This is a genomic window from Arthrobacter sp. Bi26, assembly GCF_918697925.1.
Lineage (GTDB): Bacteria > Actinomycetota > Actinomycetes > Actinomycetales > Micrococcaceae > Arthrobacter.
In genome coordinates this window covers 1-47,076 of sequence record NZ_CAKKMF010000032.1, presented here as the reverse complement: position 1 = coordinate 47,076, position 47,076 = coordinate 1, and the positions used below count along the sequence as shown (strand labels likewise).

Below are 47,076 nucleotides of genomic sequence, written 5' to 3'. Positions count from 1 at the left end.
AGCATCCGCTGGACGTTGGCGAATTCGGACCCCTCATTGACGTACTTGGCCGCCTGGTCGAGAGTGTCGAACGCCTTTGCGGGGGCGACCTTCTGGTCAGGCGCCAGCGTTTTCAGCACCGTCAGGTCCCCAAACGAATAGTCCCCCTTGCCGGCCACGCCACGGACCACATTCTGCAACGCGCAGCTCTTGCCGCCGGTGCCGCCCACCACGTTGGTGATGCCGTAGGAGCCGAAGTACTTGTAGCCCTGGATAACCCGGAAGACCACGTGCGGGTCAATGGTTCCCTCGCCGCCGGCGTGCGGGAGGTCAACGGGCACGCTGCTGACCACGACGTAGTCCCGTGCGGCGCCGTCAGCGCAGGCCGGCGCAGGCTGCGGCGGCAGACCGGTCTGCAAGGTGGCCAGGTAGCCGCCTTCAGCGTCCTTCACGGTGATCTTCAGTGCCCCCGGCAGCGCACCCGAGTCTGGAGCAACGGATTGGACGATCCAGTCCTGCGGCACCTCAAAGCTGACGGTCTTTGCCGGGTCGGTAAAGACTTTCCAGGCCCCCGCGCTCGAGCCGGGGGTGGCGGCAGCGCCGGCCGAGGATGGCGGGCCCGACGGTGCGGGACCAGTGGTGGCAGACTGCCTCTCACTGTCAGTGGTACCGTCCGCCGCGCTGCTGCCTGCAGTCCAGACCGGCGTCCCCTTGCCGTCGCTGCTGCAGCCCGTCAGGGCTGCCGCCACCGCGAGCGCCGCGCCGGTGCGCAGCAGAGCGCTCCGGACTCCGGCGGTGCCTGATCCTCCGAAAGGGGCCGTCCCAGTCATGGTGCCAGCGTAGCCGGGGCGCCGCATGACTCAGAGTTCCCGCATCAGTGTTTCGTAGAAGCGGACGCCCCGGTCCAGCGTCTCCAGGGAAATTTTCTCGTCAACGGCGTGGATGGAACCGCGGGCCCGGACATCCATGAAGAACGGCGCGAAGCGGTACACGGTGCCGCAGATCCCGGTGAAGCGGCGCGAGTCCGTGCCGCCCATCATGATGTAGGGGGTGATGATCGCCTCGGGGAAGACCTGCCCGATGCAGTCCGCCAGCAGTTCCCACTGCGCGGAGTTCGGGGAGACCGGGGACGGGCCGTTGCCCTCCACGACGCGCAGTTCGACTTTCGGGTCGCGGATGATTTTCCGCAGTCGTGCCACGGTGCCCTCGACGGTCTCCCCCACCGCCACCCTGATGTTGGCGTTGGCCTTGGCCGTGGCGGCGAGGACGTTCGCCCCGGAGCTGCCTTCGAGGGTGGTGATGGCGACGGTGGTTCGGGTCATCGCGTTGGTCTCGTTGCCGAGCCGGCCAAAGAGCCAGGTGATCGGCGCCCGGAGCAGGGCGACGTTAGCGAACACGGTTCGCAGCGGCGGCGGCGTGTGCGGGCAGAAGCGGCGCAGCATCTCCGCGGTCACCTCCGGCAGCGACTGCGGGAACGGGCTGCGCTCGATCCGGGTGATGGCGCGGGCCAGCCGGGCCGTCGCGCCCATCCGCGGCGGCGTGGAGGCGTGTCCCCCCTGGTCCCGGGTCAGCAGCTCCACGTCCAGGATTCCCTTTTCGGCCACGCCGACGACGGCGGCCGGGCGGCTCACCCCCGGGAAGGCACCGCCGGCGACGGCACCGCCCTCGTCCAGCACGAGCCAGGGCAACACACCGCGGCCGGCCAGCAGGTCTGCGGCGGCCGCCGCGCTGTTGCCGGCCGTCTCCTCGTTGTTGCCGAACGAGAAGTAGAGGTCATGCGCGGGGGCATGCCCCGCCCGGAGCAAGCTCTCGGCCGCCTCCAGGATGGCAACGAGCTGGCCCTTGTCATCGAGTGTCCCGCGGCCCCACAGGAAGGTGCCGTCGTTGTGGCCGGAGAACGGCGCCTGCGTCCACTGTCCTGGGTCGCCCGCCGGGACGACGTCGTAGTGCGCCATCAGCACCGAGGCGCGCTGCGCGGCCGCTGGGTCCTCCGCCAAGGCGCTGCCGGGCCAGCGGTACAGGAGGGCGTGGCCGTTGACGCGCTCCAGTTCCAGGGCGGCATGGACGGCCGGGTACAGCCGTGGCAGTGCCGCGATGAAGGCCTCGAACTGGTCTGTCTCCACCCCGGCCACGGCCCGGGAGGATACGGTCCGGTACGTCACGAGCTCCGCCAGCGACGCTGCCGCGCGCCCGGCGCTGCCCGGTGTTTCGCCGGCGCTGCCCGGTGTGTACCCCGCGCTGCCCGGCGTGGCCCCGGGGCTCTTGAGGGTATTGCCGGCGGCCGCGTTCTGCAGGGGGTTGCGCATGGGCGAAAGTCTACGGCTGGATGGTCCGCCGGAACGGGTTATTCGGCGCGGGGGTCCGGCCCGGAATCCGGGGCCCAAATTTCGGCCCCGGGAAAGCGGATACGCTGGGGGCATGGCCGAACATGACATTGACCGAACGCACTTTGGGGACCAGGGCGACGTGGCAGGCATGTCAGCGCTCGATATCGCGGACTGGCGGCTGCGGACCTTTGCCCTCTATGCCACCACGCGGAAGATTGCCGCGGACAGCCCGGCGGAGGCCCATTCGTACTGGCGCCAGGAGCGGGACCGCATGTTCGGCACGCACCCGGCCTCGGCGCTGACGGCAGAAGCCAAGGCCAGCTTCGGCGGCCTGAAGACGGCGGACTACGATCCGATCTACCGTTTCCATGTCCCGCTGACCCTCGAGGGCGCCGGCCGGGAGATGAATGTGGAGACCGGGACTGACGGCCTGGTCCGGTTTGTGCGGCTGGGCACCTTCGACCTTCCCGAGATGGGACAGCTCGCAGTCTGGAAGCTCAGGGGCTACGGCGGCGGCATCTTCGTGCCGTTCCGTGACGCCACCGCCGGCCAGCCCGGCGGCAGCTACGGCGCGGGACGCTACCTCCTGGACACCATCAAGGGGGCTTTCCACGGCGTGCGGGGCTCCGGGCCCCAGGCCGAATTCGTCCTGGACTTCAATTTCGCCTACAACCCCTCCTGCGCCTACAACGAAGCCTGGGCATGTCCGCTTGCGGGCCCGGCGAACCGGCTGGCCGTGGACATCCCCGTGGGCGAACTGTACTGAGCGGATGGAGACCCAGCTCGAACAGCAGGCTCCTGCCGCCGCCGTCCGCGGCCAGACCGCCCGCCGCCACCGCGGAATCCTCCGCTACCCGGTGGTCCGGCAGCTCATCCGGTTCACCGGCGTCGGGGTTGTCTGTACCCTGACTTCCTTGGCCCTGTACGCCCTGTCCCGGCCCTGGCTCGGGGCCCAGCCGGCCAACGCGGCGGCCCTGATCCTGACATCGTTCATGAACACCGCCCTCAACCGGCGCCTGACGTTCAAGATCACCGAGCGCCGCCGGATGAAGCGGGACCACCTCAACGGCCTGATCGTGATCCTCGTCGCGCTGCTGATCACCGGCGGCAGCCTGGCCGTCCTGCACTGGATCAACCCGGATGCCACCGTGGCCGAGGAACTGTGGACCACCACACTGTCCGGCTTCGCCGCGACCGCGGTGCGGTTCACGATGCTGCGGCACTGGATCTTCCGCCGCGCCCGCCACCGCTAGCTTCCCCAAGGGAGCGGACGCTGCCGACGGCCGTGCGGACCGCGGCCGCCGCCTCCTGCAACTGAACTGCCGTGACGGTCGAGTCGAAGCTGAAGCGCACCGCCGACTGGGCGACCTCGGGCTCGATGCCCATGGCAAGCAGCACCGGCGACGGCGCATCCGAGCCTGCCGCGCACGCGGACCCGCTGGAGCAGATGACGCCCTGGCGCTCAAGTTCCAGCAGCACGGACTCGCCGCTGGTGCCCGGGAAGCAGAAAGATGCCACCGAGGGCAGCCGCTCGGTGGGGTGCCCGGTGAGCAGCGCACCGGGAACACCGGCCAGCACGGCGCCTATAAACCCGTCGCGGAGGGCAGAGACGCGCCCGGCCGGTTCCCGGGGCAGCGTCAGGGCTGTCGCCAGCGCCACGGCCCCGGCGACGTTTTCCGTTCCCGAACGGCGGCCGCGCTCATGCCCGCCGCCGTGGACCAGCGGTTCAAGACGGACCCGTCCGCGGACAAACAACGCGCCGCTGCCTTTGGGCGCTCCCAGCTTGTGGCCGGAAATGCTCAGCGCGTCAACGCCCAGTGCGCCGGTGTCCATCGGCAGCCAGCCGGCGGCCTGGACGGCGTCGGTGTGGAACGGGACGCCGTGGGCGCGGGCCAGCGCCGCGAGCCGGGCGATGGGCTGGACCGTGCCTACCTCGTTGTTCGCGTACATGATGCTGACCAGGGCCGTCCCGGGCTGCAGCACCGCGGCAAGGGCCTCTTCCGTCACCTGCCCGAAGCGGTCCACAGGGATCACGTCGACCGCGAAGCCGTGCACCCGTTCGAGGTATCTGGCGGATTCTTCCACCGCGGGATGTTCGACGGCGCTGATCGCCACCCGGTCCAGGCGCGGATCGGCGGCGCGCCGGGCCAGGGCGATGCCCTTGACGGCGAGGTTGTCAGCTTCGGTGCCGCCGGAGGTAAAGACGACTTCCCCGGGGCGGCAGCCCAGGGCCTTGGCGGTTGCGGTGCGTGCCCCGGCGAGCGCCGTGGCGGCCGCCTCACCCAGGGAGTGATGGCTTGACGGGTTGCCGAACTCGCCCGTGAGGTATGGCCACATGGCCTCCAGCACCTCGCGGCGGACCGGTGTGGTGGCCGCGGCGTCGAGGAAGATCACGGTGCGCCTCAGCCGGCCGTCTGTTCCGGGGCAGGAACGGGCTCGACATCCAGCTCAATGTCCAGGCCGAGGTCCAGGGCCGTGACGCTGTGCGTCAGGGCCCCGATCGAGATGACGTCCACCCCCGTGGCCGCGATGTCCGCCACGGTGGCGAGATTGACGTTGCCGCTGGCTTCGACACGGGCCCGGCCGCCCACCAGTTCGACGCCGGCCGCCAGCTCGGCCAGGGAGAAGTTGTCCAGCATGATGGTGTCCACCCCGGCCGCAAGTACGGGCTCGATCTGCTCGATGGTGTCCACTTCCACTTCGAAGTGTGTTGTATGGCCAAGCTGCGCCTTGGCGCCCCGCAGCACCGCGGTCAGCTTCGCCGGATCACCGCCGGTGAGGACCGCCAGATGGTTGTCCTTGGCCAGGACGGCGTCAGACAGGCTGAAGCGGTGGTTGGCGCCGCCGCCGCAGCGCACGGCGTAGCGTTCCAGCACCCGCAGCCCCGGCGTCGTCTTGCGGGTATCTGTGATCCGCGCCGCGGTGCCGTCCACGAGCGCCACGAACTCGGCCGTCCTGGTGGCGATGGCGCTCATCCGCTGGACCAGGTTCAGGCCGACGCGTTCGGCCAGCAGCACGGCGCGGGCGTTCCCGGTCACCCGGGCCAGTGCGGTTCCGGCGGCGAAGGCCTCGCCGTCGTTGACCAGCAGTTCGACGACGGCGCCCGGGTCGGTCAGCTTCATCGCCGCGGTGAAGACCTCCCCGCCGCTCAGCACGCCGGGAACGCGGGCATTGAGCACCGCAGTCGCCCGCGCCTGCGCGGGGATGAGCACCTGCGAGGTGATGTCCCCGTACGGGGCGTCCTCGTCCAGCGCCATGCGGAGGACGGCCAGGACGGCGGCCTCGGGCAGGCTCCCGGCGAGCGCCGCGGCACGGGAGGGCACGGCTTCCGGGGCTGCGGTTTCCGGTGAAGCGGTTGCGTGGGCAGTGGTGGTCACGAGGAAATCCTTTGCATGGAATGGGTGAGGGCTGAGGTGGCGTCCGTGTCGGCCCGGTAATGGGCGCCGACGGATTGTGTGCGCTGCCGGGCCGCCGCCACGAGGAGTTCCGCAGCCAGCAGCAGGTTCCGGTCCTCATGGGCATCCTGGCCGAGACAGGCGCTGTGTCCGGCGCTGGGCCCGGCGTGGACTCCGCATTCAAGGCCGGCGGTTTCAGGGCCGGCGGCCCACTGCGCCAGCTGGAGCGCGGCGGCGTCGAGGCCGGCGCCCGTGCGGGTGACTCCCGCAGCCGCGGTCATGAGTCTCCCCAGGGCCGCGCGGGTGAACGGAACCTCCGCCGCGCCGGTGCCGCCTGTCTCTGGGGTAGCAGCCTCTGGGGTAACGGCCGCCGCGGGCGGGACATGGCTGCCCGGCTGGAGGTCCCCGCGTGCCGGCGAGAGCCAGGCCGCCTCCGGCACGGGCGCACGCAGGAAGTCCTCCACCGCACGGCGGCCGAACACGAGGCCCTCAAGCAGCGAGTTGCTCGCCAGCCGGTTTGCCCCCTGCGCGCCCGTGCGGGCGACCTCGCCGGCGGCATACAGGCCCGGAACCGATGTGCGGCCCTTCAGGTCGGTGCACACGCCGCCCATCCAATAGTGGGCGGCCGGGGACACGGGTACCGTCTCCGCGGTCCAGTCGTAGCCGGCGGCGAGGGTGGCGGCCGTGATGGTCGGGAACCGCCGGGCCAGGAAGCCCGCACCCTTCTCTGCCTCGACGCCACGGGCGTCCAGGTAGACCGGGCTGTCCAGCGCGGCCCTGGTGGCCGACAGGTGCAGGGCGATGCTGCGGGAGACGACGTCGCGGGGGGCCAGCTCGGCATCGGGGTGGTAGTCCGGCATGAAGCGGTATCCAGCGGAATCCAGCAGCACCGCCCCCTCGCCGCGGACCGCTTCGGAGATGAGCAGGGCCGGCGGGCCGCCAGGGACCTCCTGGGCGGCAAGGGTGGTGGGGTGGAACTGGAAGAACTCGAGGTCCCGCACCGCGGCGCCGGCACGCCAAGCCAGGGCCAGCCCGTCGGCGGTCGCGACGGAGGGATTGCTGGTGCGGGCAAACAGCCGCCCGGCACCGCCGGTGGCGAGCAGGACGGCGTCGGCAGCGAGCTGCTGGGGCCGTCCGCCGGCCAGGTAGGCCACGCCGGTGACCCGGGCCGGCGTCGGGAGCATGCCGCCGGGCTGTGACAGAGCATCCGGTTCCGTCAGGAGTTCGGTGACGAACGCGCTGGTCTCCACCCGGAGCCGGCCGTGGACAGCACGATCCAGGACTGCGCGTTCCAGGACGGCGGCGACGAGCCCGCGGGCGATGCAGGCACCCGTCGCGTCCCCGCCGGCGTGCAGGATGCGCGGCGCCGAGTGTGCCGCTTCCAGGCCCAGGGCCGGCCCGCCGTCGGGACCCGTGTCGAAATGCACGCCATAGCGGCCCAGGCCGGCGATGTCCCGGACGGCCTCGGCGCACAGGACACGGACTGCCTCGGCGTCGTTGAGCCCGGCACCGGCGGCGAGCGTGTCCGCGATGTGCGCTGCCACGGAGTCCCCGGCGGCGGCATCCTCCGGGGCCAGCACGGCGGAGATGCCGCCCTGGGCGTAGAAGGTGTTGCTCTGCTCCAGCGTCCCCTTGCTCAGGAGGACCACCTCGATGTCACGGCCGCTTCCGGTGGCGGCGTCGGTAGCGAGCAGCGCGGCGTAGAGCCCCGCAACCCCGCTACCGACAATCACGAGCCGCCTGGTCACGGCCGCGCCGCCAGCATGCGTTCCAGCGCCACCTTTGCCGGGGCGGCAACGTCCTCTTCCACGGTGATGCGGTTCAGCACCTCACCGCGGACGAGCGCTTCCAGGACCCAGGCAAGGTAGCCGGGGTGGATGCGGTACATCGTGGAACAGGGGCAGATCACCGGGTCCAGGCAGAAGATGGTGTGCTGCGGGTATTCCGCCGCGAGGCGGTTCACCATGTTGATCTCAGTGCCGATCGCAAACGTGGTGGGTTCGGTGGCCGCGGCGATTGCCTTCTTGATGAAGTCGGTGGAGCCCGCGGAATCGGCGGCGTCCACCACCTCCATGGGGCATTCCGGGTGCACGATCACCTGCACGCCGGGGAACTCTGCGCGGGCCTTCTCGATCTGGCCAACGTCGAAGCGCTTGTGCACCGAGCAGAAGCCGTGCCAGAGGATCACCCGGGAATCGAGCAAGGTCTGTTCGTCATTGCCGCCGAGGTCCTTGCGCGGGTTCCACATCGGCATCTGCTCCAGGGGCACCCCCATGGCCTTGGCGGTGTTGCGGCCCAGGTGCTGGTCCGGGAAGAACAGCACGCGCTGGCCGCGCTCGAACGCCCACTCCAGCACCGTCGCGGCGTTCGAGGACGTGCAGACGATCCCGCCGCGCTCGCCGCAGAAGCCCTTAAGGGCTGCGGAGGAGTTCATGTAGGTGACCGGGATGACCGGGACCCGGCCGTCGGCGTCGGGCTCCGTGCCGAAGACTTCCTCAAGCTGTTCCCAGCACTCGGTGACCGAGTCGATGTCCGCCATGTCAGCCATGGAGCAGCCCGCGGCGAGGTTGGGCAGGATCACGGCCTGGTCCGGCCGGGACAGGATGTCCGCCGTCTCGGCCATGAAATGCACGCCGCAGAAGATGATCGCTTCCGCGTCCGGCCGGGTCAGGGCCGCATTGGCGAGCTGGAAGGAATCGCCCACGAAGTCGGCATACTCGATCACTTCGTCGCGCTGGTAGAAGTGCCCCAGCACGACGGCGCGGTCCCCCAGTGCCGCTTTGGCGGCGCGGATCCGGGCGTCGAGTTCGGCGTCGCTGGCAAGCTTGTACTCCTCCGGGAGCTGGCCCTGCCGGGGCGTCGAGGCCGGCGCGGCGTCGGCGGAGGAGGCGCCCGGCCCGTAGGCGGGGACACCGGCGAGGGCTTCGGCGAGGTCGTAGTCCCAGGGCCCGCGGGCCAGCGCGGGGCTGCAGGTGGAGGCGGCCGCGCGCCCCGTCATGGTCGTGGCCTGCTCGCGCGTGATCAGCTGGATTGCCGTGTTGACGCTGCTCATGGTGTGCTCCTGTTGTCTGGGTCAAGGCCTGGGCGGCCGGTAAAGCGGTAGAGGCGTGGCGGGCGGTGCTTGCCGCCCTGCAGATAGTGATCGGTTTCTTCGATTTCCGGCGTGGCCTTGACCTGCCGGCGGAAGTTGGCGGGATCGAGTTCGCGGTCCAGGACGGCCTCGTAGACTTCCCGGACCTGGGCGAGGGTGAAGTACTCGCCCAGCAGGTGGTAGGCGATGGATCCGTAGGCCATCTTGTTGCGCAGCCGCCACAGGGCGTAGTCGATGATCGCGTTGTGGTCGAAGGCCAGCTCGCCGAGCCCGTCGGCACGGAACCAGCGCACGTTCTCCGATTCGTCGGCGAGCGCGGCCTCCGTCGGCTGGACGAGCGCCCAGTACACAATCGAGACGACGCGCTGGGTGGGCGAGCGGTGCAGCCCGCCAAAGGCGTAGAGCTGTTCGAGGTAGTTCGGGGCCAGCCCCGTGGTCTCGCGCAGGTTCCGCGAGGCGGCGTCCTGGAGTGACTCGGAATGCGTGAGCGGGCCGCCCGGCAAGGCCCAGAGGCCTTTGAACGGCTCGCGGATCCGGCGCACCAGCGGAATCCACAGCGTGGGCCGTCCGGACCGCTCGCTGGGGCGCAGCGCAAAGATCACAGTGGAGATGGCCAACGACGGCGGAGCGGTCTGGCGCTCCGAGACGTTGGCTGCTGTGGTGTAAACGGTGATCCACCCGCCCTCTTGGGTCCCGGGCGGGTCCGCGATGGACTGCCCGGACAGATCCGGTCCGACCGCCGGATTAGTTATAGTCAATTTGACTAGAACTAATGATACGGCGACGCTGGCCGGGCGCAAAATGTTTCAGGTCACATGCCCGGCCCTGGGGCGGCCCGGGCGTTCGGCCCGGGCTTGCCTGCGGGTGCCGGCACCGGTATTAATCGGGGCTATGGACTCAGAAGATATGGACCCGGAGGGTATGGACGCAGCAGCAGTCAGGGCCTGTTACGCGGGAGCGGCCCAGGCGTTCCTGGAGGTCGCCGGACGGGTACCGCATCAGGGGTGGTCGCGGCCGGCACTGGGTGAATGGGATGTCCGGGCACTGACCGGCCACACGAGCCGCGCACTGACAACCGTGGAGACCTACCTCGCCACCCCGGCCGCCGGGGAGCGGGTGGCGGGTCCGGTGGAATACTTCCTGGCCGTTCGGGGCGTCGCCTCGCCGGATGCGATCGCGCAGCGAGGCAAGGAAACCGGGGACGCCCTGGGCGAGGATCCAGCCGCAGCGGTGCGGGAGCTGGTCCAACGGGTCACCGCCCTCGTCAGGAACACGCCGGACGATGCCCTTCTGGCCACCCCCGCCGGGGTAATGACGCTCGTCGACTACCTTCCGACCCGGACCTTCGAGCTGGCCGTGCACACCCTGGACCTGGCGCGCGCCCTGGGGCTCCCGGCGCCCGCTTCCCTGGCCCCGGCGGTCGCGGCCTCGCTGGAGCTCGCCGGAGCCATCGGCTCCCGGCTGCCGTCCGCCGGTGAGCTGCTGCTCTTGCTCACCGGCCGGACCGGCCTGCCCGGAAACCTGAGCGTCCTCTAGCCCACGGCCCGGTTCACCCGCCTGGCTTCTCACTGCTTGCGGCCGCGGCTTCGAGCAGCGGCAGGGTGCGCCCCTGGAAGTGCGTGTTGAGGACGATCACGGAGGAGGACCGCAGGATCGTCCGGGTGGCAATCATGGCATCGAGGACGCGCTGGAGGTCAGAGTTGGACCGTGCCGCGATGCGGGCCATGAGGTCCGAGCTCCCGGACACGGTGTGGATCTCAATCAGTTCGGGGATCCTCGCCATGGCCTCCACGACGGCGTCGTGCCCGAGATCCTGGTTGATCGTGAGGGAACAGAACGCCACCACCGGGAAGCCGAAATGTGCCGGGTCCGGCTGCGGCACCCACGAGCCGATCACCCCGCCGGCCTGCATCCGGTCCAGCCGCGACTGCACCGTCGCCCGGGCCACCTTCAGCACCCGGGAGGCTTCCAGGACCGAGGCCCTGGGAGAATCCGTGAAAAATCGGACAATCTTTGCATCCAGCGGATCAACGTCCATGGATTTTTCCTTTCCACGCGGCCCGGGTGGGACAAACCGCCGCCAATACCCTGATTCAGTTAGCAAACTGCCATCATGCTCTCACGCCGCCGGCGCCCCGGCGATCGTTAGCGCCGGCATAAAGACGGTAAATTCAATAGGTCCCATAAGGACGCACAGATCCAAACCACACAAAGGTTCGCCAGTATGACAACGAAGTCCATAGCGAAGTTGCCCACTGCCCTCCCGGCCCCGAAATTGGGGCACAGCATGAAGCCGCGCCAGCTGACCATGATGGGATTGGGCAGCGCGATCGGCGCCGGCCTGTTCCTCGGCTCGGGGGCCGGAATCCAGGCGGCGGGACCCGCCGTCCTGATCTCCTACCTCGTCGCCGGAACCCTGATCATCCTGGTCATGTGGGCGCTCGGCGAGATGGCCGCGGCCAACCCCAACAGCGGCGCCTTCTCCGTCTACGCGCAAAAGGCGATGGGCAAGACCGCCGGCGCGACCGTCGGCTGGCTCTGGTGGCTGCAGCTCGTGGTGGTCATCGCGGCCGAAGCCCTGGGTGCGGCTGCGCTCCTGTTCACCGTGTGGCCGGTGATTCCCGTCTGGGCGCTGTCACTGATCTTCATGGCCCTGTTCACGGCAGTCAACCTCGCCGGCGTGAAGAACTTCGGCGAGTTCGAATTCTGGTTCGCCATCCTCAAGGTCGCCGCCATCGTGCTGTTCCTGGCCATCGGCGCGGCCCTGCTGCTGGGCTGGCTGCCGAACGTCCCGTCCCCCGGGCTCAGCAATTTCACCTCCGACTTCGCCCCGGCAGGCCTGGGCGGCATCGCCACCGCACTCTTTGTGGTGATCTTCGCCTTCGGCGGCACCGAGATCGTCAGCGTGGCCGCAGCCGAGACGGAGAACCCGGCGCACAGCGTCGGCCAGGCGATCCGCACCGTTGTGTGGCGGATCCTCGTGTTCTACATCGGCTCGGTATTCGTCATCGCCGCCGTCCTCCCCTCGACCTCGGCGGCCTTGAAGTCCCCGTTCGCCGGCGTCCTCGACGTCGCCCGCATCCCGGGTGCCGGTGCCGCGATCACCCTGGTCGCCGTCGTCGCGCTTCTCTCCGCGCTGAACGCCAACCTCTACGGCGCGTCCCGGATGGTCTTCTCGCTGTCCGAACGCGGCGAAGCCCCGCGGTTCCTCTCGAAAGTCAACACGGCACGCGTTCCCGTGGTGGCCGTGGGCGTCTCGGTGGCCTTCGGCTTCCTCGCCGCCGTCCTGGAACTGCTCTTCCCCGACCAGATTCTCCCGGCACTGTTCCAGCTTGTCGGCTCCACCTGCCTCGTGGTCTGGGGCACGGCCCTCGTGTCCCAGCTGATCCTGCGGCGCCGGGCGGACCGTGACGGCACCGTGCTGCCGCTGCGCATGAAAGGCTTCCCCGGGCTGACGGTCTTCGGACTGGTGCTCCTGGCGCTGATCTTCGCCGTCGGCTTCAGCAGCCCGGAAACCAGCACGCAGCTCTTCAGCACCCTGGCATTGGTGGCCGGCATCGCTGCGGCGTGCTGGATCAGCGCCCGGATCACCCGCAACCGCCGCGCCAGCGTCGAGGCTGACTAGCCGACCAGCCGGGGCGCTAGACAAATTGTCAGGCGTCCCGGCGCTACGGGCGGCAGAAGTGTGCAGTCTGGGCACCCCGGCCTAGGCTGATTGCCCACCCCGCCGCCGGTGACTAGGGTCACAGGCATGGATACACTTCTCCCCGTGGCTTCCGGCGGCGCTGCCGGGCCGCTCACTGCCGACGAGCTCCGAGAGCTCTATTCGCTGATGGTGGCCGTCCGGCACCTCGACACCTCGGCCATCGCCTGGCAACGGCAGGGCATCATCCCCGGCTACGCCCCCGAGCTCGGCCAGGAGGCGGCCCAGGTGGGCAGCGGCTACGCCGTGGACACCACCCGGGACTTCGTCTTCCCCACCTACCGCGAAATGGGCGTCGCCCGGACCATGGGGGTGGACATGGTGGCCTACATGTCCACCCACAAGGCCACGTGGCACGGCGGCCTGTACAACCCGATGGAATCCCGGCTGGCCCCGATCCAGGCGGTCGTCGCCGGGTCCGTCCTGCACGCCGTCGGCTGGGCCCACGGCCAGACGCTCGATCAGCAAGACGGCGTCGCCCTGACCTACTTCGGCGACGGCGCCTCCTCGCAGGGCGATGTGCACGAGGCGATGAACTTCGCCGCCGTGATGAAGGCCCCGGTGGTGTTCTTCGTCCAGAACAACGGCTGGGCCATCTCGGTCCCCACCGAACGGCAGGTCGCCGGCGGCTCCGTCGCGGCCCGCGCCGCAGGCTACGGGATCCCGGCGCTGAAGATCGACGGCGACGACGTCGTCGCGGTCCTCGAGGCGACCCGCCGCGCCTTCGCCCATGCCCGCTCCGGCAACGGCCCGGTGCTCATCGAGGCCATGACCTACCGCCGCGGCCCGCATTCCACCTCCGATGATCCGGGCCGCTACCGCTCCCTCGACGAGGAACGCGACGGCGCCGGCATTGACCCGCTCGAGCGGCTCCGGCAGCGGCTGCTGGCCGAGGGAATCGCGGACGAGGCATTCTTCGCCGAGGCGCTGGCCGCGGCCAAGGCCGAAGAGGAGCAGATCCGCACCGGCATCCAGGCTCTCGGCTCCCGTCCCGGAACTGAAATGTTTGACCTGGTCTTCCAGGAAACCACCCCTGCCCTGCAGGCCCAGGCCGCCAACTGGCGCGAGGAGTCCGAACATGTCTAACTCGATACTCGAAGGCGCAAACGCCACCGGCGACGACACTGCCACCAACACGGCCGCAGACAGCCCCGCACCAACCACCGTGATGTCGATGCAGCAGGCGCTTAACCGTGCCCTCGACGAGGTCCTCGCGGACAACCCCAAGGCCGTCATCTTCGGCGAGGACTGCGGCCGGCTCGGCGGCGTCTTCCGCATCACCGACGGATTGCAGGCCAAGCACGGCGCGCAGCGCGTCTTTGACACCCCGCTGGCGGAATCGGGCATCCTCGGCATGTCCGTGGGCCTGGCGATGGCCGGGTTCCACCCCATTCCCGAGGTCCAGTTCGACGGCTTCGCCTACCCGGCCATCAACCAGATCGTCTGCCAGATCGCCCGGATGAACTACCGCAGCCGGGGCACCATGCCGATGCCCATTACCCTGCGCGTGCCCAGCTTCGGCGGCATCCGGGCCCCCGAACACCACGGCGAAAGCCTCGAGGCGCTCTTCGCCCACGTGCCGGGCCTGAAGGTGGTCTCGCCGTCCAACCCGCATGAGGCCTACCACCTGCTCAAGTACGCCGCCACGCGGCCGGACCCGGTGATCTTCATGGAACCGAAGTCCCGTTACTGGCAGAAGGGTGAGGTGGACGCCGCCACACACGATGCAGGCGGCGGCTCCCCCACCGGCGCCAAGGTGATGCGCGAAGGCCGCCACCTCACGCTCGTCGCGTGGGGCGCCATGGTCTCCCGCTGCCTGCAGGTGGCCGAGCTCGCCGCCGAGGACGGGATCGACATCGAGGTCCTGGACCTGCGCTGGCTCAAGCCGATCGACGCCGAAGCTTTGACCGCGTCCGTGCGCAAGACGCGCCGCGCCGTCGTCGTCCACGAAGCGCCGCTGACCTCCGGCCTCGGCGCCGAGGTGGCGCAGCTGATCACCCAGAGCTGCTTCGACACCCTCAAGGCAGCGGTGGAACGCGTCACCGGCTTCGACGTCCCGTACCCCTCGGGCGACCTCGAAGATGAATACATCCCGAACATTGACCGGATCCTCTTCGGCATCCAGCGAGTATTGGAGTACAAACGTGGCTGAAATTTCCTTCCCGCTCCCCGATCTCGGCGAGGGCCTGATCGAGGCAACCGTGCTGGAATGGCTGGTTTCACCGGGCGAGCAGGTGGAGCGCAACCAGCCGCTCGTGGAGGTCGAAACCACCAAGTCGGCCGTTGAATTGCCCAGCCCGCAGGCAGGTAAGGTAGTGCGTATCTACGGCGGGCCCGGTGACAAGATCAATGTCGGCGAGCCCCTGATTGTGTTTGAGGTGCCGGACAACACCGCCGGCATCGTGGGCACGGTCCCGAAGGAAGAGGCACCAAAGCGCCGGGTCCGCCTGAGCGCAGTACTTGATGAGGACTAAGAGCATGAGCGGCAGACACACCGGCGAACTGCATTCCCACACCGTGGAGGGCACCGACCCCCAGCTTTACGTGCAGGTGCATGAGCCCCAGAACGACGCCGGGCTCCGTCCGGTCCTGCTGCTGCACGGGTTCTCCTCCTCCTCCAAGCTCAACTGGGAGGACTCCGGCTGGCTGGCCGCGCTCCTGGAGGCCGGCCGGCGCGTCATTACCGTGGACCTGCCCGGCCACGGCCGCAGCGGTGCGCCCGAGGACATGGACTCCTACTCCCCCAGCCGGATCCGCGCGGACCTGCTGCAGATCGTGTTCGACGCCGGCGTGCGGCCGCTGCGCGACGGCGACCCGTCCAGCGGGCTCGACCTGATCGGCTATTCGCTGGGATCCCGGCTTGCCTGGGAGTTCGGCGCCACCCAGCATGAGCTGGTGCACCGGCTGGTCCTGGGCGGCCCCAACGTCGCCGACCCCCTGGCGGACTTCGACCTGATCGCCGCGCAGCGGTACTTGGCCGACGGCACGCCGATCGCGGACGAATCAACCGCCGGGCTGCTGAAGATGGCCATGCTGCTGCCCAGCAACAACATCTTCGCCCTGCTGTCCCTTATCGAGGCGATCAAGACCGAGCCGTACGATCCCGCCGAGGCGGTCCCGCACATGCCCATGCTCCTCGTAGCGGGGGAACAGGACGACCGGGCCGCCTCCATGCCGGAGCTCGCCGCCCTCGGCGCCAAGGCCGGCGGCATGGTCGAACAGCTGGTGCTGCCGGGCCGCAACCACACCAACGCCATCACCAGCCGCGCCTTCAAGCAGGGTGCCATCAGCTTCCTGGGCGTCTAGGCCGACAGGCAGCCGCCAACACAGGCCAACACAAAAAGAGGCACGGACCGCGGTCCGTGCCTCTTTCGTGTCTTGCCTTGCCTACCGGGACAACAGCCTAGTGGTGGCTGCTGACGCCGAGCGGGCGGCCCTTCGTCTCCCCGGCCAGCAGCACGCCGACCGCGGAGATGACGCAGAGGATCATGATGTAGATACCGATGGAACCGGTCCACCCGGTGCCCTGCAGCAGGACCTCAGCGATGGTGGCAGCGAACGCACCGCCGAGGATGGCGCCGAAGGCGTAGCCGATCGAAATGCCCGAGTAGCGGACGTTCGCCGGGAACATCTCGGCGTACATCGCGGACATCGGGCCGTAGGAGAGGCCCAGGCCGATCGTCAGGACGAACAGCGCGACGCCGTAGAGCACGATGTTCTTGGTGTCGATCAGCGCGAACATCGGGATCATCCAGGCAAAGACAATTCCGTAGCCGAGCAGGAACGTCTTGACGCGGCCGATCTTGTCCGACAGCCAGCCGCCCGCCAGGGTGAAGATCAGCCAGCCGAAGGAAGCCAGCGTGGTGGCCAGCAGGATCTGCGCGGTAGGCATTTTCAGGGACTTGGTGGCGTAGGAGATGAAGAACGCAATCAGCAGGTAACCGGCGGCGTTGTTGCCGATGAAGATCATCGTCGAGTAGAGGACGGCCTTCTTGTGGTTGCGGAGAAGCTCGCCCAGGGGCGCCTTGCTCCCTTCCTTGCGCTCCTGCATCTCCTTGAAGACGGGGCTCTCGGCGACCGCCCGGCGGATCAGGTAGCCGACGACGATCAGCACGATGGAGAGCAGGAACGGAACCCGCCAGCCCCAGGCCGCGAAGTCTTCCTTGGACATGGACGTGTTGAGGAAGAACAGCAGGCCCGTCGCGAGGATCATGCCCACGGGCACGCCGATCTGCGGGTAGGCCCCGAACAGGCCACGCTTGCTCTTGGGAGCGTGCTCGACTGCCATCAGCGCGGCACCGCCCCATTCGCCACCGGCGGAGAAGCCCTGGACAACACGGAGCAAGATCAGCAGGACCGGGGCCCAGAAACCGATCTGGGCGTAGGTCGGCAGCAGGCCGATCAGCGCCGTGGCGGCACCCATCATGATGAGGGTGAAGACCAGCATGGCCTTGCGGCCGAGGCGGTCACCGAGGTGGCCGGCGACGATGGCGCCGAGCGGGCGGAACAGGAAGCTGATACCGATGAGGGCAAAGGACAGGATCTGTGCCAGGCCCGGGTTGGAGGCGTTCAGCGGTGCCAGGAACAGCGGTGACAGCAGCGTTGCCGTCAGCTGGGCGAAGATGAAGAAGTCGTACCACTCAATGGTGGTACCGACCAGTGTGCCCGCGAGGACCTTGCGTTCCTCATGCTTGCTGCTGGGGCCCGCCTCGGTATCGACACGTGAAGTTGCGGTCATTGAAACTCCGTTGCTGGGGGCAGAAATACTGCCCGGGGGTGGGTGCGAAGTGGATAACTGATTGCCTCGTGAATTACTGATTGAACGGTCAGTTAGTAACCTGAATACTACTATGAAATGTGTGATAGGGCACACATATTCGCTGAGGAATGTCTTCCGCGGATCAGTCCGCGCGGTTGAGCAGTTCGCGGACCCTGGCCCGGACCGGCTCGCGGTCGTAGCTGTTCACGAGGGCGCTGGCCATGCGGACCGGATCCCCGAAGAAGAAGTACTCGTACAGCGACTGGCGCCCGGAGAACCCGGAAATGGAGGCGTCGAAGGCCAGTTTGAAGAGCCGGACGCGTTCGGGGCCCGTCAGGGACTTGCCCTGCAGGTACAGCTCGATGTCCGCCCGGGCCTCGCTGTTGACGTCCGCCTCGCCCGGCAGGGCCATGAGGCCCGACGCCGAGAACTTGCGGATGATCTGCGGGAAGCGCTGGGCCATCTTCGGATACCAGTTGCGGGCGGCATTCAGGGTGGTCCACTTCGGCAGCATGACGCCGGCGTCGTTGAGCCCGGCGTCGGCCTCGGAGGCGCGGACCAGCGCCTTGCCGATTTCGACGTCGATAATCAGCTCGGCGATGTCTTCCTGAATGTGCTGGAAGCCGTCAATGCCGATCGACTCGGCCAGTTCCGACGCCAGGCCCAGGAAGAACTCGCTCTTGGCGATGGTGCGGGTAACCACCTGGTGGGTCATCAGCGCGCCGGCGCCGGTTTCGGCGTAGAAGCTGTTGCACAGCTGCGGGTTGCCGAGCATGAAGATGCGCTCGTTGGGCACGAAGACGTGGTCAAAGACTGCGACGGCGTCCATTTCCTCATAGCGGGAGGCCAGCGGCTCGTCGTGGGTGCTGCCGCCGTTGTACAGCGAGGTACGGCAGAGGTAGCGCAGGCCCGGGGAGTCGTTGGGGATGGCGAACGCGTAAGAGTAGGGCGCGTCTTCCGGGGTGCCGCGCAGGACGGTGGACGGGAACACGAGGAGCTCGTCTGCGATCGGGGCGATGGTGGCGAGCATGCGTGCGCCCTGGATGACGACCCCGTCCCCGCGCTCCTCCACGATCCGGGCCGAGAGCTGGCCGCCGAGCTGCTCCGAGCCGGAGACCGAGCGGTTAACCTGCGGCGGGATGAGGGTGTGCGTGGCGAGGACGTCGTTTTCCCGGGCCCACTCGTAGTAGTTGCGGATGTTCTCGCCGAACTTCGGATCCGCCTGCGCGAACCACTTGCCGGCCGTGCCCAGCGCCGTGAGCGCGGAGTTCATGTAGTCCCCGGAGCGGCCAAGGAAGCCGTTGGAGGACTCGGCCCAGGTGGAGATGGCGCGGCGGCGCCGCTGGAGGTCCTCAATGGTCTTCGGCACCAGGAAGGATGCGTTGACCAGGTCCCCGGTGCTGGGCGAGGCGTAGGTGAGCGCCTCCTGGTACTTCCGGTCGTGCTGCATGTCGAAGAGCCCGGCGTAGGAGCGGGCCACATTGCGGAAGGCCGGGTGTTCGGCGATCTTCTCGCTGACCACCTCGCCGTCGATCACCACGTGCGGGGTCATGGCGTTGAGCTTGTCCAGGTACTGCCGTCCGGTACGGATACCCATTGGTCTTTCCTCCAGTCGTCGTTGAGCTGAAACGCGTTGAATGGATGTGGTGCGGCGCTAGAGCAGGTCCTCCATGCCCAGCTGGCTTTCCGGGATGGTGGTGAAGGTGCTGTTGGCGAACGCCAGGGCGTCGCCGTTGCGGTAGTTAAAGTCCACTACCTCGCCGATATACAAGGTGTGGTCCCCGCCGTCGTACGCCGCCCAGGGCTTGCATTCGAAATAGGCGAGGACATTGGACAGCCGCGGCGCCGTGTCCCCTTCCACCCACAGCGGCTCGGGGCCGGGGCGGCCGGCGAAGTGCATGGCCAGGTGCCGCTGCTCGGCGCCGAGGATATTCACCGTGAAGGGCCGGCCGGTGAGTTCATTGTGGGCCTTGGCAGTGCGGGCGATGCTCACCAGCACCAGCGGCGGCTCCATCGAGACCGACGTGAAGGAGTTCACGGTGATGCCGTGGCGCTTCGTTACCCCGTCGAAGGTCACGATCGCGACGCCGGTGGCAAACCTGCCGAGGCTGCCCCGGAAGTGGCTCGCCCGCGGCGCAGACAGCGGGCCCTGGCCCTGGACACCCCCGGCGTGGTCGCGTGGCTTGGCAATCATCACTGATCCCCTGCGTTCGTTGCGGTCTTGTTAGGCTGCGGTTTGTATGACCTATGTTTTGGGTCACCTGTGCTTTGAACCCTTGGTGTTCTATAATCGAACAAGTAGTTCCCATATAGAACGCTAGCGGACCGTGAGCCGGAACACAAGGGTTGCCCGGCACGCCCGGCGTCCAGCGACCCCGCACCTAGGATGGACCCCATGACCCCGAACGCCGGCACCGCCCAGGCTTCCCCGTCCCAGACGCTGTCCCGCGGCATCAGGGCGCTGGAGATCCTCGCCGAGGCGCAGCAGCCGCTCACCATTGCCGAACTCGCCGATGCCATGGGCGTCCACCGCTCTGTGGCCTACCGGATCCTGCGCACCCTGGAGGACCATTCGCTGCTGGTGCGCGATGACGGCGGCCGCGTCCAGCCCGGACCGGGCCTCGCCGTCCTGGCCCGCGGGGTCTCCCGCAACCTGCAGTCGGCGGCCCTGCCGGAGCTGACCCTGCTGGCCAACACCCTGACCATGAGCGCCTTCGTGGCGGTCTGGGACCGGGAGGAGTGCGTGACGCTGGTGACGGTGGATCCGCGGCACAGCGGCGCCGCGGTGGTGCAGCACCCGGGGTCGAGGCATCCCATCAGCGCCGGGGCACCGGGCATCGCCATCCAGTCCGCCTTCCCGGAACAGGAGTGGCGGGCCTTGGTCCCGGGCATCCCGTACCGGGCCGAAGCGGCCGAGGCCCGGCGCCGCGGCTTTGCCGCCAGCCATGACGAGGTGATCCCCGGTGTGTCGTCCATTGCGGTGCCGCTGCGCGTGCCGGGCAGCCGGCCTGCCGCCCTCGCCGTCGTCTATATCCGCGCCGCGCAGGATCCGGACGAGGTCGCCGGGGCCCTCACGGAGGCGGCCCGGCGCATCGAGGCGCAACTGGGCTAAGTGCGTGGAACGTGCCGCCGTCGCCCGCTCCCTCCGATGCCCTATCAGTAGATGTCCCCTTGATTGACTTTGCCGCCGTTTTAGGGACCACAAGTGATAGCGCAACGGCGGGTTAGCGGGGGTTAGGCGGCCGGTGCCGGCTTCCGCCCGCGTTGCCGCAGTACGACGGCGGCGGCCGTTCCCAGCAGGAACAGCGCCGTGGCGGCGCACACCGGAACCAGGAACGCCGCCGAATACCCGAAGTTCTGGGCCAACTGCCCGGCGATGGAGGATCCGAGCGCGGTGCCGGCGACAATGCCGCTGGCCAGGGCCGTCATGACCGTGCCGAGCTTCCCGGCCGGTGCCACGAGGCCGCCGATGGCGAAAACCGTGACCATGAGCGGGCCGACGGGCAGGCCCAGGACGAACAGCACAAGGACCATGGGCATCGCCGTCGTGGGCAGCAACAGCAGGGACGCGAGCCCGGCCATGAGGGCCGCGCAAGCAATCCAGCGGACGTTCACCGTGAGGCGGCGGGGCCAGTAAGCGACCGAGAGGGCGGCAGCCGCAGAGCTCAGTCCCATCGCGGCGTAGAGCAGGCCCGCGAGCTCGGACGTGGCGAAGCTGGCAGAGAAGGAACTCAGGGATGTCTGGGTGGAGCCGAAGAACGTGCCCATGCACACCATCGCCAGCACAGGAAGGGCGACGGCGGCGAAGGTTCTGGCGCGCTGGGCGGCCGTGCGGCTGCCCGCGTGCCGGTCCCCCGCCGCGGCGGGAGCCGTGCCGGCGGGCCGACGCCGCGCTGTGCGGATCACCGCGTGGTGCGTGGGGTGCACGGCGAAAGCGGGTACGAGGACGACAGTCAGCGCAGCGGCGAGGGCCAGCGGCAGCCACGGCGCGAGCAGGCTCGCGAGGATGCCGACCAGTGCCGGGCCGAGCACGAACGTGAGCTCGTCCGCGGTGCTCTCATAGGACAGCGCGGTGTCCAGGTCCGCGGAGTTTGCGGCCGCCCCTCGCCCGGGTGTCCGGGAGGTCAGCGCCATCCAGCGGACGCGGGCCAGCGGACCGACCTGCGGGCAGCTGGCCCCGGCCACGAAGGCCGCGGCCAGCACGGGGACAGCGGCGGCGAGGTCCTGCGCCCCGGGACTGAGGTATGCCGCGAGGATCAGGGCGATGATGGCCACGGTGTTGGCGATGGCGGACACGAGCAGGACGCGGCGCTGGCCGAGCCGGTCGGCGAGGACGCCCAGGACTGGAGCGCCCAGTGCGGAACCGATGCCGACGGCTCCGGCGGCGGCGCCGCCCACGGCGTAGGAGCCCGTGACGGCGGTGACGAGCGTCAGGGCGCCGACGGTGAGCATGGCCAGCGGCAGGCGGGCGAAGAGTCCCAGCGGGATGAAACTGCGGCCGGCGAGCAGCGGCAGCCGCGCAAAGCGGCCGCCCTTGGCGGGCGCGGGGGCCGGCAGTGCGGCAGTCGAAATGAGGGCGTCGGTCGAAAATGGGGCGTCAAGAGTAGACGCCAAAGAAGACGGTGAAGGGTTCATGGTTTCCGGGTTCGCTCAATAGTGCGCATCGTCCCTCCTCCCGATGCGCGCGACCCGGTAACAGATCAATGATAGCCGATGCCCGGACGGCCGGCCCGGGACGGGGGGTCGGCGACGAGGGGTCGGAAACGAGAGCTCAGACCCGGGTGTCGTCGCTGATGTGCAAGGTGGAGCCGCTGCGGCCCTTGACCACCTGGAGCTGGGTGCCAATGCGCTGTTTCATTTCCGCCACATGGCTCACGAGCCCCACTACCCTGCCGCCGTCGCGGAGGCCTTCGAGGGCGTCCATGACTTGTTCCAGCGCCTGCTCGTCGAGGCTGCCGAAGCCCTCGTCCACGAAGAGCGTCTCGATGTCCACGCCGCCGGACTCGTGCTGCACAACGTCTGCCAGCCCGAGGGCCAGGGCCAGTGAGGCCATGAAGGACTCGCCGCCGGAGAGGGTGGCGGTGTCCCGGCGCTGGCCGGTCCACTCATCCACGACTTCCAGGCCGAGGCCGGACTTCGCGCCCCGAGCGGCCTTGGCATCGGTGTGCTGCAGCGTGTAGCGGCCGTCGCTCATGCCGATCAGGCGTTCGGAGGCAGCGACGGCCACCTGCTCAAGCCGGGCGGCGAGGACGTAGCTGTTCAGGCTCATGCGGTAGGTGTTGTCGCCTCCGCCCTTGGCGGCGTCTGCCACGGCGGCGAGCAACGCGGCCCGGTCCCGCGGTTCCCTGCCGGCGGCGGCGAGTTCGGCGTAGTCACCGGCGATGCGTCCGAGGGTCCGGCGCGAGTTTTCGGCCAGCCCGGCCGCCAGCAGGGCTTCCCGGGCTTTGCGGTCGGCCGCCGCCGACTCCGTCCTGAGCTCTTCGAGGGCGGCGTCGCTGACGAGGTCCCCGGCGGCCCGCTCGGCCGCTGCCAAAGCCAGGTCCTCTCCGGCGAACAGTTCCTGGATCCTGGCGGCTTCGTCCTGACCGGCCCGGATGGCCGTTTCGAGGCGTGTTGCCACCGGCGCCGGCAGCAGTGCTTCCCGCGCGGCGGTTTCAGTGCTGAAACCGGCTGCGGGCAGGGCCTGCTCAAGTTGCCGGCGTGCCTCCGCGGTGCGGGCTGCGGCCTGTTCGACGGCCGACTGCGCGGCGTGGGCGTGTTCCAGGACCGCCGTCGTTGACGCCAGGGCGGCGATCCGCTGTTCGAGGGTGGCGTGGCCGGCGCGCAGCTTGTCCAGGGCGCGTTCCAGGGCCGCTGCCTGTTCGTCGATTTCCGCGATCGTGGATTGCGTTTGGGCGATGCCGGCGGCGGCGTCGGCCTGCGCCCGGTCCGCGGCGGCGATGGCCGCCTCGAGTTCTGCCAGCCGGGCCCGGCTGGCGGCAAGGTCCGTGGCGGCGCGGCCGGCCTCGTCGGCCCGTTCGCGGGCCAGTGCCGCTTCCGCGCGGGCTTCCCCGGGAGGTGTGCTGCCGCCCTGGGCTGCCAGGACGGCGACGTTCTGGTGGGCGTCGGCGAGATCGCGCCCGAGGGCAGCGAAGGCCTCTTCTGCCATGTCGCTGGCTAGTTGCGCGGCCTCCTCAGCCTCGACGACAGCCAGTGCGGAGGCTGCGGCGGGGGCCGGCGCCGGGTGCTCCGGGCTGCCGCAGACGGGACAGGGGACTCCGGCGAGGAGTTGGGTGGCGAGCTCGGCCGCGGCATTCGTGAGCCGTTGCTCACGGAGGTCCAGCCAGTGCTGCCTCCGGTCCTGGTGTACGTTCCGGGCCGCGGCGTGCTGTTCCGAGATTGCCGAGCACCCGGCCTCGGCGGCGAGGAAGCGGCCAACGATGGTCACGAGTTCGTCAGCTGCCGTTGCCTCCTTGGTGCGCAACTGGACTTCCGCGGCCACCTCTTCGAGGGGGCGGATTCCGGCGGAGAGGGCCGCCGACTCGGAGCGCAGGGCGGCCAGGGCGGCGGCACCGGTCCCCCGCCCGGTTTCCAGCTCCTGCAACTGCTGGCGCAGCCGGCGGCCGCGGTCAGTGAGTCCGATGAGCCGGGATTCGTCGGGCAGGCGTTCTGTGAGCACGGCGTGCAGGGACCGCAACCGTGCAAGGGTGCTTCGGACGGCCGCGCTGTCCAACGGGGCATGCGGGCCGGCAGCGTCCCCCTCCCCTGCGTCGATGAGATCCTGCCCGGCGAGCTCCGTGTCCGTCAGCGCCGCGGACCGCAGCCGCCGCGCGGCCTCCGCCAGGGCCGTTCCTGCCAGGTCCTCGGCTGCCGCGGCACTTTCGACGGCCCGCAGCTGGCCGCCAAGCACTTCGGCCTGGCGGTGCAGGCCGAGCGTGCCGGCTTGATCCGCCAGGACGGGGGCGGCGGCGTCGGCGTCAATCCGTCGCAGTTCCGCGGCGGCAAGTTTGGCATGGCGGTTTGCCCGCGCGTTGGCGGCCTCCAACAGTGAGGCATGGTCAGCGGCCTGTTTCTCGGCCGTTGCGGCGGCGGTCCGTCGGCCGTCCGCGGCAGTTGCCGCAGCCTCGTCAAGCCAGGCCAAAAGGGCATCGGGCTGGTCCCTGCCGGGGGCGCCGGCGGGGTCGAGTTCGAGCGCCGCGGTTTCGGACTCTGCCTGCGCCAGCAGCAGGTCCAGCTTCGTGTTGAGGCTTGCGACCTCCGCCTTGGCGGCTTGGGCCTGCCGGGATAGTTCCTGTTCCACGGCTTCAAAGCGCTGGGTGCCGAAAAGGCTCTGCAGCAGCTCCAGGCGGTCCGATGCCTTCGAGCGCAGGAACGCCGCGAAGTCGCCCTGCGGGAGCATCACCACGCGCGTGAACTGGTCCCGGTTCATGCCCAGGACGTCGGCGATCTCGGCCCCGGCCTCATCATTCCGGCCGGACTTCTCCACCCACGCGCCGTCGACGCGTTCGCGCAGCAGCGTGTTGGCCTGCTGGAGCGTGAAGCCGTTCTTGCCCCGGGCGCTCGGCTTGTCCCAGGCGGGCGCCCGGGAGACTTCGAAATGCCGGCCCTTGGCCGAGAACTCGCAGGTGACGCGGGGCTCGGCGGCGGCCTCCGCGTGGTCGCTGCGCAGCCGCTTCCCGTCCTGCCGGGCTCCAGGAACCGATCCGTAGAGGGCGAAACAGATGGCGTCCAGGACGCTGGTCTTGCCCGCGCCGGTGGCGCCGTTCAGCAGGAACAGCCCGTGTGCGCTGAGCCGGTCGAAGTCGATCCGTTCCGTGCCGGCAAACGGGCCGAAGGCGGAAATCTCCAGGCGGTGGATCCTCACAGGGAAACCCCTTCCAGGCGAACGGCTTCGAGGGCCTCGGCGAGAACGGCTGCTTCGGCGTCGGAAGCGGGCCGGCCGCGGACGTGATCGAGGAAGCCGCAGCAGACAGAGAGGTCATCGTCAGCTTCGGCAAGCCGGCTGCTGTAGCTGGCCTTCGGCGCCGCGCCGGGGCCGTCGGGATCGAAGCCGAGCACCAGGGTGTCAGGGAACCGGGCCCGCAGGCGGTCCATCGCCTGTGCGGGGCGGGCGGCGTCCGTCAGCGTGATCTGGCAATAGGCGGCCTCGGCCCAGGCAAAGTCCTCCGCTTCGAGGAGATCGTCCAACTTCCCGCGCAGCACGGCCAAGGTCCGGGGCGCGTCCCAGTGCACTTCGCGCACCCCGCCGATTCCCTCGGCGCCGACCTCCACGAGCCAGCTGCCCTTCGTGTGCTTCGCTTCCGAGAAGGAGTAGGCCAGCGGCGAGCCGGAGTAGCGCACCGCCGGGGAGAGCTCCTGCCGGCCATGCAGGTGGCCCAGTGCGGTGTAGCCAAAGCCGTCGAAGAGATCCAGCGGAACCGCTCCGACGCCGCCGATGCTCAGGTCCCGTTCGCTGTCAGAGCTGATGCCTCCGCTGGCGAAGGTGTGCGCCAGGACCACCGAATGGACGGTCCGGGTCTCGCTCCGGTGCCGCACGTCCTCACGGATCCGTTCGGTGGCGGCGCGTGTGACCTCGAAGTGGCTCGCGGTTTCGACGCCCAGCTGCTCGGCGACAAGCCGGGGCTCCAGCCAGGGGATCCCGTAAATGGCCAGCACCGGCGCTGCCTCGTTCTCGGCATCGTCCCCGAGCGGAAAGAGCACGGGCTGGTCCAGTTCGTTCAGCCGCGTGCGCAAATGCACGCCCCCGCGCTCGAGCAGCCGCGACGCGAAGCCCAGCCTGATGGCGGAGTCGTGGTTGCCGCTGGTCAGGACAACTTGGGCGCCGGCGCCGGTGAGGCGGACCAGGGCGTCATCCAGCAGGCCGACGACGTCGACTCCCGGCAGTGCACGGTCGTAGACGTCCCCGGCGATGAGGACAGCGTCCACCTTCTCTTCCCGGACAAAGGTCACGAGCTGGTCGATGAAGGCGCGCTGGGCATCCAGCATGCCGATGCCGTGGAAGGACCGGCCCAAGTGCCAGTCGGAGGTGTGCAATAACCGCATATTCCTACGGTATCGGCTGGCACCGACACTCTTGCGCCACCACCCCGGGAGGGTGACGGAGGTCAACTCAGGGTGATCGTGGCCGAGTGTGGTTATTTTCCGCCCTTGCGGTCGAAGAAGCTGCGGGCTTCGTCGTCCTGGGCGCGGGTGCGGGCGGGCGAAGCGGAGACGGCGGCGGCCTTCCCGTTGCCCAGGTGCCCGGCGCCGCCCGTGTGGGCGTGGTCCACGCCGTCGGCCAGCGCTGGGCCGTTCACTTCGGCGTCGGCCAGCTCGGGGTCGTCGAAGCCGGCGTCGTCCAAGTCGGCGTCGGCGAGCGCCGCGCCGGCCGGGTCAGTGGTCTGGGCAGGCTGAACAGTGGAAAGGTCGAAGCCGCGGAAAACCAGCCCGGCGACGGCCGCACCGACCACCGGTGCCACCCAGAACAGCCACAGCTGCCCGAGCGCATCCGGGCCGCTGAAGATAGCCGACGCCGTGGCCCGGGCCGGGTTGAACGGAACATTGCCCAGCGCCTGGCCCAACTGCAGGAGCATCGCCGTCGTCAGGCCTACCGCGAAGGGTGCAGCCGCCTTGGCGGGATTCCGGCTGCCCGTCGTGGCCAGGAATACGGCCACGAGTATGGCAGTGCCGAGGACTTCCACGAGCAGGACGCCGGCCATGGGTACCTGGATGATCGAGTGCTCGCCGAATCCGGCGGCCACAGTGGCGAATGCGCCCTGGCTGTCGTTGATGGTCGGCACGGTGCGCAGGACGCCGAACAGGGCAACGGCCCCGAGCACCGCGCCCACGAGCTGGGCGCCGATGTGCGCGGCGGCGTCGGTGAGCCGGATCCGGCCGGCGATGGCGTTGCCCACGGTGACGGCGGGATTGAAGTGGCCGCCGGAGACGTAGCCGACGGCCAGCATCGCCGCCGTCAGCGCCAGGCCGGCAGCCAGGGCGGCGGGCAGCGGGTTCGACTGCGGAATGGTGAACAGCGGCACGCCCAGGCCTGCGACCACCACGATCAGGGTCCCCAGCGCCTCGGCGGAGAGCCGGGCCACGAGTCGGGGTCGGGGCGAAACGTCGCTGGCGGCCGGTGGCTGGACGCCAACGGACTCGCGGGCTGGCACAAGCAAGGTCATGGTCGGGATTCCTTTGCTGGTGGCGGCGCGCCCTGGGCTGCAGTTGCGCCGTCGCTGGCCCGCCGCCGGGCGGTGGTCCGGTGCGGCCTCGGCCGCCCGGAGAATAGGTTCGCCAGCAGTCTGCCAGCGGAATCTGGATGTTGGCTGGAATCCGGCTTAGTGCCCCAGGGCCACGGCGGCCACGGCGCTGGCGGCAAGGACCACGACGGCGGCGGCGGCCCAGCGCAGCAGCGCGGCCGGCGGCGCGGCGTTGGACCGCCGGAGCTCCCGCCCGCGGACCAGCACGCACACCCCCACCACGGCCGTCGCGGCCATGGCGGCAAGCGCGCAGACACCAAGGAAATCAATGGGTCCCGTGGCGCCGCCCCGGGACCCCGCGAGCGCCCAGCTGCGCCAGATCAGCAGGTCCGCCACGATGAGGGTCAGCAGCGTCCGGCGCCAAGACAGGGAGGTCCGTTCGGGCTGCAGTCCGGGGTCCCGGGCCGCATGTGGCCTCACCGCGCCACCAGGATCAGTGCGGCGAACACCAGCGCCGCAGCCGAGACGCCGATCGTCATCACCAGCATCACTCCGGAGAACGGCAGCTCCCTGTTGTTCCGCATGGCAGCCTCCATGAGTCCCCACCGGCGGTAGGACAGGGCGGCGAGGCCCGCGCCGAGGAACGCGAGGATGACGCACAGCGCAATGCGCACGGGTCCGGGCGCGATTTCCGGGGCCAGCTGGTCAATGGCCAGGGCGCCGGCAATCAGGGCCAGGGATGTCCGGATCCAGGCCAGAAACGTCCGCTCGTTGGCCAGGGAGAACCTGTAATCGGGAGTGGTCCCGGTCTTCCGCCACGCTGGTTCGCGCATTCGTTTCCTCCACTGCCGGACGGATACGCCGCCGGCGGTTGCTTCGCATGACCGCTGGACGGGTCCTAACAGCACCCTACCGGCGTTCCGCATCCGCCGACGCCCTGCACCAGTCCCCGGCAGTATGTCCCCGGCAGTCAGTCCCCGTAGGGGGTTGGCGGCATTGCAGAGTGCGGGGCAGCGCCGGGTAAATTTGAGGGCATGAGCACCGAGCCCGGGACCAGCCCCGCACCCGCCCCAACACCCGGCCAGCCACACTCCCCCGCGCCGGCCCACGGCTCGCGCATCCACGGCTGCCTGCTGGGCGGTGCGCTCGGTGATTCGCTGGGCTACGCCGTCGAGTTCGACGACATTTCCGCGATCCGCGCCCGGTTCGGGCCCGCGGGCCTCCAGGATTTTTCCGCGCTCGACGCCGGCAGCCCGTTCTCCGACGACACGCAAATGACGCTGTACACCGCGGACGGCCTCCTCGAAGCACTGGAATGGGCCAACGACGGCGTGGCATCGGACATCAACGCGTGCCTGTGGCTCGCGTACCTGCGCTGGCTGGGCACCCAGGGCGTCGCGGTGCCGGCGTCGGCCCCGTTCCAGCCGCCACGCTGGATCGATGCCCAGGATGTCCTGAAGATCCGTCGTTCGCCCGGCAAGGCGTGCCTGAGCGGACTCGCCACGGGCGAGATGGGCACCGTGAAGCGTCCGGTCAATCCGGATTCGAAGGGTTGCGGCACCGTGATGCGCTCGGCGCCGTTCGGCCTGATCCCCCACCTCGAACCCGGTATGGTCTACAAGCTCAGTGCCGATGCCGCATCCCTGACGCACGGGCACCCCGCGGCTCGTCAGAGCGCAGGAGTGTTCAGCCTGGTCATCCATGCCCTGTCCTCCGGCCGCGGTTTGCGCGAAGCGGCGGAATCGGCCCTCGGGCACCTGCGCGGCGGCATCCTGCGCAAGGGCGAAGATCCGGACCCGGACGTTGTGGCACGGCTGGAGGCGGCCCTGCGGCTGGCCGGCAACCTGCCCGGCGGCGGTGGCGCGCTCAGCCCCGAGGACCTGGTCAGCGAACTCGGCGAGGGGTGGGTGGCCGAGGAAGCCCTGGCCGTGGCGCTGTACGCCGTGCTTGCCACCGCCCCGGAAACCGGGACAGAAACGGCGACGGCGGACGCCGGCACTGCGGAGGTCAACACTGCCGAGGCCGATGCCCAGGCGCACTTCCGCGCGGCGATCGCCGTCGCGGTGAACCACAGCGGGGACAGCGACTCGACGGCGTCGATCGTGGGAAACATCCTGGGGGCGTTCTACGGCGAGCGGTGCCTGCCGGCAGACTGGCTCGCGGCGCTCGAGGCGCCGGAGGTCATCCGCGGCATGGCGGCGAGGCTGGCGGCCGTCACCGGCGCGTAGCTTCGGCGGATCTAGGCGCCGCGGAGCGAGATGTTGTTGCAGGCTTCGCAGACATCCGCGGGGATGAGCCCGCGGCGCTGCAGGAAGCCGAAAATGGTGCAGCCGAGGCAGAAGCCGGCAAACGCTTCAAGGGACGCGGCGGCTATCAGCACGGCGAGCAGGACCCACGCCGCAGGCGCGAGGCCCGCAGCCAGCAGCAATGCGGCCGCCGTCGACACGGCGGCACCGATGCCCTGGGCGAATCGCTTTGGCGGACCGGGAACAAGGCGGGTCCGCCCGAGCCAAGGCGTCAGGACCTTGACCGAGAGCTGGGCCAGGGGCGAGATCCGGGGGCCGAACAGCACGCGCAGCCAGAACCCGGCCGCGATGATGGCTAGCCCCCAGCCGAAACCGGTCAGCAGGGTCACCGCGGAAAGCGCCACCACCAGGGCGGCGGTGATCCGGGCTGCGTATTCGTTCACCGGGTTTGGGAACGCGGACACCCTTCGCCAGTCAATGCCGCGGGTCGACGGGACCGATGTCGACGGCACTGCGGGGGCCTGCGCATCCGTGGGTTTGCTCATCCGCCAAGGCTACGAGCGGGCGCGCCGTGGCGGGAATGATTGTTGCGCCATGTGACTGCTTGCTCGGGCAGGGCCGCTCCAGGCAGGACCACTCCAGGCAGGACCAGTTCAGGCGGGACCGGTTCAGGCAGGTGCTGCGGCCAGGTGACCGCCGACCATCTGGAGGAATTCCCCCTCGGACAAGACCTCGATCCGCTGCCCGCGTTCGTGCAGTTCCAGGACGCGGCGCGCCTTGCCGGTGAGCCGGCCCGAGCGCAGGTCCGCGGCCACAAAGCCGTCACCCACCACCAGGACGGTGGTGCGGGCCGTGACCCGGCTTTCAGGTCTGGCGCCGAGTTCGGCGGAGCGGACCTTGGCAACGGGCCGGGGAATCGCCAGTTCGCCGGTGAACACGACGGTCTGGCCGAACAGCGGATGGTCGGGGCTGGCGGCGGCGTTGGGCACCGGGTTGGGGCCTTCCTCCGGCCACCCGGCCACGAACCGGCGGCCAACAGGCGACCCGGCAGTCCCCTGCGCGAGCGCATCCAATGCGGCCAGGGTGGCCTTGGACAGCGGGTCGTGCCGGGGGTCGAACGCGGGCTGGTGCGACACCGCCATTCCCAGCGACAGATAGAGTTCCGCGATGCTCGCCGCCCCGTTGCGGGCGGCGATGTCGATCAGGATGCCGGCACAGGCACGGGCGTCCTCGGCGGCGTCGTGGTGGTTGACCAGCGGGACGCCGGCTTCCTCGGCGGCGTAGGGCAGGGAATTGGACACCAGGGAGTAGCAGCGCCGGGACAACATCACCGTGCAGACGTAGTCGTAGGCGGGTCCGGCCAGCCCGGACACCTCCAGGCCGGAGCGGATCACGCCGAGATCGAACGCTGCATTGTGGGCCGCCAGCACGTCACCGCCGATGAACGCGCCGATCTCCGGGAACAGTTCCCCGAACCGCGGCAGTCCCGCCACCTGGTCCGGCCGGATGCCGTGGATCCGGACGTTGTGGTGATCGAAGGTGTCATGGTTTTCCGGTGGCCGCATGAGCCAGGAGGCTTCCTCGACGACGACGCCGCCGCGGACCTTGCTCAGGCCAACAGCGCACGGCGAACCGCGAAAGCCGTTCGCGGTCTCAAAGTCGATCGCCGTAAAGTCCAAAGTCACGGCCCAACTTTACCGCCTGCGGGCGGCGGCCCCCGCACCGGGAACGGGCCCCGGGTCCGGCCGGCGGCCGTCAAGTACCCTTAACGGGTGAACGTAATAGCAATGAGCGACCTCGCCGTGTCCGCCCTTGGCGGTGCCGGCCCCGTCCAGCCGCAGCTGGCCTCCTTCCTGCCCGACTGGCTCAACCCGCAGGTTTTCCTGGCGAATCCGGCCTTCGCGCCGTGGGTGGTCCTCCTTATCTGCGGCATCATCTTCGCCGAAACCGGGCTGTTGATCGGCTTCTTCCTGCCCGGGGACTCCATGCTGTTCACGGCCGGGCTGCTTGTGGCCACCGGCACCATCCAGGTCAACATCTGGGTCCTGACCGCGCTCATCATCGTCGCCGCGATTGTCGGCAACCAGGTGGGCTACCTGATTGGGTCCAAGGCGGGTCCTGCCCTGTTCAACAGGCCCAACTCCAAGCTGTTCAAGCGTGAAAACGTGGATAGCGCGCATGCCTTCTTCGAAAAGCACGGCGGCAAGGCCCTGATCCTGGCCCGGTTCGTCCCGATCATCCGCACCTTCGTCCCGGTGATCGTGGGCGTCGCGCAGATGAGCAAGCGCAAATTCTTCACCTACAACGTGATCGGCGCGGTGCTGTGGGGCGGCGGCGTCACGCTCCTCGGCTACCTGCTCGGGGACAAGGTGCCGTGGGTCAAGGACAACCTGGACATCATCTTCATCGCCATCGTGCTGGTCTCCGTGATCCCGATCGCCATTGAGGTCATCCGGGGTGCCATCGCCAAGCGGCAGGCCGAGAAGTACGGCACGGACGTCGTGGAAGAGTTCATCGAAGAGCACGAGCCGGAAGAAGAGCGCCGGACCCCGTAGCCCAGGACTTAGCGCAGTGCCGCAGTAAGCGCAGCTGTGGACACCGCAGTAAACAAGGAAGGCGCCCCACCGTGGGGCGCCTTCCTTCGTTCTGCGCCTGGCGTGGCCACTCCAGCCGGCTACTTCCCGGCCAGGGCCTCGACGATGGCCGGGAGGAGCGCCCGGAACGCATGGCCCCGGTGGCTGATGGCGTTCTTCTCCTCGGAACTGAGCTCGGCGCAGCTGCGGTCCAGCCCGCTCGGCTGCAGGACGGGGTCGTAGCCGAAGCCGCCCTCCCCGCGCGGCTCCCGCAAGATAGTCCCTTCGAGCTGCCCGTACTCCACGACCTCCCGGCCGCCGTCGGGCGAGGACCCGGGCGCCGCGAGCGCCGCGGCACAGACAAACGCGGCACCGCGGTACTCATCCGGCACGTCGGCCAGCTGGGCGAGCAGCAACTGCAGGTTCGCGGCGTCGTCGCCGTGCCGGCCGGACCAGCGGGCCGAGAAGACCCCGGGCGCGCCGCCAAGCACGTCCACGGAAAGTCCGGAGTCGTCGGCGATCGCCACGAGTCCCGTGGCCTCGGCCACGGCCCGCGCCTTCAGCAGCGAGTTTTCGGCGAAGGTTACGCCGGTCTCGGCGACGTCGGGGGCGCCGACGGCGCCAGCGTCCACCACCTGCGTGTCGACGTCGAGCCCGGGCACCTGGCCGCGCAGCAGCTCGCGGAGTTCCCGGAGCTTTCCTTTGTTATGGGTGGCGAGGACGAGCCTCGGGGCCGGGCCGTCAGCTGCCGGCCGGTCCGCGGAGGGAGTCTCCGTCACGGGGCCTCCGCCAGGGTGTCGCGCTGGATGGCGGCGAGCTGCTCGGTGCCCAGCAGCGCCAGGTCCAGCAGCTTGTTCAGCTCGTCGCGGTCGAAGGGCGCGCCCTCGGCGGTGCCCTGGACTTCCACGAACTTTCCGGAGCCGGTCACCACGACGTTCATGTCGGTCTCGGCGCGCACGTCTTCGACGTAGGGCAGGTCGAGCATCGGGACGCCGTCGATGATGCCGACGGACACCGCGGCGATCGTGTCGATGAGGGGCTCGGCGTTGCGGGCGATCATCTTCTTCTCGCGGGCGAACCGGATGGCGTCCGCCAGTGCCACGTACGCGCCGGTGATGGCCGCGGTGCGGGTGCCGCCGTCGGCCTGCAGAACATCGCAGTCCAGCACGATCGTGATCTCGCCGAGGGCCTTGGTGTCGATGATGGAGCGCAGCGAGCGGCCGATCAGCCGGGAGATCTCGTGGGTGCGGCCGCCGATTTTGCCTTTGACGGACTCACGGTCGGACCGGGTGTTCGTGGCCCGGGGCAGCATGGCGTATTCGGCGGTGACCCAGCCGCGGCCCTCGCCCTTGAGCCAGCGCGGCACGCCTTCGGTCAGGGAGGCCGTGCACAGGACCCGGGTGTTGCCGAACTCGATCAGGGCCGAACCCTCGGCCTGCTTGGACCAGCCGCGCGTGATGCTGATCGGACGCAGCTGGTCGGGAGTACGGCCGTCGGCGCGGATGACGGGGACACTGGGAGCTTGGGAAGTCATGCCTTTAGCTTATCGACTCACCCGGTCCCGCCCGCGCCGGCGGTTGGCACGGGAGGCCAGTGCAGGCTTCAACGCCCGCTAGACGGTGTAGTGCACACCCGCAACGGCGACGGCCACGTCCTTGCCGAAGACGTCCTTGGCCTCGGCCATGACGGTCGTGGGGGACGTCCAGACGGGAATGTGCGTCAGCAGCAGTCGGCGCGCCCCGGCGGCGACGGCGGCCTCCCCCGCCCGCTTGCCGGTCAGGTGCACGTCCTTGATCTCGTCGTCGCGGCCTTCCTCGAACGCCGCCTCACAAAGGAAGAGGTCGGCGTCGCGGGCGGCGTCCTCCAGGCCCGCGCAGGAGTCCGTGTCACCGGAGTAGCTCAGGACGCGGGTCACGGGCGTGCCGTCCGTGGCAGGTTCGGTGACCTCCACGCGGAGGGCGTAGGCCTCCTCGACCGGATGGTTCACCGCATAGGGCGTCACCGTGAACGGGCCGACGGTTACGGGCTTGCGCTCGGACCAGTTGCTGAAGTCGAACTCCTCGTGCATGCCCGGATCCAGGTCCAGGCCGTACGCCGTGGCCATCCGGTCGGCCGTGGCGGCAGGCCCCCACACCGGAATCCTGCCCCGTCCCCAGCCGCCCGGCTTCCAGCGCACGGCGACGTGGAGCCCGCACAGGTCCATGCAGTGGTCCGGGTGCAGGTGCGTGAGGAAGATCGCGTCAATGTCCTCCAGGTCCGTGTAGCGCTGGATGGCGCCGAGCGCCCCGCTGCCGAGGTCCAGGACGATCTTCCAGTTCCGCTCGCCGTCGTTGGCGGTCAGCAGATAGCACGACGCCGGCGAGCCCGGCCCCGGGAAGGACCCGGTACAGCCCACGATGGTCAGCTTCACAGCAGTGTTCCCCCGCCTGCGGATCCGCCCACAAAGTTGGAGATTCGCGGCCGTCCCGTGACGGCCTGGGCGGCGGCGATCATCTCGGGGGTGATCCGGGCGAGGCTGCCGGTGGGGTACTGCGCCGCGACGTGGTCCACGTGGCGCACGCTAAGGACCTCGGGGCCGAGGAAGCGCCGGGCGAGGTGCTCGAACTGCGCGGCGTCGCCGGTGGCGATGAAATTGTGCTCGGGAGCCGTGGCGTCAGTGCGCTCGAGGCCCCGGGAGGCCAAAGCCCGGTAGACGTCCTTGGCCGTTTCCTCGGCGCTGGAAACCAGGGTGACGTCCTCGCCCAGGACGAACGAGATCACACCGGTGAGCAGCGGGTAGTGGGTGCAGCCGAGCACCACGGTGTCCACCCCGGCGGCCCTGAGCGGTGCCAGGTACTCGCGGGCGACGGCAAGCAGTTCCGGTCCCGTGGTGATTCCGGCCTCCACGTACGGTACGAACGCCGGGCAGGCCACCGACGTGATCTCCAGGTCCGGGGCCGCGGCAAAGGTGTCCTCGTAGGCGCGGGAGCCCACCGTGGCCGAGGTCCCGATCACGCCCACCCGGCCCGTGCGGGTTGCCGCGACGGCGCGCCGCACGGCTGGCTGGATCACTTCGATCACGGGAATCCCGTACCGGGCGGTGTAGCGTTCGCGGGCATCGCGCAGCACGGCGGCGGACGCGGAGTTGCAGGCGATGGTCAGCAGCTTCACGCCGGAATCCACGAGCTCGTCCATAACGCCGAGGGCGTTTGCCCGGACTTCGGCGATGGGAAGGGGCCCGTAGGGCCCGTGCGCGGTGTCCCCGACATAGAGGATGGATTCGTTAGGCAGCTGGTCGATGATCGACCGGGCCACCGTGAGGCCGCCGACGCCGGAGTCGAAGACGCCAATGGGGCGCGACCCCAGCTCTGATGCCGGTTCGGGGCCCGTGGGGCCGGTTGCGGTGCTGCTCGCTGGGGAGTCCGCAGCAGCCACTGCCGGATCCATACTCGATGCTGAAGTCATGATTATTCGAGGATAGGGCTTCCCCCCGGGGGCGGCCATCACATTGTGGCGTGCAACTCGTGTCTCATGGGTCACACGCCCGCGCTCAGCGCCGGGCATCGAGCGAGTGCACCATGGCCTGGACCAGCGACTCCTGCAGCCACGTGGTGAAGTTGTACACGAGGGCCAGGTAGCTTTCCACGTCCTCGGCCTGGGCCCAGTCCTGCATGAGGTGGACGTTGTCCGCGTCGGCGTCGTCACGGATGTCGAGGCGTTCGGCCAGCACCAGCCGGACATCGTTGAGCGCGGTGGCCCAGTGCCGGGCGTCGTCCGGGGTCAGGACGAGGTCGTCCCGGTCCAGGCTCAGGGCGGCCGCCTTCAGCGCGCCGATCTTGTTTTCGCGCAGCGACCGCTCGGTGTAGCGGCGGAACTCAAGGGAGGCGTCGTCGTCGTTCTTCATCACGTTCGGCAGCAGCCGCCGCATGGCGCGGTCCGAGGGTTCGCGGGCCTCGGTGTCCAGGCCCACCAGGGCGGCCAGCGGGTCCTCGTTGGCGCGCACCTCGGGTTCAAGCATGGAGATCACGTCGTCAAAAAGGCTGCGCAGCAGTTCCCGCTCGGCCGGCTCAAGATAGCCCTTGATGCCCTTGAGCCCGTACTTGAATGCCTTAGCCACGTTTTCCCTTGCCTTTGCCGGAGCCGCCCGCGTTGCCGCCCGTGGCTTTTTCCACCGTCGCCCAGAGGCCGTAGCCATGCATGGCGACGGCGTGCTGCTCCACCTGTTCCTTGCTGCCGTGCGCCACGATCGAGCGGCCCTTCTTGTGGACCTCCATCATGAGCTTGTTGGCCTTGGCCTCCGAGTAGCCGAAATAGCTGCGGAACACGTAGCTCACGTAGCTCATCAGGTTCACGGGATCGTTCCAGATCACGAGGTTCCAGGGGATGTCCGGGGCGGTCAGCACGTCGCCGGACGTCACTGTTCCGGTCTGGGTGCTCTCCCGTGTGTCGGGGCCGAGCGCAACGCTGAGGGTCATCTGTCCATTCTATGGGGATGCACACTAGAGTGAATTTGTGAGTACCTCCGCTGGCTGGGACCGTCCCCGCACGTCCCTGTACACCGACCATTACGAGCTGACCATGCTGCAGGGTGCTCTGCAGTCCGGCGCAGCCCACCGGAAATCGGTCTTCGAGGCCTTTGCCCGGAGGCTGCCGGACGGGCGCCGCTACGGGATCGTGGCAGGCACGGGCCGGCTGCTGGAGGGGATCGCGAACTTCCGCTTCGGCGAGCCTGAACTGGACTACCTGCGCCGGACCAAGGTGGTCAACGACCAGACCCTGGAGTACCTGGCCGATTACAGCTTTTCCGGCGACATCTGGGGCTACCCGGAGGGTGAGGCGTACTTCCCGAACTCCCCCGTGCTGATCGTGGAGTCCACGTTCGCCGAGGCCTGCATCCTTGAGACGTACCTGCTCTCCGTGCTCAACCATGACTGCGCGATCGCCTCGGCCGCCTCCCGGATGATCTCCGCGGCCGGAACCCGTCCGTGCATCGAGATGGGGTCCCGCCGGACGCACGAGGAATCGGCGGCCGCCGCCGCCCGCGCCGCGGTCATTGCCGGGTTCGACAGCACCTCCAATCTGGAGGCCGGATTGCGCTACGGGCTGAAGACGGTGGGCACGGCCGCCCATTCCTTCACCCTCCTCCATGACACCGAGCGTGAGGCCTTCGAGGCCCAGATTGCCGCCTTCGGGCCGGACACTTCCCTCCTGGTGGACACGTACGACGTCGAAACGGCCGTCCGCACCGCCGTCGACCTCGCCGGGGACAAGCTGGGCGCCGTCCGGCTGGACTCCGGCGACCTCGTGGCCCAGGCCCAGTGGGTCCGGCAACTGCTCGACGAACTCGGCAACGACCACACCAAGATCGTGGTGACCTCAGACCTCGACGAATTCGCCATCGCGGCGCTGGCGTCCGCTCCGGTGGACTCCTACGGCGTGGGCACCTCGCTGGTGACCGGTTCCGGTGCACCGACGGCGAGCATGGTGTACAAGCTCGTCAGCCGCACCGACGACGACGGCGATTTCATCTCCGTCGCCAAAGCCGCCAAGAACAAGGCCAGCAAGGGCGGCCGGAAGTACGCGCTGCGCAAGCTCAACGAGCGCGGGACCGCCACCGCTGAAATCGTCGGCGTAGGCCATCACCCGGAGGACGACGGCAACGACCGTCCGCTGCTGGAGCACTTCGTCAAGAACGGCGAGCTCCTGCCCGGGTGGACCGGCCCCGAGGGGGTCCAGCGCGCACGCCGGCGCCACGCGGAGACCATGCGGGAGCTTCCCGCGGTGGTCAACCGGCTGCAGCGCGGCGAGGCGGCAATCCCCACCATCTACGAGGAGGACTAAATGTCCCGCGCCCTGATCATCGTTGACGTCCAAAACGACTTCTGTGAGGGAGGTGCCCTGCCCGTCCCCGGCGGGGCGAACCTCGCCGGGGAGATCAGCGAGTACGTTGACGCACACCATGGCCAGTTTGACCACGTCGTGGCCACCCAGGACTGGCACATCGAACCCGGTGCGCATTTCTCGGAGGAACCTGATTTCGTGGACAGCTGGCCGCCGCACTGCGTGGCCGGCACCCGCGGGGCCGACCTGCATCCCGATCTCGATCCCGAACACATCCAGGCGTACTTCCGCAAAGGCCAGTTCGCCGCGGCATACTCCGGCTTCGAAGGGCTCCTGGCCCCCGAGGACGACGTCCCCACCGGGGACCGCAAGCCTGGTGCCATGCCTGTTTCCGGCACCGGCACCGACACCGACGAAGCATTGAGTCCCTTCGCCGTTGGCGACGATGCGATCGGTCTGGATGACTGGCTGCAGAGCCACGACGTTGAGGACATCGTGGTGGTGGGGATCGCCACGGACTACTGCGTCAAGGCGACCGCCCTGGATGCCGTCCAGGCCGGCTATTCCGTCACGGTGCTGCGCGGTTTGACGGTCGGAATCGGAGAAGACCTGGACGACGCCGTGGCCGAGATGGAGCTCGGCGGCGTCGATGTCCTCTGAGCCCGCCGCCGCAGTAGACTCGAAATCCTTGCCCTATCGCCAGTCTTGCCATAATGACCGACCCGTAGAACCCCGGAGTACACCATGAAGAAAACCCTGACCGTTCTGATTGCCGCCGGAGCGCTGCTCGGCGCGGCCGGCTGCTCGGCCACGCCGCAGCTGACCAACGAGGAAACCTGCGCCCGGGTCAAGACCGTGGTCTCCGCCCAGTCGGCCACGTCGGACAAGGCCGGCATGACCAGAGTTGCCAACCAGCTGCGGCCCATCAAGGCGGCGGCCTCCGAGGACCTGCGGGCACCGCTGCAGACCATCATCGAATACTTTGACGAGTCGGCCAAGCCCGCCCCGGACACCGCCAAGCTCGAGGAAATGAAGGCCGACTACACCGCGGCAGGCCAGACCTACGGCCAGGTCTGCGGCACCGGCCAGTAACGATAGCCCAGTAGCCGAATCGCGCTAAACCGAGCAGGGTAAACAGTAGGGGGACCAGGCCATCGGCCTGGTCCCCCTGCTGTTGCCCTCTGCTTTTGCCTCTTGCTTGTGTGCCGCTGTCTTTTTATTGCGGCTACTTCCGGCCGATGAACCAGTCCTGGAGCTTGCGCAGCCGGGTCTGCAGCTGCTCCTCGTTGGCCTGCGCGACGGCCGGGCCGCCGCAGACGGTGCGGAGTTTTGTGTGGATGACCCCGTGCGGGGTCCCGGTGCGGGCTGACCAGGCCGCGACGTTTTTGGCCAGCTCGGTGCGCAGGTCCATGAGCATCCGGTGGTCCGGCACGGCCGGGGTTGCCGCGGGTAGGGCGTCAGCCTGCGGGGAGCGCTTGTTCTTCCGGTTCAGCTGTTCGTGCTGGCGCTGGCGCAACAGCGTGCCGACCTGTTCAGCGTCGAGCAGGCCGGGGATTCCGAGGAAGTCGAGCTCGTCCTCCGAGCCCACCTCGCCGCCGGTGCCGAACTCGCCGCCGTCGAAGAGGACGCGGTCAAAGGACGCCTGGGAGTCGAGGGCCTCGAACTTGCCCTTCATCAGGGAGTCAGAGGCCTTCTCCTCGCGGTTCGCCTCGTCCATGAGGGAGTCCTCAGGATTGAAGAGGCCGTCGCTGTCTTCCTTCTCCGGGCGGTCCAGGGCGTGGTCGCGTTCGGCCTCCATCGAGTTGGCCAGCGCCATCAGCTGCGGCACCGAGGGCAGGAAGACCGACGCCGTCTCGCCGCGCTTGCGGGCACGCACGAAGCGCCCCACGGCCTGGGCGAAGAACAGCGGAGTGGAGGTCGAGGTGGCATAGACGCCGACCGACAGCCGCGGCACGTCCACGCCTTCGGAAACCATCCGGACGGCCACCATCCAGCGCTTCTCGCTGGCGGTGAATTCCTCGATTTTGCTGGAGGCCTTGGCGTCGTCGGAGAGGATGACGGTGGGCGATTCGCCGGTGATCTTCTTCAACTGGCCGGCGTAGGCGCGGGCGTCCTCGTGGTCGGTGGCAATGACCAGGCCGCCGGCATCCGGGACGCTGCGCCGGACTTCGCTGAGACGTTTGTCCGCGCCGGCAAGGACGGCGGGGATCCATTCGCCGGCCGGGTTCAGCGCGGTGCGCCAGGCCTGCGAGGTGATGTCCTTCGTGACGGCGGATTCTCCAAGCGAGGCCGCCATTTCGTCCCCGGCGCTCGTGCGCCAGCGCATTTGGCCGGAGTACGCCATGAACATGACCGGGCGGACCACATGGTCGCGCAGCGCCTTGCCGTAACCGTAGGTGTAGTCGGCCTTGGAGCGGCGGATCCCGTCGCGGTCCTCGGCATACTCCACGAACGGGATCGGCGAGGTATCGGAACGGAACGGGGTACCGGTCAGGGACAGCCGGCGGGCCGCGGGGTCGAACGCCTCGCGCAGGCCGTCGCCCCAGGACAGCGCCTCGCCGCCGTGGTGGATTTCGTCCAGGATCACCAGCGTGCGGGCGGCCTCGGTCTTGGCGCGGTGCAGCATGGGCTTACTGGCCACCTGGGCGTAGGTCACTGCGACGCCGATGAACCCGCGGCCATGCTGGCCGTCGGCGTTCTTGAAGTTCGGGTCGATCGCGATGCCCACCCGCGCCGCGGCGTCGGCCCACTGGCGCTTCAGGTGGTCAGTGGGCGCCACGATGGTCACGCGGTTGACCACACCGGAATCGATGAGCATGGACGCCACGCGCAGGGCGAACGTGGTCTTACCTGCGCCGGGGGTTGCCACAGCAAGGAAATCCTTGGGATGGATGCTGAAGTAGCTGTCCAGCGCCTCCTGCTGCCAGGCGCGCAGCTTGGGGGCGGTGCCCCAGGCAGCCCGCTCGGGATAGGCGGGGGGAAGCGTGGGTCCGCCGAAAAGTGTCTCTGTCATTGAGGCGCCCTCCAACCGCGCATGGCTGCAGCCGACGGAGAAACCCAATTAAGCACAAAAACACCAATCTTTTTCGGATGGACCCGGCGGAATCCCGCACAGGGAAGTACCCGGACAGCATGGACCGGCAAGCAGGAAGACAGCAGAGCAACAGAGCAGGAAATCGGGGCGCAAAGGCACGCCAGCATGAAGAAACGCCGTCAGGGACGGCTAACGGAACCTGCTTGTTCCGTTTTTGCCGTACTGCCGCTACTTGTCGCCGGAGCCCTTGCCGCCGTCGTTCCCGGGGCGCAGGCCCTCGTAGACTTCCTTGCATTCAGGGCACACGGGGAACTTCTGGGGGTCCCGGCCCGGTGTCCAGACCTTGCCGCAGAGCGCGATGACCGGGTCACCGGTCAGCGCGGATTCCATGATCTTTTCCTTGCGCACGTAGTGCGAGAAGCGCTCCCGGTCACCGGGCTCAACTTCCTGGCGCAGTTCCTCGCGCTCGATCGTGGCCGTAGACGTCCCGGCTCCGGAGAGCTCGCGCATCGGATCGTTTTCGAGAGGATCGGTCATGCTAGTCATGACACCCATCTTAGCCGGTGGAAGTCCGCCGCCGGACCTGCGGGATGCCGGCGTCGGGGCCTAAAGGCCCTGCCAGGCAGGTTTGTGGTCGTAGCTGTGGCGGTAGTAGTCCGCCAGCCGCAGCGACGACGCCGCCGCCTCGTCCAGGAGGACGGTGGCGTGCGGGTGCAGCTGCAGTACGGAGGCCGCACAGATGGCGGCGACGGGGCCCTCCGCGAGATCCCGGACGGCCTGGGCCTTTTGCGCACCGGTGGCGACCAGGATGACGTGGCGGGCATCCAGGATGGTGCCCAGGCCCTGGGTCAGGACGTGGTGCGGCACGGCGGCCAGGCTGCCGAAAAACCGTGCGTTGTCCCGGCGTGTCTGCTCGATCAGGGTCTTGATCCGGGTCCGGGACGCCAGCGACGAGCCCGGTTCATTGAACCCGATGTGGCCGTCCGTTCCGACGCCGAGGAGCTGCAGGTCCACTCCCCCGGCGGCGCGGATGGCGTCTTCATACTCCTGGCAGGCTGCCGGGATGTCCGCCGCGGCGCCGTCGGGCACGTGGACGTTGGCCGGGCTGATGTTCACGCGGGCGGTGAACTCGCGCGCGATCACCTCCCGGTAGGACTCCGGGTGGCCGGCGGGCAGTCCCACGTACTCATCCAGGGCGAAGGCGCGGACCTGGCTGAAGTCCAGGCCGTCGCGCTCGTGCCGTAGGGCCAGCTCGCCGTAGATCGGCAGCGGCGAGGAACCGGTTGCCAGGCCCAGCACGGCGTCGGGCTTGCGGCGAAGAAGGGCCTCCACCGCGTCCGCCGCAAGCGACGCGATCTGCTTGCTTCCGGGAAGGATGACAACTTCCATGATCCTGCCTTTACCTGGCTTACCTGGCGTTCGAGTCCGGGCACTCCCAGCATGCACCCGTCAGCGGTTGACGGCCAGTTGTGCCAGCAGCTCCGGCCCCCGCCGGTCCAGCCATGCTCCGCCGGCCCGCACGCCGGTGGCGAAAAGCGCGAGGCCCAGCACGGGTCCGAGGACAAGCGTGATCCAGCCCGGCACGGGGCTGCCGGTGATGTACTGTGCGGCCACGAGTGCCACTTCGGGCGCCACAAGTACCATCAGCACGGCCATGCCGCCGAACTGCACGGCGAGGGTCTGGGCCACGTTGCCCGGCGGTTTCTTGAACGGGCTGTCTCCCGGCAGCGGGACGCTCACGGTGTAGCGCGCCGAGATCACCGAGGCCAGGCCCAGACCGCTGAAGAGGACGCCGAGCGAGAGGCCAAGGACTGCAGGCAGCTTGTCCCAGTCGCCGGTGAAGAAGAACGGTCCGACACTGAAGATGAGGACCACGGGCAGCGCGAAGCTCAGGCACGCCAGCGCCCGGCCGAGGCGGTCGTCGGCGCCGCGCACACCGGTGGCCACGTGCAGGGCGAACGCGGTGCTGTCATAGGAGACGTCCGAGGAAATGGACCAGGCCAGAAGGAAGGCCGTCAGCGGCCCGACGAACTGGAACGGGCCGTAGAACCCGCTCTGGCTGCCTTGGAACAGGAACAGCACGGGCAGCAGCGGAACCACCACCAGCGCGCCGGCATAGCGGGGATCCCGCAGCCAGTAGTACAGGGACCTCGCGGCGACGGCGGCGGCCGGTGTCGCCGGGAGCAGCCTGAACAGGCCCGCGCCGCCGGTCCGCCGCTTGGCGGTCCCGGCGTAGGGCGGGGTCACCAGGGCACGCTGCAGCAGGACCTTCCACGCCAGGGCCAGGCCCGCCAGTGTGGCCAGGGCGATGAGGAATTTCACGGCCGCGGCCGCGTAGTTGCCGGCGGCGAGGTCGCCGCCGAGCGCGAAGGCCGCCCCGGCCGGCGTCCAGGACAGTGTCCGGGCCAGGCTGGTCAGGAAATCGCCCGAACCCGCGATTCCCCTCGCGATGCCCGCCACGATGGGGCCTGTGAGCACGAGCGGGATGAGGAAGGCGACGGCGCTGATGTCCTTGAAGCGCCGGGAGCTTGCCAGGCCGGCGGTGGCCGTGGTCACGACCTTGGAGAGCACGACGCAGCTCAGCACGCCCAGCACGGCACCCACCAGGGCGCCGGACGCGGCCGGCAGGCTGCGGGACCAGGTGCCCACCGTGGCGAGGGCAACCAGCGAGGTTGCCAGGCCCGGAATGCCGATCAGGCCGCCCAGCGCCAGCCCTGCCAGCAGCTGCGGCATGGGCACGGCGAAGGTGGTGAAGCGGGCAGGGTCCAGGGTCATGTCCGCGGCGGAGACCGCGACCGGAACGATGGCCCAGCCCAGCAGGGCCGTCGCGCCGCCCAGGACCACCACGGTCTGCGCGAGCTCGATCTCCTGGCCGCGCAGGACGAACAGCCCGCCCGCAAGCAGAACCACGATTCCCAGGGCATACAGGGTGCCGATCCCGAGGCCCACAAGCTGCCACGGGCTGCGCCGGACGCTGTTGCGCAGCAGGGTCAGCTTGAGCCTCAGAAGGTGCGCAACCATTCCAGCCCTTCCGTATGGTTCCGGCCGCCCACGAGCTGCACGAAGCGGTCCTCGAGGCTGGCCCCGGCGCGGACTTCCTCCACGGTGCCGGCGGCGAGGACCCGGCCGCCGGCGACGACGGCGACGTGGTCGCACATGCGCTGGACCAGGTCCATGACGTGGCTGGAGACGATGACTGTGCCGCCCGAGGCAACGTAGCGGTCCAGGATGTCGCGGATGTTCGCCGCGGAGATCGGATCCACCGATTCGAACGGCTCGTCGAGGACCAGGAGCCGTGGTGCGTGGATCAGCGCCGAGGCCAGCGCGATCTTCTTGGTCATGCCGGCGGAGTAGTCCACCACCAGCGTGCCGGCGTCATTGCCCAGGTCCAGCGCTGCGAGCAGTTCCGCCACCCGCGACGCCACCATCTCCCGGTCCATCCCGCGCAGCAGGCCGGCGTAGGTGACCAGCTGCTCGCCGCTGAGGCGGTCGAACAGCCGGACGCCGTCGGGCAGGATCCCCATCAGCTTCTTGGCCTCCAGCGGATGCTGCCAGACGTCGACGCCGTGGACCAGCGCGGTGCCGAAATCGGGGCGCAGCAGGCCCGTCGCCATGGACAAGGTGGTGGTCTTGCCGGCGCCGTTGGGGCCGACCACCCCGTAGAAGGATCCGGCCGGGACGTCCAGGCTGATGCCGTCGACGGCGATCTTGTCGCCGAAGCGCTTGGCGAGGCCGCGCAGGGACAGGGCAGGAACCGGCGGCGAGGACGGGCCGGGCGGCACCGGGGGCTGGAATGTCATGACGCCAGACTAACGCTCCGCCGGCGCGAAAAGGATCGTCCGCAAGGCGTAGGTTTCCGCCCGCGCGAACCGCCTCCGCCACCGGCGGTCTAAAACAAATGCCGGGGTATGGCCCGCTCGTACTGCGGCGGCCACGCAAGGTCATGGCCGAGCTCGAACGCGGCGCGCAGCCACCAGTGCGGGTCCCGCAGCGCGGCACGGGCTATGAACACGCCGTCGGCCTGGCCGGTGGCCACCGCGTGCTCGGCCTGCCCGGCTGAGGTCAAAAGTCCCACCGTGCCGGTCCTGACCCCGGCTTCGCGCCGGATCCGGGCGGAGAACCCGGTCTGGTACCCGGGGCCCACGGGAATCTGCTGGTGGGCAACGGCCCCGCCGCTGGAAACGTCCACAAGGTCCACTCCGCGCTCCGCAGCGGCGCTGGCCATCCGGACCGAGGCCTCGGCCTCGATCCCGCCCGGCGCCCAGTCCGAGGCAGAGATCCGCAGCAACAGCGGCATGGAGTCGGGGATGACCGCGCGGACAGCGTCCACCACAGCGAGCGTCAGCCTGTTCCGGCCCGTCTCGTCCCCGCCCCAGCGGTCCGTGCGGTCGTTGATCAGTGGGCTCTGGAACTGGTGCAGCAGGTAGCCGTGGGCGCCATGGATTTCGATCGTGTCGAACCCGGCGTCGACGGCCCGCACGGCGGCAGCGGCGAAGTCGGCGATCACGCCGTCGATCTGCGCTTCCGTCATCGCCGAGGGCGGCGCGTAACCGTCGAACGCGCCGGTACCGGGACCCACAGTGTCCCAGCCGCCCTCGGAGGCCGGCACACTGCCCTTCTTGCCGGAGAACGGCCAGTAGGACGACGCCTTCCGGCCGGCGTGCGCCAGCTGGGTGCCGATCTTGGTCTCAGCGGTGCCGTGGCGGTGCACGAAGGACGTGATGCGTTCCCAGGCCGCGGCCTGGTGGTCGTTGTAGAGGCCGGCGTCGCGGGGGCTGATCCTGCCCGCGGCGTTCACGGAGTTGGCCTCGGTGAGGATGAGGGCCGCTCCCCCGGTGGCAAAGGAGCCCAGGTGCATGAGGTGCCAGTCGGTGGGCACCCCCTCGCCCGTGCCGGGCTCGCAGCTGTACTGGCACATCGGGGACACCCAGCCGCGGTGCTGCAGCCGCAGGGACCTCAGCTCCAGCGGCGCGAAGAGTGCCGATCCCACTAGAACAGCACCCGGGCCAGTCCCTGGCGGGCCTTGGCGACACGCTCGTCACCGGTGCCGACGACGTCGAAGAGTTCCAGCAGCCGGACGCGGGCGGTCTCCCGTTCCGGGCCGAAGTTCCGGCCAATGAACGTCACGATCCGGCCGAGGCCGTCCTCGATGTGGCCGCCGGCGATATCCAAGTCCGCAACGCCGAGCTGGGCCTCGAGGTTGTCCGGCTCGTCGGCGGCGAGCCGGCGGAGGGCATCTGCCTCGGGCCCCGTGAAGGTCTGCAGGCGCGCCATGAGTTCCACCTGCGCCAGGCCCGCCTTGGCCTCGGCGTCGGCCGGCATCTCGTTCAGGGCCTGCCGGTAGGCGGCAGCCGCGGCAGCGTAGTCGCCGGCCTCGATCGCGTCGAACGCTGCCTGGTGCAGCGGCGGCAGCGGCGGGGCCTCCGGTTCCCCGCCGCCGGGACCGCCGGTGCCAATCTGTCCGGTCACGCCGTTGGCGGCCGCGACCTTGAGGAGTTCGTCGAACAGGCTGCGTACCTGCTGTTCGTCCGCGCCGCCCTGGAAGAGCGGAACGGGCTGGCCCTTCACGACCGCGACGGCGGTCGGCACGGCCTGGACCTGGAAGGCCTGGGCAAGTTCCGGGAAGACGTCGATGTCCGCGGCCCCGAGGACCAGCCGGCCATCGTAGCTCTCGACGATGTCTTCGAGGACCTCCACCAGCTGGCCGGAGCCTGGCGAGTAGGAGGCCCAGAGGGCGATCACCACTGGCACCTGGGCCGAGAGCTCCACGAGCTCCTGGAAGTTGCCCTCGGTCACGTCCACGCGCAGCGGGCGGCCGGAGTGGTCGGCGGCGCCGGCTGCCGGTGCGGGGCCTGCGGCAGAACCGGCCGGGCCGGCGGCCGCAGGACCGGGCGCGGCCGGTGCCGGAGAGGCCGGCGCCTGCCGCTGTTTCAAGGCGGAGAGATCGACGGCGCCGCGCAGGTTCAGCGGGCTGGCGGCAACGGGCGGGACC

The 47,076-nt window shown here is 69.3% G+C and carries 46 protein-coding genes; 14 read left to right on the top strand and 32 right to left on the bottom strand.

Annotated elements, in window-relative coordinates; all coding sequences use genetic code 11:
• Both LQV16_RS10715 and LQV16_RS10710 read right to left on the bottom strand, forming a co-directional pair.
• Positions 1-809 (bottom strand): hypothetical protein (locus LQV16_RS10715; RefSeq protein ID WP_229993869.1); only part of this gene is annotated, 809 nt, incomplete at its 3' end.
• A 30-nt stretch (positions 810-839) separates the two neighbouring features.
• The gene (locus tag LQV16_RS10710; RefSeq protein WP_229993868.1) at positions 840-2,285 is read right to left on the bottom strand and encodes a M20/M25/M40 family metallo-hydrolase; all 1,446 of its coding nucleotides are present in this window, start codon (positions 2,283-2,285) and stop codon (positions 840-842) included.
• Positions 2,286-2,397: 112 nt separating this feature from the next.
• Between LQV16_RS10710 and LQV16_RS10705 the strand changes: the two genes are divergently transcribed.
• Together LQV16_RS10705 and LQV16_RS10700 are read left to right on the top strand one after the other, a co-directional pair.
• On the top strand, positions 2,398-3,072 hold the full coding sequence (locus tag LQV16_RS10705) for a DUF1684 domain-containing protein (protein ID WP_229993867.1): 675 nt from the start codon (positions 2,398-2,400) through the stop codon (positions 3,070-3,072).
• Positions 3,073-3,076: 4 nt separating this feature from the next.
• Positions 3,077-3,559 carry a GtrA family protein gene (locus LQV16_RS10700; protein WP_229993866.1) on the top strand — a complete coding sequence of 161 codons (483 nt, stop codon included), beginning with the start codon at positions 3,077-3,079 and terminating at the stop codon, positions 3,557-3,559.
• Here LQV16_RS10700 and LQV16_RS10695 read toward each other — a convergent pair.
• From LQV16_RS10695 to LQV16_RS10675, 5 genes are all read right to left on the bottom strand, one after another.
• Positions 3,513-4,700 (bottom strand): cysteine desulfurase family protein, encoded by a 1,188-nt coding sequence (locus LQV16_RS10695; RefSeq protein WP_229993865.1) that lies wholly within the window; start codon positions 4,698-4,700, stop codon positions 3,513-3,515. The genes LQV16_RS10700 and LQV16_RS10695 overlap by 47 nt on opposite strands.
• Positions 4,701-4,708: 8 nt before the next feature.
• On the bottom strand, positions 4,709-5,563 hold the full coding sequence (gene nadC / locus LQV16_RS10690) for a carboxylating nicotinate-nucleotide diphosphorylase (protein WP_229993873.1): 855 nt from the start codon (positions 5,561-5,563) through the stop codon (positions 4,709-4,711).
• A 116-nt stretch (positions 5,564-5,679) separates the two neighbouring features.
• On the bottom strand, positions 5,680-7,449 hold the full coding sequence (nadB, locus tag LQV16_RS10685) for an L-aspartate oxidase (protein WP_229993864.1): 1,770 nt from the start codon (positions 7,447-7,449) through the stop codon (positions 5,680-5,682).
• On the bottom strand, positions 7,446-8,753 hold the full coding sequence (gene nadA, locus LQV16_RS10680; protein ID WP_229993863.1) for a quinolinate synthase NadA: 1,308 nt from the start codon (positions 8,751-8,753) through the stop codon (positions 7,446-7,448). The genes nadB and nadA overlap by 4 nt, the downstream gene beginning before the upstream one ends.
• The gene (locus tag LQV16_RS10675) at positions 8,750-9,466 is read right to left on the bottom strand and encodes an NUDIX domain-containing protein (RefSeq protein WP_229993872.1); all 717 of its coding nucleotides are present in this window, start codon (positions 9,464-9,466) and stop codon (positions 8,750-8,752) included. The genes nadA and LQV16_RS10675 overlap by 4 nt, the downstream gene beginning before the upstream one ends.
• Positions 9,467-9,683: 217 nt before the next feature.
• Between LQV16_RS10675 and LQV16_RS10670 the strand changes: the two genes are divergently transcribed.
• The gene (locus LQV16_RS10670) at positions 9,684-10,328 is read left to right on the top strand and encodes a maleylpyruvate isomerase N-terminal domain-containing protein (RefSeq protein WP_229993862.1); all 645 of its coding nucleotides are present in this window, start codon (positions 9,684-9,686) and stop codon (positions 10,326-10,328) included.
• 13 nt (positions 10,329-10,341) lie between these two features.
• Here LQV16_RS10670 and LQV16_RS10665 read toward each other — a convergent pair whose 3' ends face one another.
• Complete coding sequence (locus LQV16_RS10665; protein ID WP_229993861.1) at positions 10,342-10,830, bottom strand: Lrp/AsnC family transcriptional regulator; 489 nt, start codon at positions 10,828-10,830, stop codon at positions 10,342-10,344.
• A gap of 186 nt (positions 10,831-11,016) precedes the next feature.
• Here LQV16_RS10665 and LQV16_RS10660 point away from each other — a divergent pair, with 186 nt between their 5' ends.
• The 5 genes from LQV16_RS10660 (at position 11,017) to LQV16_RS10640 (ending at position 15,801) form a co-directional block, all read left to right on the top strand.
• The gene (locus LQV16_RS10660) at positions 11,017-12,417 is read left to right on the top strand and encodes an amino acid permease (protein WP_229993860.1); all 1,401 of its coding nucleotides are present in this window, start codon (positions 11,017-11,019) and stop codon (positions 12,415-12,417) included.
• A 126-nt stretch (positions 12,418-12,543) separates the two neighbouring features.
• On the top strand, positions 12,544-13,581 hold the full coding sequence (locus tag LQV16_RS10655; RefSeq protein ID WP_229993859.1) for a thiamine pyrophosphate-dependent enzyme: 1,038 nt from the start codon (positions 12,544-12,546) through the stop codon (positions 13,579-13,581).
• Entirely contained in the window at positions 13,574-14,647 is a 1,074-nt protein-coding gene (locus LQV16_RS10650) for an alpha-ketoacid dehydrogenase subunit beta (protein WP_229993858.1), read from the top strand. Before LQV16_RS10655 ends, LQV16_RS10650 begins: the two co-directional genes overlap by 8 nt.
• Positions 14,640-14,969 (top strand): biotin/lipoyl-containing protein, encoded by a 330-nt coding sequence (locus tag LQV16_RS10645; RefSeq protein WP_018775751.1) that lies wholly within the window; start codon positions 14,640-14,642, stop codon positions 14,967-14,969. The genes LQV16_RS10650 and LQV16_RS10645 overlap by 8 nt, the downstream gene beginning before the upstream one ends.
• 4 nt (positions 14,970-14,973) lie before the next feature.
• Positions 14,974-15,801, top strand: coding sequence for an alpha/beta fold hydrolase (locus LQV16_RS10640; RefSeq protein WP_229993857.1), 828 nt, complete (start codon positions 14,974-14,976; stop codon positions 15,799-15,801).
• A gap of 97 nt (positions 15,802-15,898) precedes the next feature.
• Here LQV16_RS10640 and LQV16_RS10635 read toward each other — a convergent pair whose 3' ends face one another.
• The 3 genes from LQV16_RS10635 to LQV16_RS10625 form a co-directional block, all read right to left on the bottom strand.
• Positions 15,899-17,233 carry an MFS transporter gene (locus LQV16_RS10635; RefSeq protein ID WP_229993856.1) on the bottom strand — a complete coding sequence of 445 codons (1,335 nt, stop codon included), beginning with the start codon at positions 17,231-17,233 and terminating at the stop codon, positions 15,899-15,901.
• A gap of 163 nt (positions 17,234-17,396) precedes the next feature.
• On the bottom strand, positions 17,397-18,851 hold the full coding sequence (hpaB, locus tag LQV16_RS10630) for a 4-hydroxyphenylacetate 3-monooxygenase, oxygenase component (protein ID WP_229993855.1): 1,455 nt from the start codon (positions 18,849-18,851) through the stop codon (positions 17,397-17,399).
• A gap of 57 nt (positions 18,852-18,908) precedes the next feature.
• The gene (locus LQV16_RS10625) at positions 18,909-19,448 is read right to left on the bottom strand and encodes a flavin reductase family protein (protein ID WP_229993854.1); all 540 of its coding nucleotides are present in this window, start codon (positions 19,446-19,448) and stop codon (positions 18,909-18,911) included.
• Between the two features lie 201 nt (positions 19,449-19,649).
• Here LQV16_RS10625 and LQV16_RS10620 point away from each other — a divergent pair, with 201 nt between their 5' ends.
• Positions 19,650-20,366 carry a helix-turn-helix domain-containing protein gene (locus LQV16_RS10620; RefSeq protein ID WP_229993853.1) on the top strand — a complete coding sequence of 239 codons (717 nt, stop codon included), beginning with the start codon at positions 19,650-19,652 and terminating at the stop codon, positions 20,364-20,366.
• Between the two features lie 122 nt (positions 20,367-20,488).
• Here LQV16_RS10620 and LQV16_RS10615 read toward each other — a convergent pair whose 3' ends face one another.
• The 6 genes from LQV16_RS10615 to LQV16_RS10590 all read right to left on the bottom strand — a co-directional run bounded on the left by LQV16_RS10615 (position 20,489) and on the right by LQV16_RS10590 (position 28,244).
• Positions 20,489-21,868: an MFS transporter gene (locus LQV16_RS10615; protein WP_229993852.1), complete on the bottom strand. Its 1,380-nt coding sequence runs from the start codon at positions 21,866-21,868 to the stop codon at positions 20,489-20,491.
• A 157-nt stretch (positions 21,869-22,025) separates the two neighbouring features.
• Positions 22,026-25,097, bottom strand: coding sequence for an SMC family ATPase (locus tag LQV16_RS10610; protein WP_229993851.1), 3,072 nt, complete (start codon positions 25,095-25,097; stop codon positions 22,026-22,028).
• Positions 25,094-26,275, bottom strand: a complete 1,182-nt coding sequence (locus tag LQV16_RS10605; RefSeq protein ID WP_229993850.1) for an exonuclease SbcCD subunit D — start codon at positions 26,273-26,275, stop codon at positions 25,094-25,096. The genes LQV16_RS10610 and LQV16_RS10605 overlap by 4 nt, the downstream gene beginning before the upstream one ends.
• A 92-nt stretch (positions 26,276-26,367) precedes the next feature.
• Complete coding sequence (locus LQV16_RS10600) at positions 26,368-27,393, bottom strand: aquaporin (protein WP_229993849.1); 1,026 nt, start codon at positions 27,391-27,393, stop codon at positions 26,368-26,370.
• Positions 27,394-27,549: 156 nt separating this feature from the next.
• Entirely contained in the window at positions 27,550-27,891 is a 342-nt protein-coding gene (locus LQV16_RS10595) for a DUF202 domain-containing protein (RefSeq protein WP_229993848.1), read from the bottom strand.
• Positions 27,888-28,244 (bottom strand): DUF202 domain-containing protein, encoded by a 357-nt coding sequence (locus tag LQV16_RS10590; protein WP_229993847.1) that lies wholly within the window; start codon positions 28,242-28,244, stop codon positions 27,888-27,890. The genes LQV16_RS10595 and LQV16_RS10590 overlap by 4 nt, the downstream gene beginning before the upstream one ends.
• 201 nt (positions 28,245-28,445) lie before the next feature.
• Between LQV16_RS10590 and LQV16_RS10585 the strand changes: the two genes are divergently transcribed.
• Positions 28,446-29,639 (top strand): ADP-ribosylglycohydrolase family protein, encoded by a 1,194-nt coding sequence (locus tag LQV16_RS10585; protein ID WP_229993846.1) that lies wholly within the window; start codon positions 28,446-28,448, stop codon positions 29,637-29,639.
• Positions 29,640-29,650: 11 nt separating this feature from the next.
• Here LQV16_RS10585 and LQV16_RS10580 read toward each other — a convergent pair whose 3' ends face one another.
• Both LQV16_RS10580 and LQV16_RS10575 read right to left on the bottom strand, forming a co-directional pair.
• Positions 29,651-30,202 carry a DUF4395 domain-containing protein gene (locus LQV16_RS10580; protein ID WP_229993845.1) on the bottom strand — a complete coding sequence of 184 codons (552 nt, stop codon included), beginning with the start codon at positions 30,200-30,202 and terminating at the stop codon, positions 29,651-29,653.
• Between the two features lie 123 nt (positions 30,203-30,325).
• Positions 30,326-31,342, bottom strand: a complete 1,017-nt coding sequence (locus LQV16_RS10575) for an exonuclease domain-containing protein (protein ID WP_229993844.1) — start codon at positions 31,340-31,342, stop codon at positions 30,326-30,328.
• Positions 31,343-31,444: 102 nt separating this feature from the next.
• On the opposite strand from LQV16_RS10575, the gene LQV16_RS10570 reads away from it, so the two are divergent.
• Positions 31,445-32,212 carry a VTT domain-containing protein gene (locus LQV16_RS10570; RefSeq protein WP_229993871.1) on the top strand — a complete coding sequence of 256 codons (768 nt, stop codon included), beginning with the start codon at positions 31,445-31,447 and terminating at the stop codon, positions 32,210-32,212.
• 119 nt (positions 32,213-32,331) lie between these two features.
• Here LQV16_RS10570 and rdgB read toward each other — a convergent pair whose 3' ends face one another.
• The 6 genes from rdgB to clpS form a co-directional block, all read right to left on the bottom strand.
• A complete protein-coding gene (gene rdgB / locus LQV16_RS10565) occupies positions 32,332-33,009 on the bottom strand; it encodes an RdgB/HAM1 family non-canonical purine NTP pyrophosphatase (protein WP_229993843.1) in 678 nt (225 codons plus the stop codon).
• A complete protein-coding gene (rph, locus tag LQV16_RS10560) occupies positions 33,006-33,764 on the bottom strand; it encodes a ribonuclease PH (protein WP_090581458.1) in 759 nt (252 codons plus the stop codon). Before rph ends, rdgB begins: the two co-directional genes overlap by 4 nt.
• Before the next feature lie 78 nt (positions 33,765-33,842).
• Positions 33,843-34,640, bottom strand: a complete 798-nt coding sequence (locus tag LQV16_RS10555; protein WP_229993842.1) for an MBL fold metallo-hydrolase — start codon at positions 34,638-34,640, stop codon at positions 33,843-33,845.
• On the bottom strand, positions 34,637-35,713 hold the full coding sequence (gene murI / locus LQV16_RS10550) for a glutamate racemase (RefSeq protein WP_229993870.1): 1,077 nt from the start codon (positions 35,711-35,713) through the stop codon (positions 34,637-34,639). The genes LQV16_RS10555 and murI overlap by 4 nt, the downstream gene beginning before the upstream one ends.
• Positions 35,714-35,759: 46 nt before the next feature.
• The gene (locus tag LQV16_RS10545; protein WP_229993841.1) at positions 35,760-36,326 is read right to left on the bottom strand and encodes a DUF2017 domain-containing protein; all 567 of its coding nucleotides are present in this window, start codon (positions 36,324-36,326) and stop codon (positions 35,760-35,762) included.
• Entirely contained in the window at positions 36,319-36,684 is a 366-nt protein-coding gene (clpS, locus tag LQV16_RS10540; RefSeq protein WP_091559570.1) for an ATP-dependent Clp protease adapter ClpS, read from the bottom strand. Before clpS ends, LQV16_RS10545 begins: the two co-directional genes overlap by 8 nt.
• 37 nt (positions 36,685-36,721) lie before the next feature.
• On the opposite strand from clpS, the gene LQV16_RS10535 reads away from it, so the two are divergent.
• From LQV16_RS10535 to LQV16_RS10525, 3 genes are all read left to right on the top strand, one after another.
• Positions 36,722-38,050, top strand: coding sequence for a nicotinate phosphoribosyltransferase (locus LQV16_RS10535; RefSeq protein WP_229993840.1), 1,329 nt, complete (start codon positions 36,722-36,724; stop codon positions 38,048-38,050).
• Positions 38,051-38,710, top strand: coding sequence for an isochorismatase family protein (locus LQV16_RS10530; RefSeq protein ID WP_229993839.1), 660 nt, complete (start codon positions 38,051-38,053; stop codon positions 38,708-38,710).
• An 84-nt stretch (positions 38,711-38,794) separates the two neighbouring features.
• The gene (locus LQV16_RS10525) at positions 38,795-39,142 is read left to right on the top strand and encodes a hypothetical protein (protein WP_229993838.1); all 348 of its coding nucleotides are present in this window, start codon (positions 38,795-38,797) and stop codon (positions 39,140-39,142) included.
• A gap of 133 nt (positions 39,143-39,275) precedes the next feature.
• On the opposite strand, the gene LQV16_RS10520 is transcribed toward LQV16_RS10525, so the two are convergent.
• The 7 genes from LQV16_RS10520 to LQV16_RS10490 all read right to left on the bottom strand — a co-directional run.
• A complete protein-coding gene (locus tag LQV16_RS10520; protein WP_229993837.1) occupies positions 39,276-41,063 on the bottom strand; it encodes a DEAD/DEAH box helicase in 1,788 nt (595 codons plus the stop codon).
• A gap of 249 nt (positions 41,064-41,312) precedes the next feature.
• A complete protein-coding gene (locus LQV16_RS10515) occupies positions 41,313-41,639 on the bottom strand; it encodes a DUF3039 domain-containing protein (protein ID WP_229993836.1) in 327 nt (108 codons plus the stop codon).
• A gap of 51 nt (positions 41,640-41,690) precedes the next feature.
• Positions 41,691-42,473: a glucosamine-6-phosphate deaminase gene (nagB, locus tag LQV16_RS10510; protein WP_229993835.1), complete on the bottom strand. Its 783-nt coding sequence runs from the start codon at positions 42,471-42,473 to the stop codon at positions 41,691-41,693.
• Between the two features lie 60 nt (positions 42,474-42,533).
• Positions 42,534-44,105 (bottom strand): transporter, encoded by a 1,572-nt coding sequence (locus LQV16_RS10505; protein ID WP_229993834.1) that lies wholly within the window; start codon positions 44,103-44,105, stop codon positions 42,534-42,536.
• Entirely contained in the window at positions 44,087-44,884 is a 798-nt protein-coding gene (locus tag LQV16_RS10500) for an ABC transporter ATP-binding protein (RefSeq protein WP_229993833.1), read from the bottom strand. Before LQV16_RS10500 ends, LQV16_RS10505 begins: the two co-directional genes overlap by 19 nt.
• An 89-nt stretch (positions 44,885-44,973) precedes the next feature.
• Entirely contained in the window at positions 44,974-46,074 is a 1,101-nt protein-coding gene (locus LQV16_RS10495; RefSeq protein ID WP_229993832.1) for an NADH:flavin oxidoreductase/NADH oxidase, read from the bottom strand.
• Positions 46,074-47,076, bottom strand: a 1,003-nt coding sequence (locus LQV16_RS10490) for a tetratricopeptide repeat protein (RefSeq protein WP_229993831.1), incomplete at its 5' end; no start/stop codon positions are given. The genes LQV16_RS10495 and LQV16_RS10490, both read right to left, overlap by 1 nt.

Excerpts from the sequence above, each read along its gene's own strand:
- LQV16_RS10625 (WP_229993854.1), bottom strand. The coding sequence starts at position 19,448 with ATGATTGCCAAGCCACGCGACCACGCCGGGGGTGTCCAGGGCCAGGGC.
- nagB (WP_229993835.1), bottom strand. The coding sequence starts at position 42,473 with ATGGAAGTTGTCATCCTTCCCGGAAGCAAGCAGATCGCGTCGCTTGCG.
- LQV16_RS10605 (WP_229993850.1), bottom strand. The coding sequence starts at position 26,275 with ATGCGGTTATTGCACACCTCCGACTGGCACTTGGGCCGGTCCTTCCAC.
- LQV16_RS10570 (WP_229993871.1), top strand. The coding sequence starts at position 31,445 with ATGAGCGACCTCGCCGTGTCCGCCCTTGGCGGTGCCGGCCCCGTCCAG.
- LQV16_RS10620 (WP_229993853.1), top strand. The coding sequence starts at position 19,650 with ATGACCCCGAACGCCGGCACCGCCCAGGCTTCCCCGTCCCAGACGCTG.
- LQV16_RS10635 (WP_229993856.1), bottom strand. The coding sequence starts at position 17,233 with ATGACCGCAACTTCACGTGTCGATACCGAGGCGGGCCCCAGCAGCAAG.
- rph (WP_090581458.1), bottom strand. The coding sequence starts at position 33,764 with ATGACTTCCCAAGCTCCCAGTGTCCCCGTCATCCGCGCCGACGGCCGT.
- LQV16_RS10650 (WP_229993858.1), top strand. The coding sequence starts at position 13,574 with ATGTCTAACTCGATACTCGAAGGCGCAAACGCCACCGGCGACGACACT.
- LQV16_RS10655 (WP_229993859.1), top strand. The coding sequence starts at position 12,544 with ATGGATACACTTCTCCCCGTGGCTTCCGGCGGCGCTGCCGGGCCGCTC.
- murI (WP_229993870.1), bottom strand. The coding sequence starts at position 35,713 with ATGGCCGCCCCCGGGGGGAAGCCCTATCCTCGAATAATCATGACTTCA.
- LQV16_RS10585 (WP_229993846.1), top strand. The coding sequence starts at position 28,446 with ATGAGCACCGAGCCCGGGACCAGCCCCGCACCCGCCCCAACACCCGGC.
- LQV16_RS10640 (WP_229993857.1), top strand. The coding sequence starts at position 14,974 with ATGAGCGGCAGACACACCGGCGAACTGCATTCCCACACCGTGGAGGGC.
- hpaB (WP_229993855.1), bottom strand. The coding sequence starts at position 18,851 with ATGGGTATCCGTACCGGACGGCAGTACCTGGACAAGCTCAACGCCATG.
- LQV16_RS10530 (WP_229993839.1), top strand. The coding sequence starts at position 38,051 with ATGTCCCGCGCCCTGATCATCGTTGACGTCCAAAACGACTTCTGTGAG.
- LQV16_RS10670 (WP_229993862.1), top strand. The coding sequence starts at position 9,684 with ATGGACTCAGAAGATATGGACCCGGAGGGTATGGACGCAGCAGCAGTC.
- LQV16_RS10525 (WP_229993838.1), top strand. The coding sequence starts at position 38,795 with ATGAAGAAAACCCTGACCGTTCTGATTGCCGCCGGAGCGCTGCTCGGC.
- LQV16_RS10580 (WP_229993845.1), bottom strand. The coding sequence starts at position 30,202 with ATGAGCAAACCCACGGATGCGCAGGCCCCCGCAGTGCCGTCGACATCG.
- LQV16_RS10520 (WP_229993837.1), bottom strand. The coding sequence starts at position 41,063 with ATGACAGAGACACTTTTCGGCGGACCCACGCTTCCCCCCGCCTATCCC.
- LQV16_RS10700 (WP_229993866.1), top strand. The coding sequence starts at position 3,077 with ATGGAGACCCAGCTCGAACAGCAGGCTCCTGCCGCCGCCGTCCGCGGC.
- LQV16_RS10665 (WP_229993861.1), bottom strand. The coding sequence starts at position 10,830 with ATGGACGTTGATCCGCTGGATGCAAAGATTGTCCGATTTTTCACGGAT.
- LQV16_RS10590 (WP_229993847.1), bottom strand. The coding sequence starts at position 28,244 with ATGCGCGAACCAGCGTGGCGGAAGACCGGGACCACTCCCGATTACAGG.
- LQV16_RS10705 (WP_229993867.1), top strand. The coding sequence starts at position 2,398 with ATGGCCGAACATGACATTGACCGAACGCACTTTGGGGACCAGGGCGAC.
- nadC (WP_229993873.1), bottom strand. The coding sequence starts at position 5,563 with ATGGCGCTGGACGAGGACGCCCCGTACGGGGACATCACCTCGCAGGTG.
- LQV16_RS10600 (WP_229993849.1), bottom strand. The coding sequence starts at position 27,393 with ATGACCTTGCTTGTGCCAGCCCGCGAGTCCGTTGGCGTCCAGCCACCG.
- LQV16_RS10500 (WP_229993833.1), bottom strand. The coding sequence starts at position 44,884 with ATGACATTCCAGCCCCCGGTGCCGCCCGGCCCGTCCTCGCCGCCGGTT.
- LQV16_RS10515 (WP_229993836.1), bottom strand. The coding sequence starts at position 41,639 with ATGGGTGTCATGACTAGCATGACCGATCCTCTCGAAAACGATCCGATG.
- clpS (WP_091559570.1), bottom strand. The coding sequence starts at position 36,684 with ATGACCCTCAGCGTTGCGCTCGGCCCCGACACACGGGAGAGCACCCAG.
- nadA (WP_229993863.1), bottom strand. The coding sequence starts at position 8,753 with ATGAGCAGCGTCAACACGGCAATCCAGCTGATCACGCGCGAGCAGGCC.
- LQV16_RS10660 (WP_229993860.1), top strand. The coding sequence starts at position 11,017 with ATGACAACGAAGTCCATAGCGAAGTTGCCCACTGCCCTCCCGGCCCCG.
- LQV16_RS10710 (WP_229993868.1), bottom strand. The coding sequence starts at position 2,285 with ATGCGCAACCCCCTGCAGAACGCGGCCGCCGGCAATACCCTCAAGAGC.
- LQV16_RS10505 (WP_229993834.1), bottom strand. The coding sequence starts at position 44,105 with ATGGTTGCGCACCTTCTGAGGCTCAAGCTGACCCTGCTGCGCAACAGC.